This window comes from Geodermatophilus sp. SYSU D00867 (genome assembly GCF_054050315.1).
Map to the genome: position 1 here is coordinate 1 of NZ_JBJGZC010000024.1, position 57,671 is coordinate 57,671.

Here is a 57,671-nt window from a genome sequence, read left to right on the forward strand (position 1 = left end):
GTGTGGTGACCGGAGGTCACCACACGCCTGCTCCCGGTTCCACCCTAGGCGGCGGGCTCGTCGTTGTCCGTCGTGCGCGCGATCGCCACGATCGACACGTCCTCGGGCAAGTTCATGAGCTTGACACCCATGGTGGCCCGGTCCTTGTTGTGGCGCACGCCGTTGACCGGCGTCCGGATCACGCCGCCGCCGGAGGTGATGGCGTACAGCTCGTCGCCGAGCCGGACCGCCAGCGCCCCGACCAGGGCGCCCTTGCGCGCCTTCGGGTCCGCGGTGAGCACGCCCTTGCCGCCGCGGCCCTGCGGCGGGTAGTTCTCGATGCCGGTCCGCTTGGCGAAGCCGCGCTCGGTGGCGACGAGGACGTCGACGCCCTCCTCCACGACCATCATCGACAGCAGCCGGTCACCGGGCGCCAGCGAGATGCCGCGCACGCCCTCGGTGGCCCGGCCCATCGGCCGCAGCGTGGCGTCGTCGGCCTTGAACCGGATCGACATCGCCGAGCGGGTGACCAGGAGCAGGTCCTGCTCGGGGTCGATCAGCGCCGCGCCGACCAGCTCGTCGCCGTCGCGCAGGTTGATCGCGATGACACCGCCGCTGCGCGGGGAGTCGAAGTCCGACAGCCGGGTCTTCTTCACCTGCCCGTTGGCCGTCGCCAGCACCAGGTACGGCGCGACGCCGTAGTCCTTGATCTGCATGACCTGGGCGATCCGCTCGTCCGGCTGGAACGCCAGCAGGTTGGCCACGTGCTGGCCGCGGGCGGTGCGGTTGGCCTCGGGCAGCTCGTAGGCCTTGGCCCGGTACACCCGGCCCTTGGTCGTGAAGAACAGGATCCAGTCGTGGGTGGAGCCCACGAAGAAGTGGTCGACGATGTCGTCCTGCTTAAGCTGGGCGCCCATCACGCCCTTGCCGCCCCGCCGCTGCGACCGGTAGAGGTCGCTCTTGGTCCGCTTGGCGTAGCCGGTGCGGGTGATGGTGACGACGACCTCCTCCTCCGCGATGAGGTCCTCCATCGTCACGTCGCCGTCGTTGGCCACGAACTTGCTGCGGCGCTCGTCGCCGTACTTCTCGACGATCTCCTCGAGCTCGGAGCGGACCAGCTGCCGCTGCCGCTCCGGGGAGTCGAGGATCGCCTGCAGGTCGGCGATGCGGGCCTCGATCTCGGCCAGCTCGTCGAGGATCCGCTGCCGCTCCAGCGCGGCCAGCCGGCGCAGCTGCAGGTCGAGGATCGCGGTCGCCTGGACCTCGTCGACGTCGAGCAGCTCCATGAGGCCGGTGCGGGCGGCCTCGGCGGACTCGCTGTTGCGGATGAGCGCGATGACCGCGTCGAGCTGGTCGAGGGCCTTGGCGTAGCCGCGCAGGATGTGCGCGCGCTCCTCGGCCTTGCGCAGCCGGTAGCGGGTGCGCCGGACGATGACCTCGATCTGGTGGTTGACCCAGTTGCGGACCAGCTCGTCCAGGCGCAGCGTCCGCGGGACGCCGTCGACGATCGAGAGCATGTTGCAGCCGAAGGAGGTCTGCAGCTGCGTGTGCTTGTACAGGTTGTTCAGCACGACCTTGGCCACGGCGTCGCGGCGCAGGGTGATGACGAGCCGGCGGCCGACGCGGTCGCTGGACTCGTCGGCGATCTCGCTGATGCCCTGCAGCCGGCCGTCCTTGACCGCCTCGGCGATCGCCTCGGCCAGGTTGTCCGGGTTGACCTGGTAGGGCAGCTCGGTGACGACGAGCTGCACGCGGCCGCGGCTGTCCTCCTCGACCGTGACGACGGCGCGCATCTTCACCGAGCCGCGGCCGGTGCGGTACGCGTCCTCGATGCCCTCGCGCCCGACGATCAGGCCGTGGGTCGGGAAGTCGGGGCCCGGGATCGCCTTCATGCAGGCGGTGAGGGCCTCCTCCGGCTCCGCGTCCGGGTTGTCGAGCATCCAGTAGGCGGCCTCGGCGACCTCGCGCAGGTTGTGCGGCGGCATGTTGGTCGCCATGCCGACGGCGATCCCCGCCGAGCCGTTGATCAGCAGGTTGGGGATCCGCGAGGGCAGGACCAGCGGCTCCTGCGTGCGGCCGTCGTAGTTCGCCTGGAAGTCGACGGTCTCCTCGTCGATGCCGGCCAGCATCTCCATGGCCAGCGGCGTGAGGCGGCACTCGGTGTAGCGCATGGCGGCCGGCGGGTCGTTGCCCGGCGAGCCGAAGTTGCCCTGGCCGTCGATGAGCGGGTAGCGCATCGACCACGGCTGGGCCAGCCGCACGAGGGCGTCGTAGATCGCCGAGTCACCGTGCGGGTGGTAGTTGCCCATGACCTCGGCGACCGGCCGGGCGCACTTGACGTAGCCGCGGTCGGGGCGGAAGCCCTGGTCGTACATGGCGAAGAGGACGCGGCGGTGCACCGGCTTGAGGCCGTCCCGCACCTCCGGCAGCGCGCGGCCCACGATGACGCTCATCGCGTAGTCGATGTAGCTGCGCTGCATCTCCTGCTGCAGGTCGACCGGCTCGACGCGGTCGCGGGCAGGGGTCTCGGTCACTGGTCAGATCTCCACGGGTGAGTGCACAGGAGTGGACGAACGCGCTGGTCGGGCGCCGGTTCGGGGACCGGGGGGCGGGCGTCGGACGCCGTTCCCCCGGCCCCGGTGCGGCGGCTAGACGTCCAGGAAGCGCACGTCCTTGGCGTTGCGGGTGATGAAGCTGCGGCGGGCTTCGACGTCCTCGCCCATGAGCACGCTGAACAGCTCGTCGGCCGTCGCGGCGTCCTCGAGGGTGACCTGGCCCAGGAGGCGGGTCTCCGGGTTCATCGTGGTCTCCCACAGCTCGCTGGCGTTCATCTCGCCGAGACCCTTGTAGCGCTGGATGCCCTCCTCCTTGGGCAGCTTCCGGCCGGCCTCGGCGCCGGCCTTGAGCAGCGCGTCGCGCTCGCGGTCGGAGTACGCGTACTCGTCGCCGACCTTGCCGCCCCACTTGATCTTGTAGAGCGGCGGCCGGGCCAGGTAGACGTGCCCGGCCTCGACCAGCGGCCGCATGAAGCGGAACAGCAGGGTCAGCAGCAGGGTGCAGATGTGCTGGCCGTCGACGTCGGCGTCGGCCATCAGCACGATCTTGTGGTACCGGAGCTTCGACAGGTCGAACTCGTCGTGGATGCCGGTGCCGAAGGCGGTGATCATGGACTGGACCTCGGTGTTCTTGAGGACCCGGTCGATGCGCGCCTTCTCGACGTTGATGATCTTGCCGCGGATCGGCAGGATCGCCTGGAACATCGAGTCGCGGCCGGACTTGGCCGAGCCGCCGGCCGAGTCGCCCTCGACGATGTAGATCTCGGAGTTGCGCGGGTCGGTCGAGCGGCAGTCGGCGAGCTTGCCCGGCAGCGAGTTGTTGCTCAGCAGGTTCTTGCGGGCGAGCTTGCGGGCGTCCTGCGCGGCGCGGCGGGCGCGGGCGGCCGAGGCGGCCTTGGTGATGATGGTCTTGGCCTCGGTCGGGTTGGCCTCGAACCAGTGCGAGATCTGGTCGTTGCAGACCTTCTGCACGAAGCCCTTGACCTCGGTGTTGCCGAGCTTGGTCTTCGTCTGGCCCTCGAACTGCGGGTCGCCGATCTTGACCGAGACGATCGCGGCCAGGCCCTCGCGGATGTCCTCGCCGGTGAGCTTCTCGTCCTTCTCCTTGAGCAGCTTCTTCTCGACGGCGTAGCGGTTGACGATCGACGTCAGCGCCGCGCGGAAGCCCTCCTCGTGGGTGCCGCCCTCGTGCGTGTTGATGACGTTGGCGAAGGTGTAGACCGACTCGGAGTACGCGTCGGACCACTGCATCGCGACGTCGACCGACATGCGCATGTCGTTCTTGCCGGTGCCCTCGGCGCCGAAGCTGATGACCGAGCGGTGGATCGGCGTCCGCTTGGCGTTGATGTGCCCGACGTAGTCGATCAGGCCGCCCTCGTAGTGGTAGGTGACCTCGGTGGCCTCGAAGGCCTGCTGCTCGGCACCGGGCTGCGGGGCGGACTCGGCGACCGACACCTCGTCGGCCACGCCGGTCTCGGCCTTGCCCTGGCCGGGCCGCTCGTCGCGCAGGACGATCTTCAGGCCCTTGTTCAGGAAGGCCATCTCCTGCAGCCGGCGGCTGATGGTGTCGAACGAGTAGGTCGTCGTCTCGAAGATGCCGCCGTCGGCCCAGAAGGTGATCTGGGTGCCCTGCTTGGAGGTCGGGCCGACCTCCTCCAGCTTGCCGGGCTTGGCGAAGTCGTAGGACTGGTGCCACTCGCGGCCGTCGCGCCAGATGCGGACGTCCAGCGCGGTGGACAGCGCGTTGACGACGGTGACGCCGACGCCGTGCAGACCGCCGGAGACGCCGTAGCTCTTGCCGTCGAACTTGCCGCCCGCGTGCAGGACGGTCATGACGACCTCGACGGTCGGCCGCTTCTCGACGGGGTGCAGGTCGACGGGGATGCCGCGGCCGTTGTCCTCGACGCGGACGCCGCCGTCGGCCAGCAGGGTGACCCGGACGGTGTCGCAGTAGCCGGCCAGCGCCTCGTCCACGGCGTTGTCCACGACCTCCCACACCATGTGGTGGAGGCCGCGCTCACCTGTGGAGCCGATGTACATGCCGGGCCGCTTGCGGACCGCCTCGAGCCCCTCGAGGACGGTGATGGAGCTGCCGGAGTAGGAGTTCTCGGTCTTCGGTCGAGCGACCACGTGGGGCCCTTCTGTCGCGCTCCCGGCATGCGGGCACCTCTCCACGGAGAGGGGCCCCGGGGGCGCACAGCGCCGCTCAGCCGGATGCTGGGGATTCCTGTCCTCCATGTTACCGGGTCCACCGACAGAAACCGCGTCGCGCAGGCCCTCAGGCCGCCGCTGCGCCACTCGCGGCTCGCGACGTACCACCGGTGTTGCCCCGGGGGTCGACACGCCCGCCCAGGGGCCGCTGGGCCGGTCGACCGGACGGCACCGTCCGCCGGCGACTCCCAGACTGGTCGACATGCAGCCCGCAGCCCGCTCCCTCACCTGTCTCGTCACCGGCGCGACCGGGTACGTCGGTGGCCGGCTGGTCCCGGAACTGCTGGCCGCCGGCCACCGGGTCCGGGTCCTCACCCGCTCACCGCGCAAGCTGCGCGACGTCCCCTGGCGGGACCGGGTCGAGGTCGCCGAGGGCGACGCCGGCGACGCCGACGCCGTCCGCCGCGCCTGCGAGGGCGCCGACGTCGCCTACTACCTGGTCCACTCGCTGGCGATCGGCCGCGAGTTCGAGGAGCGGGACCGGCACACCGCGCGGGTCATGGCCGACGCGGTGCGGGAGGCCGGCGTCGGGCGGCTGGTCTACCTGGGCGGGCTCGAGCCGCAGGACGAGGAGCTGTCCCCGCACCTGCGCTCGCGGGCGGAGGTGGCGCGCATCCTGCTCGACTCCGGCGTGCCCACCGTGGTGCTGCGGGCCGCGGTCATCCTCGGCTCGGGCTCGGCGTCGTTCGAGATGCTGCGCTACCTCACCGAGCGGCTGCCGGTCATGGTCACGCCCCGCTGGGTGCACAGCCGCATCCAGCCGATCGCCATCCGCGACGTGCTCCGCTACCTGGTCGGCTGCGCCACGCTGCCGCCGGACGTGCACCGCTCCTTCGACATCGGCGGACCCGACGTCATGGACTACGCGCACATGATGCAGCGGTACGCCGAGGTCACCGGGCTGCCGCGGCGGCGGATCCTGCCCGTCCCGATCTTCACGCCGTCGCTGTCCAGCCACTGGGTCGGCGTCATCACGCCCGTCCCGGCGTCGATAGCCCGGCCGCTGGTCGAGTCCCTGCGCAACACCGTCGTCTGCGCCGAGCACGACGTCGCGCGGTACGTGCCCGACCCCCCGGAGGGCCTGCTCGGCTTCGACGAGGCGGTGCTCCTGGCGGTGCAGAAGGTCCGCAACAACGCCGTCGACACCCGGTGGACCGGCGCCTCGGTGCCCGGGGCGCCGTCGGACCCGCTGCCCTCCGACCCCGACTGGGCCGGCGGCAGCCTGTTCCTCGACGAGCGGACGCGGGAGACCGACGCCTCGCCGGAGGCCCTGTGGCGGGTGGTCGAGGGCATCGGCGGGGAGACCGGCTGGTACAGCTTCCCGCTGGCCTGGGAGGTGCGCGGCTGGCTGGACCGCGCCGTCGGCGGGGTGGGGCTGCGCCGCGGCCGGCGCGACCCCAGCGACCTCTACGTCGGCGACGCGCTGGACTGGTGGCGGGTGGAGGAGTTGGAGGAGGGCCGGCTGCTGCGGCTGCGCGCGGAGATGCGGCTGCCCGGCCTGGCCTGGCTCGAGTTCCACGTGGAACGTGCCGAGGACGGGCGCACCCGGCTGCGCCAGAAGGCGACCTTCCACCCCTTCGGCCTGCTCGGGCAGCTCTACTGGTGGGGCATCTCGCCGTTCCACGGCGTCGTCTTCGGCAGCATGGTCCGCAACCTCTGCAAGGCCGCGGAGGCGCAGGACGGCAAGGGCGCGACGGCGGCCTCGCGAGCCGCGTAGCACCTCGTCGGCCTGCCGGCCGACACCGCGGTCAGGTCCCGTCCCCCGGCTGCTCGGAGCCCTTCCCGGCGCTCGATCGCGAGACCCTCCGGGCCCCACTCCTCCCGCCGCCCCGCGGGGCAGCCCACCTGGCGATCCCGCGGCCGCCCGTCAGACCAGGAGCTGGGCGGAGGCGAGCTCGCGGTAGAGGGGGCTGGTCTCCACCAGCTCGGCGTGCGTGCCGCGGGCGACGACCCGGCCGCCGTCGAGGACGACGATCTGGTCGCTGTCGAGCACGGTGGACAGCCGGTGGGCGACGACGAGCAGCGCCCGGTCGGCGGCCGCGGCGGCCAGCGTCTCGCGCAGCAGGGTCTCGTTGCGGGCGTCGAGGCTGGCGGTCGGCTCGTCGAGCAGCAGCAGCGCCGGGCGGGCGAGCAGCGAGCGCGCGATGGCCAGCCGCTGCCGCTCACCGCCGGACAGCAGCACGCCCTCGTCGCCGACCGGCACGTCCAGCCCGCGGGTCGAGCGCTGCACCACGCCGGTCAGCCCGACGTCGGCGAGCACCGCCCACAGCTCGTCGTCGCCGGCGTGCGGCGCGGCCAGCAGCAGGTTCTCCCGCACCGTCCCGGCGAGGACCGGCGCCTCCTGCTCGACGTAGCCCAGCTGCGCGCGCAGTGCCGCGCGGGGCAGCTCGCGGACGTCGGTGCCGGCCCACCGGATCACCCCGCCGGTCAGCGGGTAGAAGCCCTCCACCAGGGCGAGCACCGTGGACTTCCCCGCGCCGGACGGCCCGACCAGCGCCACCCGGCCGCCCGCCGGCACGGTGAGCGAGACCCCGCGCAGCACCTCCGTGCCGTCGGGGTAGGCGAACGAGACGTCGTCGAGCTCGAGCAGCGGGACCCCGGGCGCCGGCGCGCGCGGGGCGGTCGTCACGCCGCCCACCTCCGCGACGGCGTCCCGCTCGGGCTCGAGGACCAGCACCTCCTGGATGCGGGCCAGCGCGCCGAGCCCGGTCTGCAGCTGGGTCCACGCCGAGACCGCCTGGCCCAGCGGCATGACCAGCAGGAACAGGTACAGGATGAAGGCGACCAGGTCGGCGACGGCGATCGAGCCGGTGGCCACCCGGTACCCGCCGAGCCCGAGGACGGCGAGGAACGCGCCCTGCACGGCGATCGAGCCGGCCGGCGCGACCAGCGCCTGCACCCGCGCCACCGAGACCCCCGCCCGGTAGGCCCGCGCCGCGCTGTCCCCCACCGCGTCGACCTCGCGCGCGGTGGCGCCACTGGCCCGGATGGTGCGCACCGCCGACAGCGCCCGCTCGACGGCCGCCGTCATCGCGCCGACCTCCTCCTGCGCCAGCCGCGAGAGCCGGCGCACCCGCCGGCTGGTGCTCACCACGACCGCCATGCCGACCGCGACCGCGCCGAGCGTGACCAGCAGCAGCCAGACGTCGACCAGCGCCATGGCCACGAGCGCGCCGATCCCGACCACCGCGGAGCCGGCCACCTCGACGACGCCGGAGGTGACGGTGGCGCGCAGCAGCGTGGTGTCGGCACCCACCCGCGACATCAGGTCGCCGGTGCGCCGCCGGTCGTACTCGGCCACGGGCAGCCGCAGCAGCCGGTCGGCCACGGTGCGCCGGGTGGTGAGGACGACGCCCTCGCCGGTGCGCTGCAGCAGGTAGGACTGCCCGGCGTCCAGCACCGCCCCGGCGACCAGGACCAGGACCAGCGCGGCGACGGCGGGCAGCAGCGGCCGGCCGGCGCCGACGGCGGCGATGACCCGCCCGGTGAGCGCCGGCTGGGCCAGCGCGGCGGCCGCGCCGACCAGCGACAGCCCGGCGGCCAGCAGCAGCGGCCGCCGGTGCGGGCGGAGCAGGGGCAGCAGGTCGCGCAGCCCCGCCGCGGGTGCGGCCGTGGGGCCGACGACGGCCTCGGGAGCGCTCAGGAGACGCCGGCCAGGGCGGAGACCATCGCCCCCAGCAGGCGGGCGTGGTGCTCGATCAGCTCGGGCCGCTGCCCGTCCGGGCGGACCGCGGCGAGGTGGCCGGCGGCCGTCCAGAACTCGTCGCCGTCGTCGGAGGCCATCAGCAGCCCGCGCACCGTCTGGTCACCGACCAGCCGGCGGACCGCCTCGCCGTCCTCGGCGGCGAGCAGCACCCAGCGGGCGTCGAAGGCCTCGTCGCCGCTGGGCACGTGCAGCAGGCCGCCGGTGCGGTGCCGCCAGAACCGGGCCGGGGACAGCCGCAGGCCGGGCAGCGGCAGCAGCACCGGTGCCGCGGTGACCGCCCACTCGGGCACGGTGTACCGCTTGTCGGTGAACACGACGTCGAAGGCGACCAGCTCGAGGGTCCCGGCGCGCCCGCGCATCACCCCCGCCGGCCGGTGGTCCTTGGTGGCACGGACCGGTGCGGTGGCCACCAGCTCGGCGAGGACGGCGTCCTGGGGCGCGGTGCCGTCGGAGATCTCCCAGCCGTGCTGCAGCGCCCAGCCCTGCGCCCCGACGGTGTCGCCCTGGTAGCGGAACACCTGCTCGACGACGCCGGGGGTGCGCTGCCGCGGAGCGGGCGGGGCCCAGGAGACGACCGGCCCGGGGCGGGCCGGCTCCTGCTCCCGGTCACCGTCGCCCGGCCCGCCCTCGCCGAGGTGGGCCGGCTCCTGCCAGCCGTCCCGGTCGCGCGGGTCGTCGTCGCGGGGTCTGTCGTCGTGCGGGCTGCTCATCGGGGCACCGTCCTCATCCGTACGTGTCGCGGGGCCCCCGTCCGCGGACCGACCGCGGACCCTTCTTCCAGCTGGGGGCCGTCGGACCGACAACGCGCAGCCGGGTCACCACGTCCCCGCCGACCTGGGCGCGCAGCCTGGCGAGGATCGTCGGGGCGAGCAGCCGCAGCTGGGTGGCCCACGCGGTGGACTCCGCGACGACGAGCAGCTCGCCCTCGGTCAGCGTCTCCGGGCGGCAGTGCGCGGCGATGTCGGGGCCGACCAGCGCCGACCAGCGGCCGAACACCGCGCCGACCCGGGTCTGCTCCGACCAGTCCTGCGCGCTGACCAGCGAGTCGACCAGCCGGCCCAGCGGCTGCGGGTCGTCGTCGCCCGGGCGCGGGCCCGTCCACCTCCGCCGCGGGCCCGCCACCCGGCGGCGGGTGGGCGCCGGGCGGGCGGCCGACGCCGCGCGGGCCGCCTCCAGCGCGGCGCGGGCGATGTCGCTGGGCCGGGCCGGCCGCTCGTCAGCCACCGTCGACCTCCTCACCGTCGGCGCCCGCCTCGACCAGCGTCGCCGTCCCCTCGCCCACCTCGACCCGGGCGCCGCGGAGCTCGCCGGGCACGTCGTCGAGGACGGCGGCCGTGATGAGCGTCTGCTCGGCGCCCCGGGCGACCTCGGCCAGCGCCGCCCGCCGGCCGGCGTCGAGGGTGGCGAAGACGTCGTCGAGGACGAGGATCGGCTCCTCGCCGTCGGCGCGCAGCAGGCCGAAGCAGCCGAGCTTGAGCGCGAGCGTCAGCGACCAGGACTCGCCGTGGCTGGCGAAGCCCTTGGCCGGGGCCGGGCCCAGGTGCAGGACGAGGTCGTCGCGGTGCGGGCCGACCAGCGTCATCCCCCGGTCCACCTCGTCACGGCGCCGCTCGGCGACCCGCTCGCGCAGCGCCACGGACAGCTCCGCCGCCGACGGCGTCGCGGTGCCCTCGGGCAGCGGGGCGCCGTCGCCGGCCAGCGGCACGGTGCTCGCGTAGCCCAGGCCCGCGGCCGCGGCGCCCGCGCCGGCCACGGTGGCGTAGGCGCGGGCGACGTGCGGCGCGAGGTCGGCGACCAGCGCCAGCCGGGCGGCCAGCAGCTGCCCGCCGAGCTCGACGAGGTGGGCGTCCCAGACGTCGAGGGTGGCCAGCGCGTCGCCCCGGGCCAGCCGGGCGGTCTTGAGCAGGGCGTTGCGCTGCTTGAGCACCCGCTCGTAGTCGCTGCGCACCCCGGCCAGCCGCGGCGTGCGGCTGACCAGCAGGTCGTCGAGGAAGCGGCGCCGCTCGGCCGGGTCGCCGCGCACCAGCGCGAGGTCCTCGGGGGCGAACAGCACGCTCTTCACCAGCCCGAGCAGCTCGCGCGGGCGCGGCAGCGCCGCCCGGTTCACCCGCACCCGGTTGGCCCGGCCCGGGTTGACCTCCACCTCGACCAGCAGCTCGCGGTCCTCCCGGCGCAGCGCCGCCCGGACGACGGCCTGCCCCGCGCCGTGGCGCACCAGCGGCGCGTCGGCGGACACGCGGTGGCTGCTCATGGTCGCGAGGTAGCCGACCGCCTCGACGAGGTTGGTCTTGCCCTCGCCGTTGCGGCCGACGAACACCGTCGGGCCGGGCCGCAGCGCCAGGTCGACCTTCTCCCAGCTGCGGAAGTCGACGAGCTGGAGGTGCCGGACGTACATCAGCGTCCGGCGGGGAGGACGACGACCGTGCTCACGCCGGCCGCTCGACCTCCTGCGCCCTGACGGCGTGCACCGCGTGCCCGCCGAACTGCTGGCGCAGTGCGGCGACCGCTTTCATCGTCGGCGAGTCGTCCTGCCGGGAGACGAACCGGGCGAACAGCGACGCGGCGATCGTCGGCATGGGGACGGCGTGGTCGATGGCCTCCTGCACCGTCCACCGGCCCTCCCCGGAGTCCTCGGCGTAGCCGCTGATCTTCTCCAGCTGGGGGTCCTCCTGCAGCGCGCGGACCAGCAGGTCCAGCAGCCACGAGCGGATGACGGTGCCCTGCGTCCAGGACGCGATGACGCCGGGCACGTCCTCGACCAGGTCGACGGCGGCGAGCAGCTCGTAGCCCTCGCCGTAGGCCTGCATCAGCGCGTACTCGATGCCGTTGTGGACCATCTTCGCGTAGTGGCCCGCACCCACCGGGCCGGCGTGCACGAAGCCCGCCCCCGGCATCTCCTGCCCGGACTCGTCGGTCGGCGTCGGCGGCCGGAGGGCGTCGAACACCGGCTGCACCTTGGCGACGTCGTCCTTCGAGCCGCCGACCATGAGGGCGTAGCCGTTCTCCAGGCCCCAGACGCCGCCGGAGACGCCGGCGTCGACGTAGCCGATGCCCTTCTCGCCGAGCATCTCGGCGTGCACCTTGTCGTCGGTGAACTTGGAGTTCCCGCCGTCGACGACGACGTCGCCGGGCTCGAGCAGCTCACCGAGCTGGCGCACCGTCTCCCGGGTCGGCTCGCCGGCCGGGACCATCACCCACACCACCCGCGGCGCGGACAGCGCGCCGACCAGCGCCTCGAGACTGTCGACGTCCCGCTTCTCCGGGTGGTGGTCGAAGCCGACCACCTCGTGGCCGGCGCGGCGCAGCCGCGTGGCCATGTTGCCGCCCATCTTGCCCAGCCCGATCAGCCCCAGCTGCACGGCTCAGTCCTTCCCTCGCGGTCGTCATGGCACGGGCGCACGCGACGGTGCGGGTGCCCGCGGTGTGCGGTGCCCTCCCGGGCTGCCCGGGACACCTCCGGGCTGACGTCGGCCGACGTCAGCCCGGCAGGCGCACCGGCATGATCAGGTAGCGGTAGCTGCCGGGGCGCTCCACCGGGCGCTCGCCGCCGTCCTCGTCGTCCGTCGCCGGGTCCTCGACGCCGGAGAGCACCGCGGGCTTGAGCGGGCTGGTGAAGTCCATCCGCGCCCGGCCGGTGTGCACCGCGGCCAGCCCGTCCAGCAGGAACGTCGGGTTGAAGCCGATGGTCAGCGGGTCGCCCTCGAACTCGACGTCGCAGCGCTCCTCGGCCTGGCCCTCGTCGTCGCTGCCGCCGGCGCGCAGCGTGACCTGGCCGGGGGTGAACTCGCAGCGCAGCGGGGTGCCGCGCTCAGCGACCAGGGCGACGCGCTTGGCGGCGTCGGTGAACTGCACGACCGGCAGCGTGGCGTGCGCGGCCGACTCGCTCGGCATGATCGCGCGGTACTTGACGAACTCGGCGTCCAGCAGCCGGGTGGTGGTCTGCCGGTCCTTGCCCGACAGGCCGAGGATGCCCTCGCCGGACCCGCTGGAGGACAGCGAGACCACGATCTCCGGGCCGCTGGTGAGGGTCCGGGCGGCGTCGGCGAGCGTGCGCGCCGGGACCAGCACCGCGGCCGAGATGCCGGGGGTCTCCGGGCGCCAGGCGAACTCGCGCACGGCCAGCCGGTAGCGGTCGGTGGCGGCGAGGGTCACCCGGTCGTCGTCGATCTCCAGCCGGACGCCGGTGAGCATGGGGAGGGTGTCGTCGCGGCCGGCGGCGACGGCGACCTGGCCGACCGCCTCGGCGAAGACGTCGCTGTCCACCACGCCGGCCGACGACGGCATCGCCGGCAGCGACGGGTAGTCCTCCACCGGCAGCGTGGGCAGGCTGAACCGCGCGTTGCCGCAGGTGATCGCCAGCCGCGGGCCGTCGGCGCGGACGTCGACCGGCTGCGGCGGCAGCGCGCGGGTGATCTCGGCGAGCAGCCGGCCCGGGACCAGCACGCGGCCGCTCTCCCCCGCCTGCACGTCGACCTCCGCGCGCGCGGAGACCTCGTAGTCGAAGCCGGAGACCGACAGCTGGCTGCCGTCGACCTCGAGCAGGATGCCGGCGAGGACCGGCACCGACGGCCGCGGCGGGAGGCTGCGCGCCGTCCACGCGACGGCATCCGCGAGCACCTCGCGTGTCACCCGGAACTCCATGACCGACCCACCCCAGCTCTGCACGGCCCACTGCTGTCGTCTGCGCACCCCGGTGCCCCGGCGTCCGTGCGGACCGGGAACGGGGCTCCGTGTCTGTTGCGTCGTTCATCGTGCCCGTCGGGGTGTGGATGGGGGAACCCGGGACCCGATCAGGTGGCCGCTCCTGCTTCCTCCTGCTCTCGGCTGCCGTCCCGCTGCGGCCCCGGGGCCCCTCCGGGCCGCAGCGTCCCCACCCCTACTGGGGTTCGAGAAAACCTGGATCTATCTCCCTCATCTCCGTCATCACCGGTGTGGAAGCTGGGGATCGGGCCCCTTCCCGCAGGTCAGCGCCCGAGTCGACATGTTGGTTCGCTGTGGGGAAGTCACGTGCCGTTGTTGTCGACACGTGGACATCTCGACGGCGGTGCACAGGCGTCGCCGTCTCTCCACGCCCCGTCCCCGCTGCACCCCCGGTCTGTCCCCAGTCCGTGCCCAGGCCCCCGGCGACCGCGCCGGCCGACGACGGGCGCGGGTGGGGACGGCGGCCCTCCGGGGGCACGAAAGCGCAGGTCACCACGGCGGAACGTCGCTGGATGCACACACTGGGGAACCACCTGGGGACGACACCCGGTGCCGCGGCTCCCCGGAGCGGTCCGGTCACACCGGGATGACGATCTCCCCAGGGTGTGCACATCCCTGGGGACAACTCGGCGGCATGTCGACACGGCGGGAGCCGGTGACCGCCCGGCAACCGCGGGACGACGGGCGACGACCGGTCCCCGCCACCGCCCACCGGCTGTGGACAGCCGGCCCGGTGTCTCCACCGCGGCGGGCCGGTGACGGCCGACGACGGCCGACCGAGGGCCCTCCGAGGGGCCGCCGGGGCTACTGGCGGGCGCGGCTCTTGATGCGCGCGGTCAGCTCGGTGACCTGGGTGTAGGTCGCCCGGCGCTCGCTCATCAGGTTGGTGATCTTCTTGACCGCGTGCATGACCGTGGTGTGGTCCTTGCCGCCGAAGGAGGCCCCGATCCGCGGCAGGGACAGCTCGGTGAGCTCCCGGCACAGGTACATGGCGATCTGGCGGGCGTTGACCAGCGTGCGGCTGCGGTTGGAGCCCTGCAGCTCCTCCATCGTCACGGAGAAGTACTCCGCGGTCGCGGCCATGATGATCGCCGCGGTGATCTGCGGGCCCTGCTCGTCGCTGATGAGGTCCTTGAGCACCAGCTCGGCCAGCGGCAGGTCGACCTGCTGCTTGTTGAGGCTGGCGAAGGCGGTGACCCGGATCAGCGCGCCCTCGAGCTCGCGGATGTTGGTCTGCACCTTGCTGGCGATGAACTCCAGCACCGGGTCGGGCACCTGCAGCCGCTCGCCGTAGGCCTTCTTGCGCAGGATCGCGATGCGGGTCTCCAGGTCCGGCGCCTGGACGTCGGTGATCAGCCCCCACTCGAACCGCGTGCGCAGCCGGTCCTCGAGCGTCGTCAGCTTCTTCGGCGCCCGGTCGGAGGTGATGACGATCTGCTTGCTCGCGTTGTGCAGCGTGTTGAAGGTGTGGAAGAACTCCTCCTGCGTCCGCTCGGCGCGCTCCAGGAACTGGATGTCGTCGATGAGCAGGAAGTCGATGTCCCGGTAGCGGCGGCGGAAGTCCTCGGCCCGGCCGGAGTGCACCAGGTTGATGAACTCGTTGGTGAACTCCTCGGTGCTGACGTAGCGCACCCGCACGTTGGGGAACATCCGCGCCGCGTAGTGCCCGATCGCGTGCAGCAGGTGCGTCTTGCCCAGCCCGGAGTCGCCGTAGACGAACAGCGGGTTGTAGGCCCGCGCCGGGGCCTCGGCGACGGCGACCGCCGCGGCGTGGGCGAACCGGTTGCTGTTGCCGATGACGAAACTGTCGAAGACGTACTTGGGGTTCAGCCCCGGGTCCAGGCCGGCCGGTGGACGGCGGTCACCGAACAGCGGCACCGCGGTGCCGGACGCGCGGCCGGGGGACCCGCCGCGCTGCGGCGCGGGCTCGTCGGCGCCGTCGGGGGCGGCGTCACCGAGGTCGAAGGGCAGCACCTCGGCGCCCTCCCCGACCCGCGGGCCGCGGCGGCGGCCGGTGCGCCCGCGGCTCGCGGGGCTCCAGTCGGTGCCGCCCCACTCCCCCACGCCGTCACCGGCGGGTGCCGGCGCGTCGGCGGGGGACGACGCCTCCCGGCGCGCGGCGTCCCGGCGGGCGGCGTCGGCCCGGCCGGCGTCGTAGGGCTCGAAGGGGCCGGCCTCGTACGGGGCCGACTCGTAGGACGCCGGCTCGTACGGCGAGGACTCGTAGGGGCCCGGCTCGAACGGCGCGGGCTCGAAGCCGGCACGGTCGAGCGGACGCGCGTCGCTGCGCACCCCGAAGGCGCTGCGGCCGTCGTCGGCCCGCTCGCGGTCCTCGTCGCTGGGGGCGGCGTCCACCGGCGTCCACGGCCGGCGGGTCGGCTGCTCCTCGGGCGCGGGCGCCGAGGCGGGGGCGTCCTCGAGCTGGATGGCGACGCCGATGTCCCGGCCGAGCTGCTCGGACAGCGCCTCGGCAAGCACCCGGCGCATCCGCGACTCGAGCACGGTCTGGGTGAACTCGTTGGGCGCGGCGAGCACGGCGGTGCCACCGACCAGGCCCACCGGCCGGGTCAGGTTGAGCATCGCGTTCTGCTGCCGGGTGAGGCTGGTCGCCAGCCGCTCGCGGACCGAGTCCCAGACCTCCGCCAGGTCCACCGCGGCATCGGCCATGACCGTGTCCTCCCCTTGCAGTTCGTCCCCGCTGTCCGACCTCCGGCGTCCTCGGGAGCCGGCGTCCCCGGTGCCGCGGCTGCCCGGGAAGTGGACATCCTGGACACCCGGGTTCCACACGAGTGTCCACAGGCTGTGCACGACCGGCGACATGGTGCCGTGTCGACCTGTGGATGTCAGGTCGCAGCGGGGTCGTCGCTGGTCGGGAGGGAGGTCGTGATACGGCTCGAGACGGACTGCGGTCAGGTCGACCGGGTGGTCGGCCCCCGTACCGGGCGGTCTGCCCGGACCGGAGCGACGGCGACGCTAACAGCCCCGTCCACAGCCCGGCAACGACGTCCGGGGACGCCTGGGACGGCCGGTGCGCGTGTCGTTCGGCGTGTCGTCCCCGGCCGGTCGGCGTGCCGACACCGACCGTCCGCCCGGAGGGTGCAGCCTGGCGGGTCGCCGTCGGCGAGCCGGTCGCGTGACCGGGACCGCGGGAACGGCGTCCTCGGGCGTCGCCGTCCTCGGTTATGCTGGTCGGAGTCTGTGGACCGGTAGCGGTGCGCGGACGCGGTCGTCCGCCGGATCCCGGCGCCGTCCGTGTCCCGGGCCGCCGGTGCCGGGGCCCACAGCGCCAGCCTCGCGGGGTCCCGCGGAGTGGCCCCGCCGCCTCTCCCGGAGCCCCGCCGCGTGCCTGCCCACCGGCCGGCCGCACCACCGATGTCCTGCCGTAGGAGTACCCGTGAGCAAGCGCACCTTCCAGCCGAACAACCGCCGCCGGTCCAAGACCCACGGCTTCCGGCTGCGGATGCGCACCCGCGCAGGCCGCGCGATCCTCGCCGGCCGCCGCCGCAAGGGTCGCGAGAAGCTCTCCGCCTGAGGTGCTGCCCGCGCAGGCCCGCCTGCGCCGGCGTCCGGAGTTCACCGCGGTCGTCCGGTCGGGCCGGCGTGCCGGTCGGCCGACCATGGTGCTCCACTACCTCCCCGTCCGACCCCCGGCCCGCACGGCCGGGGGTCTCGACGTGCCCGGGGACGGGACGCCCGCCGGGCCCCGTGCCGGGTTCGTGGTCGGCAAGGCGGTCGGCAACTCCGTGGTCCGGCACCGCGTGACCCGGCAGCTGCGCGCCGCCGTGCGCGAGGAGCTCGGCCGGCTGCCCGCCGGCGCCGACCTCGTCGTCCGGGCCCGCCCCGACGCCGCGACGGCGACCTCCGCGCAGTTGCGCCGCGACCTGGCCGCCGGCCTGGACCGGGTGCTCGCGGAGCGGTCCCGGCCGTCGGCCGAGCGGACGCGGTCCTCGTGAGCGCCCCCGCGGCCCGGCGTCCCGGACCGGTGGCCCGCGCGCTGCTGGCCGCCGTCGGCTTCTACTCCCGCGCCGTCAGCCCCGCGCTGCCGCCGCGCTGCCGCTTCGCCCCCACCTGCAGCGCCTACGCCGCCGAGGCGGTCGCCGTCCACGGCGCCGCCCGCGGGTCGTGGCTGGCGCTGCGGCGGCTGCTCAAGTGCGCGCCCTGGCACCCCGGCGGCTACGACCCGGTCCCCGCGCCGCGCGCGGGCCGGGGACGCCCCGGAACCGGCGGCGACGGCCGCACGTCGATGACAGCGGCACCCGCGGCCCCCGCCGACGGCGTGCCCGCCGCCGACGGTGCCCGTCGCCCCGCCCCCGAGACCCCGCCGGCGTCCCGCCGGGCCCCGCAGGAGGAGTCCTCCGTTGCTTGACTGGCTCTACACCGCCATCGCCTTCGTCATGAAGACGTGGCACTCGGTGTTCTCGACGTTCCTCGACCCGGCCGGTGGCATCACCTGGGCGCTGTCGATCGTGTTCCTCGTCGTCACCGTCCGGCTGCTGCTGTTCCCGCTGTTCGTCAAGCAGATCAAGAGCCAGCGGGCGATGCAGGAGATCCAGCCGGAGATCCAGAAGCTGCGCAAGCAGTACGGCGCGGACCGCCAGGGCTTCAGCCAGGCGATGATGGCGCTGCAGAAGGAGCGCGGGGTCAACCCGCTGGCCGGCTGCCTGCCGATCCTCCCGCAGATCCCGGTCTTCCTCGCGCTGTTCCACGTGCTGCGCCGGCTGCGGCCGGGCGCCCCCGGTCTCTACAGCTGGGACGACCAGCTCACCGACCAGGCCGCCAAGGCGGAGCTGTTCGGGGCGCCGATCTCCTCGTCGTTCACCATGTCGGGGCAGAAGGCCACCGACATCCTGGCGCTGCCCGGCGTCAGCCAGGGCGGCATCCGCACGGTCGCGCTGATCCTCATGGTGGTCATGTGCGTGACGACCTTCGTCACGCAGAAGCAGATCATGAAGCGCTCGGGGCCGGTCGAGGGCCAGGCCGCGATGGTGCAGAAGCTGCTGCTCTACGGCATGCCGGTCAGCCTCTTCGTCACCGGCTTCTTCTTCCCCATCGGCGTCCTCCTGTACTGGATGACGAACAACCTGTGGACCCTGGGCCAGCAGTTCTTCATCCTGCGCAAGATGCCCCCGCCCGGCAGCCCCGCCGCCAAGGCGAAGGCCGCGGCCGAGAAGCCCGCGATCGACCCCAAGACGCTCGCCCCCCGGCCCGGCGCCAAGCCGGTGCGCGGCAAGAGCGGCCGGCCGGCGGCCGCCGGCGTCGAGCTGACCAAGGGCGGCGCCGACGGGGCCCCGGCGGACGGCACCCCGGCCGGCGGGAACGGCGCCACCGGCACCGGCACCGGCACCGGCGCGAACGGCACCGGTAGCGCGAACGGGGCCGGGGGCGGCGGCACGGCCGGCGGGGCGACCGCCGCGGGCGGGACCGCCTCCGGGGGCCGCTCCGGCGGCGGGAACCGCGCCCCCCGGCCCGCGAACCGCGGCCCGCACGGCCGGCCCGCCGGCACCGGCGGCAAGCGCAAGCGCCGCTAGACCCCGGTCCGCGGCGAACGGCGTCCCCCGACGCCGCTCGCCGCGGACCCGCCGGGAGGAGCAGCGACCACGCGCCCTCCGGCCTCCGACCTCCGGGCCCGCCCCGGCCGCCCGCACCGACTGGAGGTACCTCCGTGAGCGTCCCGAACCACACCGCACCGGCCGAGACCCCCGACCTCCCCGACGCCGACGACGACAGCACCGACGCCGTCCTCGAGCCCACCGACGAGGTCGCGCCCGCCCCCTCGGGGAACGGCCGCGCCGCCGCCACCGGCACCGACCTGCTCGTCCGCGAGGGCGACGTCGCCGGCGACTACCTCGAGCGCCTGCTCGACATCCTCGACGTGGACGGGGACATCGACCTCGACGTCGAGGGCGACCGCGCCTCGGTCGCCATCGTCGGCGGCGACCTCGACGACCTGGTCGGCTCCGACGGCTCCGTCCTGGAGGCGCTGCAGGAGCTCACCCGGCTGGCCGTCGCCCAGGCCACCGGCGTCCGCAGCCGGCTGATGCTCGACATCGGCGGCTACCGGGCCCGGCGGCGCGCGGACCTCACCTCCATGGCCGCCGAGGCCGCCCGCCGGGTCGCCGGCACCGGGCAGCCCGAGCGGCTCGCGCCGATGAACCCCTTCGAGCGCAAGGTCGTCCACGACGTCGTCGCCGGCGTCCCCGGGGTGCGCAGCGAGTCCGAGGGCGAGGAGCCCAACCGCCGCGTCGTGGTCCTGCCGGAGCGGTGAGCGACACTCCCGTCCCGTCCGCCCCACCCGCCCCGGAGGTGGCCGCCTCCGTCTTCGGGGCGGGGCTGCCCGGCGCCGAGCGCTACGTCGCCCGGCTCGCCTCCGACGGCGTCACCCGCGGGCTGATCGGCCCGCGGGAGGTCCCGCGGCTGTGGGAGCGGCACGTGCTCAACAGCGCCGCCGTCGCGGAGGCCGTGCCCGAGGGGGCCCGGGTGGTCGACGTCGGCAGCGGCGCCGGCCTCCCGGGGATCCCGCTCGCGCTGGCCCGGCCGGACCTGCGGATGACCCTGGTGGAGCCCATGGCCCGCCGGGTCGAGTTCCTCGAGGAGGTCGTCGCCGAACTCGGCGCCCCGTGGCGCGTGGTCCGCGGCCGCGCCGAGGAGCGCTCGGTGGTGACCGCCGTCGGCCCGGTCGACGTCGTCACCGCCCGGGCGGTCGCCGCGCTGCCCCGGCTGGTCGGCTGGAGCCGCGGCCTGCTGCGGCCCGGCGCCCAACTGGTGGCCCTCGTCGGCGCCCGCGCGGTGGAGGAGCTGCCCGCGCTGGTCCCCGAGCTGGAGGCCGCGGGCATGCGCGACGTCCACGTCCGGGCTGTCGGCGCCGGGCTGGGGGACGCTGCCACTACCGTGGTGGTGATGACGCGGGGCCGACGGTGAGGCCCCGCGGGACGACGACGGCGTTCCACGTGGAACGCGACCAGGTACCCGTCCCGTTCCACGTGAAACGGGTCGGCAGGGAGGACCCGCGATGACCGACCCGGGCCAGCGGCTGCGCAGCAGCCTCGCGGCCGACTCGGCGGCCCACTCCGGCGGGGACTTCGACAGTCCCATCGCGATGGAGGCGCTGCGGGCCACCCGGGTGCTGCACGCCGCCGACCAGGAGCCGTTCCCCGCACCCGGGCGCATCCGGGTCATCACCGTCGCCAACCAGAAGGGCGGCGTCGGGAAGACCACCTCCACGGTCAACCTGGGCGTGGCGCTGGCGCTCTACGGCCTGCGGGCGCTGGTCATCGACCTCGACCCGCAGGGCAACACCAGCACCGCCCTCGGCGTGGAGCACACGGTGGGGACGCCGTCGATCTACGACGCCCTCGTCGGGGACAGCTCGCTGGCCGACGTCGTCCACCCGACGACGGCCAGCCCGAACCTGCGCTGCGTCCCGGCGACGATCGACCTGGCCGGCGCGGAGATCGAGCTGGTCTCCGTCGTCGCCCGCGAGTACCGCCTGCGCCGGGCGATCGAGGGCTACATCCACGGCCTGCCCGAGGACGAGCGCCCGCACTACGTCCTCATCGACTGCCCGCCGTCGCTGGGCCTGCTGACGCTCAACGCGCTGGTGGCCGGCGACGAGGTGCTCATCCCGATCCAGTGCGAGTACTACGCGCTGGAGGGCCTGGGCCAGCTGCTCAACAACATCGAGCTGGTGCGCGCGCACCTCAACCCGGGGATCGCCGTCCGCACCATCCTGCTGACGATGTACGACGGCCGCACCAAGCTCGCCGACCAGGTCGCCGAGGAGGTCCGCAGCCACTTCGGGGACCTGGTGCTGGCGACGGTCATCCCGCGCAACGTCCGGGTGTCCGAGGCGCCGGGGTACGGGCAGTCCGTGCTCACCTACGACCCGGGCTCGCGCGGCTCCACCAGCTACGTCGAGGCCGCGCGCGAGCTCGCCGAGCGCGGCGTCGGCCTGGAACCGATCGACGTCCGGCCGATGGGCCCCCCGCCGCCGCCCCCCGCGCCGGCGACCGCGCCGATGCCCGCCGTCCGGCCGGGCACCGCCCGGCACGCCGACCCCGCGTTCGCCGGCACCGACGCCGCCGTCCTGCCCGTTCCGACCTCCGTCGACGAGGAGACCCGATGAGCAAGCGTGGCGGCCTCGGCCGGGGTCTCGCGGCGCTGATCCCCACCGCCCCTCCGGTCGAGCAGCCGACGCTGCCCGAGACCGACGGCCCGGCCCCGGCCGCCCCCGAGACGGGTGGGACGCCCGGGACGGGTGGGGCGCCGGCGCCGGTCACCCTGCTGCCACCGGCGGCGCAGGCGGCCGCGACGGTCGCCGCGCAGGCCGCGTCGTCTCCGGGCACGGCCGCGGTCGGCGTCCCCGGCGCGCAGCTGCGCGAGGTCGCCGTCAGCGACGTCGTCCCCAACCCGCGCCAGCCGCGGCAGGTCTTCGACGACGAGGCGCTCGAGGAGCTCACCCACTCGGTGCGCGAGTTCGGCCTGCTGCAGCCGATCGTCGTGCGCGAGCGCACCGACGGCGACGGCGGTGCGCCCTACGAGCTCATCATGGGCGAGCGGCGGCTGCGGGCCGCGCGCGCGGCCGAGCTGGAGACGGTGCCGGCGATCGTCCGGGACACCGAGGACGACGCCTTGCTCCGCGACGCACTGCTGGAGAACATCCACCGCGTCCAGCTCAACCCGCTGGAGGAGGCGGCGGCCTACCAGCAGCTGCTGGAGGAGTTCGGCGCCACCCACGAGGAGCTGGCGCAGCGGATCGGCCGCAGCCGCTCGCAGGTCACCAACACCATCCGGCTGCTCAAGCTGCCGGTGAAGGTCCAGACCCGGGTCGCCGCGGGCGTCATCTCCGCCGGGCACGCGCGGGCGCTGCTGGGCCTCGACGACGCCGAGGCGCAGGAGGCCCTGGCCGCCCGGATCGTGGCCGAGGGGCTGTCGGTGCGCGCCACAGAGGAGGCGGTCGCGCTCGCCGTGGCCGAGCAGCCGGCCTCCCGCCGCCGCGCCCGCCGGATCAGCGCGCCGGGTGTCGAGGACCTCGCCGGCCGGCTGTCCGACGTCTTCGAGACCAAGGTGAAGATCCAGATCGGCCGGGCCAAGGGCCGCATCGTCGTCGAGTTCGGCTCGGTCGACGACCTGCAGCGCATCATCGGCCAGATGGCGCCGGACCTGACCGGCCGCCGCGAGGAGCCGGAAGGCGCCTGACGAGAAAGGCCCGGTTCCGTCACGGACGGAACCGGGCCTCTGTCTCTACGTCACCGCGAGCTCTGCGCCCGGCGGGTGAGCAGCCGCGAGAGGACCTCGCCCAGGTCGTGCCCGGCGGCCTCGACCGCCATGGGGAACATCGAGGTCTCGGTCAGCCCCGGGGAGACGTTCACCTCGAGGAAGTGCACCTCGCCGTCGGGCGAGACGATCGCGTCGGTGCGGGACAGGTCCGCGAGGCCCAGCGCCCGGTGCACCCGCACCGCGACATCGGCCGCGCGGGCCGCGACGTCCTCGGACACGCGGGCCGGCGCGTGGTACTCGGTCAGCCCGGGCGTGTAGCGGGCGGTGTAGTCGAAGACGCCGGACTCCGGGGCGATCTCCACCGCCGGCAGCGCCTGCGGCCCCTCCCCCAGGTCGACCACCGACAGGGCCAGCTCCACGCCGTCGACGAACCGCTCGACGAGGACCGTGTCGCCGTAGGCGAAGCAGCTGACCATCGCCGCGGGCAGGTCCTCGACACGGGTGACCTTCTGCGCGCCCAGCGCCGAGCCGCCCGAGGCCGGCTTGACCATCAGCGGCAGCCCGAGCCGGGCGACGATGAGGTCGAGGACGGCGCCGGCGCCCAGCTCGCGGAAGGTGCTGTGCGGCAGCGCCACCCAGTCCGGCGTCGTCACCCCGGCCGTGCGCACCACCGACTTGGCCGCGGGCTTGTCCCAGGCCAGCCGGCAGGCCGCGGCCGGGGAGCCGACGTAGGGGACGCCGGCCAGGTCGAGGACCGCGCGCAGGGCGCCGTCCTCGCCGGTGGCGCCGTGCAGGGCGATGAACACCGCGTCGGCGGGGGCGGCGGCCAGGCCGGGCAGCAGCTCCGCGTCGGCGTCGCGCAGCTCGGCGTCGACACCGACGCGGGCCAGCTCCTCCACCACCTGGGTGCCCGAGGACAGGCTGACCTCGCGCTCGAAGGTCAGGCCGCCGGCCAGGACGACGGCGCGCAACGCGGTCTCCTCGTCCTCCGGGGCGGCCGGTGCGGCGGGGTCGGTCACGGGTTCGGTCACGTCAGTCCTCGATCCGGTCGCTGCTGGCGGGGCCGACGATCGTCTCGGCGGTGGTGTCGGTCCGGCCGACGGCGCGGAAGGTGCCGGTGTCGACGGCGTCGAAGGTGGAGTGCAGGTCCAGCTCGGCCTCGATGACCCGGGCCAGCCGGCGCACGCCCTCCCGAATCTGGTCCGGCTCGGGGTAGCAGTAGGACAGCCGCATGTACTCGCGGCCCGACCCGTCGGCGTAGAAGCCGATGCCGGGGACGTACGCGACGTGCGCGCCCACCGCGCGCGGCTGCATGAGCTTGGCGTCCAGGCCGTTCGGGAGCTTCAGCCACACGTAGAAGCCGCCGTCGGGCCGGGTCCAGGTGGTGCCCGGGGGCATCAGGGCGGCGAGCGACTCCAGCGTGGCGTCGCGCCGCTCCCGGTACAGCTCGGTGAACAGCTTGATCTGCTCGCGCCAGGGCTGGGTGTCCAGGTACCGGGCGACGGCGTACTGGGTGAGCGAGGGCGGGCAGAGCACCTGCGCCTCGGTGGCCAGCACCAGCTTCTCGCGGACGGCGAGCGGCGCGAGCACCCAGCCCACCCGCAGGCCCGGGGAGAAGGTCTTGGAGAACGAGCCGAGGTAGATGACCCGCTGCGCGTCGCGGGCCCGCAGCGCGCGCATCGGCTCGTGGTCGAAGCCGAGCAGGCCGTAGGGGTTGTCCTCGATGACCAGCAGGTCGTAGCGGTCGGCGATGTCGACGATCGCCTGGCGGCGCGGCTCGGAGAGCGTCACGCCGGCCGGGTTGTGGAAGTTGGGCACCGTGTAGAGGAACTTGACCCGGTCGCCGTTGGCCCGGCACTCGAGCAGCGCCTGCTCCAGCGCCTCCGGGACCAGCCCGTCGTCGTCCATGGCGACGTGCTTCACCCGCGCCTCGGCGGCCTGGAAGACCCCGAGCGCGCCGACGTAGGACGGGCCCTCGGCGAGGATGACGTCGCCCGGGTCGCAGAAGACGCGGGTCACCAGGTCCAGAGCCTGCTGCGAGCCGACGGTCACCACGACCTCGCTGGGCGAGGCGTCGGTGATGCCCTCGAGCGCCATGACGTCGCAGATGCGCTCGCGCAGCCGCGGGTCGCCCTGGCCGGAGCCGTACTGCAGGGTCTGCGCGCCCATGCCGCTGACCAGCTCGCCGATCATCGACCCGACGGCGTCCAGCGGCAGTGCGGTGACGGCGGGCATGCCGCCGGCCAGCGAGACCACCTCGGGCCGGCTGACGACGGAGAAGAGTGCGCGGATCTCCGAGCTCTTCATGCCGTGCGTGCGGGCTGCGTACCGGTCGGCCAGCGGGTCCAGCCGCGGGTGCCGGGGCACCACGTGCCCGTGCTGCTGCGGCGGCGTGCGGTGCGGCTGGCCGTGCGACGGCGGGAGAGAGGCCACGGACCGAGTGTAGGGAGGCCGCCGCGACCGCCCGCCCGACACGGCGGGTGAGACGGACCCGTCACACCTGGGGCGCCAGGCGCCCCACCCGTCACACCCTCTGGGGGAGGACGAACGTGCCGGTGGGCGGGTCCGCCTCGGCGGGCAGGAACAGCCGCTGGACGGCGGCCAGCACGGCCGAGGCCACGGTGCCGCGGAGCCGGGCGTCGAGCAGCAGCAGCCGGTCGACCGGGTGCGACAGGTAGCCGACGTCGAGCCGCACGGCGGGCATCCGGGTCATCCGCAGCAGGTCCCAGGTCTTGGGGTGCCCGCCGAGGTCGAGCATGCCGGTGCGGGCCACCACCTCGCGGCGGGCCAGGTCGGCGAAGCGCTCCCCCACCGTCGACGACGTCCCCGAGCCGGTGCCGTAGTAGTAGCTGGCCACCCCGCGGGCGTGCGGCGAGTCGTGGGCGTCCACGTGCAGGGAGATGAACAGGTCGGCGCCGGCGTCGTTGGCGAACGCGGTCCGCTCGGCCGGCGCCGGGTTCTGCTCGCGGCCGCGGGTCAGGTAGACCGTGGCGCCGGCCGCGGCCAGCCGCCCCTCGATCCGGCTGGCGAGGTCCAGCACCAGGTCGGCCTCGGTGGTCTCGCCGGCGGCGAAGCCGGTGTCGGCGCCGCCGTGACCGGGGTCGACGACGATGCGCCGGCCGATCAGGTGCGGCCCGCTCTCGACGAACTCGGCGCTCTGCCGCAGCAGCTGGGGGCGCCCGCCGGTCACCTTGCGGCCCAGCTGGCGCAGCGCCCGCAGCGTCGCGGGCCCGCAGGTGCCGTCGGCGGTGAGGCCGTAGTCGCGCTGGAAGGCCTGCAGGCCGGACTCGGTGTCGCGGCCGAAGATGCCGTCGGCGCGGCCGGCGTCGTAGCCGAGCTCGAGCAGCCGCTCCTGCAGGCTGGTGACGTCGTCGCCGCGCACGGGACGCTCGGGGTCGTGGTGCAGCAGCCGGTCGCCCAGCGACCAGCGCGCCTCCGACAGCGCCCGGTAGGTCTCCTCGCCGACCCGGCCGTCCACCGACAGCCCGCGGACCTGCTGGAAGTGGCGGACGGCGAGCGCGGTGGCCTCGTCGTAGACGCCGTCGGCGGGCCCGGCGCCGTCGGTGGGCCGGAGCAGGCCCAGGCTGCGCAGCGCGGCCTGTACGTCTGCGACGGCGGCTCCGTGGCTGCCCGGACCCAGCGGCTGCATGTCGCTCTCGCTACCCATCGTGCCCACGATTGTCGCCTCCGCGACGCCTCCCGGCCCACCCGGGGCCCGTCCCGCCCCGGGAACGGCGAGGGCCCGCCTGGGACGTCCCCAGACGGGCCCTCGGGAGCCGGAGCCTGCGGCTCAGATGTAGTCGGCGAGGTCGGAGAGGATCGCGCCCTTGGGCTTGGCGCCGATGATGCTCTTGACCGGCTTGCCGCCTTGGAACACGGTCATCGTCGGGATCGACATGACCTGGTAGTCGCGGGCGATCTGCGGGTTCTCGTCGATGTTGAGCTTGGCGATCGTCAGCTTCTCGCCGTGCTCCTTGGCGATCTCCTCGAGCACCGGGGCGACCATCTTGCACGGCCCGCACCACTCCGCCCAGAAGTCGACGAGGACGGGCTTGTCACTGCCCAGCACCTCGTTGGCGAAGGTCGCGTCGGTCACCGTCACGGTGTTGCCTGCCATGGTCGTTCTCCTCTGTCGCGGTCGAGGTCGGTCGGCCTCCGCGGGGAGTAACCCGCGGAGGGGGTGCGGTATGCCCGGGGGTGGTGACGTGCCGGGACGGCCCCGCGAGGGGGGCCTCCGTCAGCGCTCGTCGAAGGTCTCGGCCAGCCAGCGCTCGGCGTCGATGGCCGCCGCGGCGCCGGTGCCGGCCGACGTGATCGCCTGGCGGTAGATGTGGTCCACGACGTCACCGCAGGCGAAGACGCCGTCGATGTTGGTGCGGGTGGTGGGGTGCTCCACCTGCACGTAGCCCTCGTCGTCGAGCTTGAGCTGCCCGGCGAACATCTCGCTGCGCGGGTCGTGGCCGATGGCCACGAACACGCCGCTGACGGGGAGCTCCTCGGTGCTGCCGGTGGCGACGTCGGTCAGCTGCACGCCGGAGACGGTCCGGTCACCGAGCACGTCGGTGACCTGCTTGCCCAGCGCCCAGCGGATCTTCTCGTTGTCCTGCGCGCGCTTCTGCATGATCTTCGAGGCGCGCAGCTCCTCGCGGCGGTGCACGACGGTCACCGACTTGGCGAAGCGGGTGAGGAAGGTGGCCTCCTCCATCGCCGAGTCGCCGCCGCCGACCACGACGATGTCCTGGTCGCGGAAGAAGAAGCCGTCACAGGTGGCACAGGCGGAGACGCCGTGGCCGAGCAGGCGCTGCTCGTTGTCGAGGCCGAGGTACCGGTACTTGGAGCCGGTGGCGACGATGACCGCGTGCGCGAGGGTCACCTCGTCGCCGACCTTGACCACCTTGGGGGTGGCGGTGAGGTCGACCTCGGTGACGTCGCGGGCGACCAGCTCGGCGCCGAAGCGCTCGGCCTGCTGGCGCATGTCCATCATCAGCTGCGGGCCCTGGATGCCCTCGGCGAAGCCGGGGAAGTTCTCCACCTCGGTGGTGGTCATCAGGGCGCCGCCGAACTGGGAGCCCTCGAAGACCAGCGGGTGCAGGTTCGCCCGGGCGGCGTAGACGGCCGCCGTGTAACCGGCGGGACCCGATCCGATGATGACCAGGTCGCGGATGCCGTCGCGCTCCGCGGGCGGGATCACGGGTGACTCGACCTCGGTGGTCGTCGCGGGGCCGGGGGTGGGCTGGGGGTCCGTCACGCGGGGCACAACGCCGCATCGTAGGGCGGGATTCCCGCGAACAGGCCGCTGACGTGCAGGTCACTCCCCCGCGGCGGGGGTGACGGCGACCTCGGCCAGGTCGCCGGCGAAGCCGTCCTCGGCGGGGACCAGGCCGGTCACCCACACCAGGACGTACTGCGCGGTCACCGGCTCGTCGAAGGCGAGGTCGGTGGTCCCGTCGACGCTGCCGGAGGTGGCGACGGCGAAGGAGTCGAGGTCGCCGTCGGGGGCCTCGCCGGTGCGGACCTCGACGGCGATGCCCGGGGTGGTCGTCGTCAGCGTGACGCCGCCGATGGCCTGGGCCGAGCCGAGGTCGTAGACGACGCCGACGCCGGGCTTGAGGTTGCCGAAGTCGGCCGAGCCCCGGTAGGTCAGCGTGGACCAGGTGGTGGCCGGGTCGCCGTCGTGGGTGGCCGGCACCTCGTCGGTGTTCTCCGGCTCGCCGTCGCCGAAGGGGTCGAAGACGGTGGCGTCGCGGATCGGCAGGGGCGTGCCGGCCTCCGGCGCGGGGGCGGCGCTGTCCTCGGCGGGCGCGCTGCTGGACGGGACCACGGGCGTGCCGGGCCGCTCGTCGACGTTCGTGGCGACCGAGAGCAGGTTGGTGCCCACCCACCAGGCGAGCAGCACGACGACGACCAGGGCGGCCAGCAGCAGGCCGGCGACCAGGAACCGGCGGCGGCCGGGCGGGTCCTCGGCGTCGTCCTCGTCCTCCTCCTCGACCGGCTCACCGAGGACGTCGACGTCGTGGGAGCCCTCGGCCGGCACCGGCGGGAGGGAGCGCGCGGGACCGAGCGGCACCGGCGGCAGGGTGTCGGGCTCGCGCCCCTGCGGCCGGTCGGCGTCCTGCGCCGGCGCGACGGGCTGCCCGGCCTCGCGGTGCTCGCGCAGGCGCCGCAGCCAGCCGCTGTCGCTCTCGTCGCGGCCGCGGACCGGCACGGCCGAGGACCGCGGCCGCTCGGTGAGCAGCGCGGCCATCGCCGCGGCGCTGGCCAGCCGGGCGCCGGGCTCGGTGGAGCGGGCGCGGCGGACGAGGGCGGCCAGGTCCGGCTGGGCGATGACCGGGGCGGCGGCGGGGACGCCGTCGGGCCCGGGGACGCCGGCCTGCCGGCCGGTGAGGCAGTACTCGAGCAGCGCGCCGAGGGCGGCGATGTCCTCCTGCACGGAGCCCGTGGCCGCGGGGACGGCGCGGAGGCCGACCAGCCCGTTGGGCCGCAGGACGACGGTCTCGGGGGTCAGGCCGCCGACGGCGAGGCCGACCCGGTGCGCCTCGGCGACGCCCTCGGCCAGCCGGCGCAGGACGGTGCGGGCCTCCCGCTCGCCCATCGGCCCGGACCGCAGCCGCTCGGCGAGGGTCTGCCCCTCGATCCACTCGTTGACGACGTAGGCCGCGCCGGTCTCGCCGCCGCTGCCCTCCGAGGCGTCGTAGACCATGGCCAGCGCGGGGGTGGCCAGGCCGCCGGCGGTGAGGGCGCGGGCGATCCAGGCGCGGGCCGGGGGGCCGCCGGGGACGTGCACGCGGATGGCGACGTCGCGGTTGAGGATGCGGTCCTTCGCGCGCCAGCAGTGGATGACGCCGGTCGGGGTGCGTTCCTCGGGCCCGACCTCGTCCAGCGGTCGGTACCGGTCGGGGAGGCCGGTGATCGTCGCCGTCATGGACGTGTCCGACCCCCTGTCCGCTCCCCCCGGCTGCGCGCTGCCCCGGGGACGCCGTCCGTGCCCGCCGGTCCGCCGCTCACCCGCGGCCCAGCCGCGCGCGCGCGGCGGCGAGGGGTCCCCGGAGCTCCGGGACGCGGGCGAGCACGAACCCGGCGAGGGCCGTGACGCCGACGACCACGGTACCGATCGACAGGGTGCCGAGCGAGCCCGTCAGTGACGTGCCGAACGCGTCGTGGGTCACGCGGACGACGACCCAGCCGACGCCGGCCGCCACCGCCACCGCCAGCACCATCCGCAGCACCGGGCCCAGCGCCCCGCCCCGCGCCACACCCGGCTCGGCGCCGAGCTGCCGCCGCAGCGCCAGGTGCCCGAGCACCCAGCCGGCGAGGTAGGTGAGGCTGGTGGCCAGCATCAGCCCGGCGACGACGTGCTCGGGCTCGACCAGCGCCGGCACGAGCAGCAGCAGCGGCACCCGGACGAGGACCATGCCGACCTGGATCAGCGTCGGCGTCCGGGCGTCCTTCATCGCGTAGAAGACGCGCAGCTGCAGGAGCGTGACGGCCATGGGCAGCAGCCCGAACGCGCCGACGGCCAGGGCCGCGCCGATGCCCTGCGCCTCGTCGACCGAGGTGTTGCCGCGGGCGAAGGCGACGACCCCCAGCGCCGGGCCGACGACGGTGAGCGCGGCGGCGACCGGCAGCAGCCCCAGCGCGGACAGCCGCGTGCCGAGGGAGAGGTCCTGGACGACGCCGGGGACGTCGTTCCGGGCGGCGGCGCGGCTCATCCGCGGCACCAGGGCGGTGAGCAGCGCGACGCCGATGATCCCGTAGGGCATCTGGAACAGCAGGCTGGCGTAGGCGAAGGCGCTCGAGCCCAGTCCGCCCTCGCGGGCGGCCGCGTTGGGGGGGGGCGCGGGGCCCCCCCCCCCCCCCCCCCCCCCCCCCCCCACCCCCCCACCCCCCCCCCCCGCCCCCCCCCCCCCCCCCCCCCCCCCCCCCCCCCCCCCCCCCCCCCCCCCCCCCCCCACGACGACGCCGACCTGGCTGACCGCCACGTAGAGGACCACCCACAGGCCCAGCCCGCCGACCTCGCGCAGCCCGGTCTGCCGCAGGCTCCACCGGGGCCGCAGCGGCACGCCGGCCCGGTGCAGCAGCGGCACCAGCACCAGCGCCTGGACGGCGATGCCGAGCAGCGTGCCGCCGCCGAGCAGCCACACCTGGCCGGGGGTGATCGTCCGCGGCTCGAGGTCGCCGGGCCCGCTCGCCATCACGAACAGCACGCCGGTGGCGATGACGACGACGTTGTTGAGGACCGGCGCCCACGCCGGCGGGCCGAACACCCCGCGCGAGTTGAGGATCGCCTGCGCCAGCGCGCCGATGCCGTAGAAGACGATCTCCACGAGCAGGATCCGGGCCAGCCAGTTGGCCAGCCGCACCTGGTCCGGGTCCTCCTGGATGCCGTACAGCGCGGTCAGGGCCGGAGCGACGACGACGGCGACCGCGGTGACCACCAGGAGCCCGGCGATCGCCACCGTGGACAGCCGCTGGGCGTAGGCGACGCCGCCGTCGCGGTCGCGCTCCTGCGCGTGCACCAGCAGCGGCACGATGACCGAGGTCAGCACCCCGCCGAGCAGCAGCTCGTACACGATGTTGGGCAGCGTGTTGGCGGTGTTGTAGGCGTCGTTGACCAGCCCGACGCCCAGCGCGGCGGCCAGCACGACCGTGCGCAGCAGGCCGGTGATCCGGGAGACCAGCGTGGCCACCGCCATCGTCCCGGCGGCGCGCAGGAGGCCGCGGCTGCCGCCGGGGGCGCCCTCCCGCCGCCGTGCCTCCTCCTCGGTCTCGCCCTCGGGCTGCGGGACCGGGGGCAGGTGCAGGATCGGGATGACCTGCGTCTCGTCGGCCGGGATGAAGCGGCGCCGCACCGGCGGGGGCACCGGCGGCAGCGGACGGGGCGCGGGCCGGACGACCGCGGGCGGGGGCACGTCGGCCCCGGGGGGCGCCGGGCGCCGTCCGTCGGCCTGCACCCCGGGCTGGTCCCCGGTGCGGGGAGCGCCCGGCGGGCGGGGCCGGGCCGGCGGCACCGGGGGCATGGCGCGGCGGGCCGCCGGGGTGCCCGGCAGGCCCGAGCCCGGCGGCGGGGCGACCGGGTACGGCGGCGGGGGCAGCGGCCGGGACCGGTCGCGCGCCGGCGGGGGCGGCGACGCCCCCGGGGACGCCGCCGCGGGGGGCGGGGAGGACACGGGAGGGGGCACCGGCGGCAGCGGGCGCGCCCCCGGCTCCCGGGCGGGTGCGTCCTCGTCGCTGCGGGGGTGGCCGGTCACACCGGGCTCCGGCTGGGCGGCCAGGCGGTCCCGGCGCCGTCGGGCAGCTCCTCCTCGGTCCGCCCGCGGCGGCGGAGGAAGAGGACCCCGCGGCGCAGGAACAGCAGCCCGAGCAGGACGGCGGCGCCGATGGTGATCGACAGCGAGATCGTCCCGTAGGCGGTGCTGCGCACCTGGATCGCGACGTCGTCGCCCAGCCGGCCGCCGTCGGGGGTGGTGAGGCTCGCGGTGACGGCGAAGCGGCCGGACTGGCGCACCTCGGTCGGGACCTCCAGCGTCGTGCGCTGCTCGGGGGCGAGCTCCGCGCCGACGTCGCCGATGGTCAGGCCGACGTTGTCGCGGGTGCGCGCCTCGACCAGCACCCGGACCGCGAAGGGCAGGTCGTTCTGCACGGTGAGCACCAGGGGCGCGTCGCTGGAGGCCAGGCTGTAGGTGCCGTCGGCGGGGGCGACCAGCGTCACCCGCTCGCGCAGGCCGGCCAGCGTGTCGCGCACGTCCCCGGCGGCGGCGGTGAAGCCGGCCGGGTCGTCCCGCCAGGCCGCCGAGGCGGCCCGGGCCAGCGCGGCGTCGTAGCCGGCGAGGACGGTGGCGGGCTCCTCGACGACGGCGCCGGCGAGGTCGTCGCGCAGCGCGGTCGCGGCGACCAGCCCGGCCACGCCGGCGGGGTCGAGCACCGCCGCGCCGGCCTGGTCCACCGGCGTGCCGGCGTCGGCGACCGGGCCCGTGGACAGGTCGGTCAGCGACGCCGGGCGCAGCCCGGGCAGCGCGGTGTCGGTGATCATCGCGGCGACCGCCTCCGGGTCGGGGTCGACGTCGCGCGGCGGGGCGACCAGGACGCTCTGGCCGGCCGGGGTGGCGGCCGCCTGCTGCGAGACCAGCACCAGCTCGGCGACGTAGCGCTGCTCGGCCACCCGCGGCCCGCCCTCGGCCGTGTCGGCCGTGCCGACGACGGAGGACAGCCCGGCGTCGGCCACCAGCGCCTCGACCGGGCCGTCGGTGCCGAGCACGGTGGTCCGCGCGGCCGCGCCGCCGCCGGGGACGCCGAGCGCCGCGTCGCCGTCGCTCAGCGCGCTGGAGGCCACCACGACCTGCTCGACGCCGCCCTCCCGGAGGGTCGTGAGCGTGTCCGGCCGCAGCGCCCCGCCGGCCGCCCAGGTCAGGTCGGTGCGCGGCGTGACCCCGAGGACGTCGGCCAGCAGCGCGGCCCCGGCCGGCCCGGGCGAGGCCGCGGAGACCACGCCCCCGCCCTCCGGGGTGTCGCCCTCGGCCCCGGGTGCGGCGCCGGGCAGCGCGCGGGTGAGCGCGGGCTCGAGGCCCGCCGCCTGCAGCGCGTCGGCGTCGACGTCGCCGTAGGCCAGGGCGACCACCGGGTGGTCGGCGGCCACGGCGCGCAGCCGCTCCAGCCACGCGGCGGCGGCCTCGGTGCCGGTGCCGGCGCCCTCCTCGCCGCCGACGTCGTAGGGACCCTCGGCCATGACCGAGAGCTCCTCGACCAGGGCGGGGTCCACCGCGAGGGTCACCGGGGCCAGGGGCGTGGCCGCGGGCGCGCCGGGGGCGACGGCGGCGGGCAGCCGCTCGACGACGGCCAGCGCGCGGTCGAGCCGGCCGCCGTCGGCGACCGCCTCGGCCAGGCCGTCGTCGACGAACCCGCCGGAGGCGTCGCGGTGGGTGCGCTCGGCCAGCGGCCACAGCCAGGCGACGGCGGTGGCGGCGGCCGGCGGCGCGCTCTGCTGCACCACGTGGGTGCGGACCTCGCCCACCCGGCTCGGCTCGCCGCCGTCGGTGGTGCCGTTGACGTTGACCAGCACGGGGTAGACGCCGTCGCGGTCCAGGGCCAGGTCGGCGGTGGTCACGGTGACGGTGAACGGCGCGGAGTCGCCGGGGGCGAGCGGGCCGGGCAGCGGCTGGAACGGCGTGCTGAACGCGGTGGCCGGGTCGGGGTCGGCGTCGGAGGCGAGCAGCTCGGCGCGGGTGGTGACGGCCTGGCCGCGCTGCAGCCGGACGCCGAGGTCGGTGACCGTCTCGGTGCCGTCGTTGGTCAGCGTGCCGGCCAGGGTGACCGTGCCGCCGGGGGCGACCGTGCGCGGGTCGAGCCGGGTGACGTCGACGGTGACCGGCCGCTCGGGGTCGGCCGCGGGCGCGGCGGGCGGTGCCGGTGCCGCCGGTGCCGCCGGTGCCGCGGCGGCCGGGGCCACGCCCGGGGCGAGTGCCGGGGCGGCGGCGAGCGGAAGGGCCAGCAGGGCCACCGTCAGGACGCGGGTCACCGTCCTCCCGCGCCGGCCGGCCCCGGACCGGGGGGTGCTGTGCCGAGGATGGACGTCGCGGTCCGGGTCACGCACTGTCGGCGAGCAGCGCGGGCGCCCGCTCGACCAGCGCCCGCTCGTCGGCGTAGGCCAGCCGGTCGGACAGCTCGTCGAGGGGGACCCAGGCGACCTCGGTCACCTCGACGTCGGCGTCGGACAGGGCGCCCCCGATGGCGCGCAGCAGGAAGTGGTGCACGGTCTTGTGCACGCGGCGGCCCTCGGCGACGAACCAGAAGTCGATGATCCCGAGCGGGGCGAGCACCTCGCCGATGATCCCGGTCTCCTCGGCGACCTCCCGGACGGCGGTGTCCTCGGGGGTCTCGCCCTCCTCGATGTGGCCCTTGGGCAGTGACCACAGCAGCCGGCCGCGGCGGTCGGTGCGACCGATCAGCGCGGCCCGCGGGCCGGAGATCCCGTCGTCGGCGACCACGAGGCCCCCGGCGGAGGTCTCGTCGACCCGCCGCAGCCGGCGGCCGGGACGCCCTCGTCCGCCGGTGCCTGCCATGCCAGGAGGGTAGCGCGAGCCGCCGCACTACCCTGGCTCGTCGTGTCCGGGGAGCGGAAGAGTCGTCCGGCCGCCGTGGACGTCCCGCCGGCGGTGCAGCAGACCGTGCGCGAGCTGGTCGAGGTCTCGCCCGTGCTGGTGGAGCTGGGGGAACGCTTCGCCGCGGCCGGGTTCGAGGCCCACCTCGTGGGCGGGTCGGTGCGCGACGCCCTGCTGGCCGCCGGCAGCGGCGCGCCGACGCCGCCCGGCGACCTCGACGTCACCACCGACGCCCGGCCCGAGCAGGTGCTGCGGCTGCTGCGCGGCTGGGCGGGTTCCACGTGGAACCAGGGCATCGCCTTCGGCACCGTGGGCGCCGAGGTGCGCGGCACCCGGCTGGAGATCACCACCTTCCGCGCCGACCGCTACGACCGGGAGTCCCGCAACCCCGAGGTGGCGTGGGGCGACTCGCTGACCGACGACCTGGCCCGCCGCGACTTCACGGTCAACGCGATGGCGGTGTCCCTCGGCCCCGACCGCACGGTGACCGACCCGTTCGGCGGCCTCGGCGACCTGCTCGCCCGCCGGCTGCGCACCCCGGGCGCGGCGGCGGACTCCTTCGCCGACGACCCGCTGCGGATGCTGCGCGCGGTGCGCTTCGTCGCCCAGCTCGGGCTCACCCCGGACGACGACGTGGTCCGCGCGATGACCGACATGTCGGGGGAGCTGGCGCGGATCACCCCGGAGCGGGTGCAGGCGGAGCTGTCCAAGACGCTGCTGCAGGACAGCCCCCGCGCGGCGCTGGAGCTCTTCGTCTCCACCGGCCTGGCCGACGTCGTGCTGCCCGAGCTGCCGGCGCTGCGGATGGAGATCGACGAGCACCACCAGCACAAGGACGTCTACTCCCACTCGCTGACCGTGCTCGACCGGGCGATCGCGCTGGAGAAGGCCGATCCGGACGCGGAGTCGCCGGACCTCGTGCTGCGGCTGGCGGCGCTGCTGCACGACGTCGGCAAGCCCGCCACCCGCCGGCACGAGCCGCGCGGCCGGGTCTCCTTCCACCACCACGAGGTCGTCGGCGCGAAGCTGGTGCGCAAGCGGCTGACCGCGCTGCGCTACCCCAAGGACGTCGTCGAGGCGGTCGCCCGGCTGACCTTCCTGCACCTGCGGTTCCACGGCTACGGCCGCGGGGAGTGGACCGACTCCGCGGTGCGCCGCTACGTCACCGACGCCGGCGACCTGCTGTCCCGGCTGCACAAGCTGGTCCGCTCGGACTGCACCACCCGCAACCGGCGCCGCGCCGCCGCCCTCTCGGCCACCTACGACTCCCTCGAGCGGCGGATCGCCGAGCTGTCGGCGGCCGAGGACCTCGCGCGGGTGCGGCCCGACCTGGACGGCAACGCGATCATGGAGATCCTGGGCATCCCGCCGGGCCGCGAGGTCGGCGAGGCGTGGACGTACCTCAAGGACCTCCGCCTGGAGCGCGGTCCGCTCGGGCCCGACGAGGCCGAGGCCGAGCTGCGCGCCTGGTGGGCCGCCCGCTCCTGACTCCCCCGCTCGGGTGTGCCCTCCGCCCGCGCCCCTCCCCGCGCCCCGCGTCCGCCGGTAGGACGGACGGCCGGACCGCGAACGGGGGAACGGGTGCACGGGGGAACGCAGGACGGGCGTGCCGTGCGTGCGCCGTGGCCCTCGCAGTGGCCCTCGCAGTGGCCCTCGGAGCGGCCCCCGGGGTGGCCCTCGGAGCCGCCGCCCGGCCTCCCCGCCTCGCCCACCGGACGCGTGCCGCAGTGGGTGCTCGACCAGACGGCCGGCCGCCCCGCCGACCCGCTGCCGTGGCGCGCCTGGGAGGGCGGGCCGCCGCCCCCGCGCCGCCGCTCCCCCGCCGTCCGCGGGGTGCTGGCCGTCGTCCTGGTGCTCGCGCTCGGCCTGGGCGCCGCGGTCCTGGCCGGCCCGCGCCCGTGGCCCTGGGAGTCCTCCTCCGGCTCCGCCGTGGCCGCCAGCCCCGCGGTCCCGGTGGACCGGCCCACGCCCGGGCGCGAGGCGGCGGGCTCCCCGCTCGGCACGCCGCCGCCGGCCCCGGTCGGCGGCACCTTCGAGTTCGTCGAGCACCAGGCCGACGGCGTCACTCCGGTCGCCTACGACCCGTGCCGCCCGGTCCACTGGGTCATGCGGCCCGACGGCGCGCCGCCGGGCGCCGCCGGGCTGGTCGAGGAGGCGCTGGCCCGGGTGTCGGCCGCCACCGGCCTGCGGTTCGTCTCCGACGGCACCACCGACGAGGGGTACACCGACGACCGGGCGGTGTACCAGCCCGGCCGCTACGGCGACCGCTGGGCGCCGGTCCTGGTCAGCTGGGCCACCCCGGAGGAGGTGCCCGGCCTCGGGGGCACCGTGGCCGGCCTGGGCGGCAGCCAGGCGGCCGCCGCGGCCGGCGGGCCGTGGGTGTTCGTCACCGGCGCGGTGACCATCGACGCCGGCTGGGCCGGTGGCGCCGCGGGGTCCCCCGAGGGCCGGGCCGCGGTGCGCGCCGTCCTCATGCACGAGTTCGGGCACGTGCTGGGCCTGGACCACGTCGACGACCCGGCCGAGCTCATGGCCCCGCGCAACGACGGCCAGGTGGACTTCGGCCCCGGCGACCTCGCCGGCCTGGCGCAGCTGGGCCGCGGCGCCTGCGAGCCGGACCTCTAGACCCGCGCCGGCTCCGCGCCGCGCCGCAGGAACGCCACGGCGGTCAGCCCGTACACGGCGCCGACGGCGACCAGCGCCGGCACCGAGACCCCCGAGGCCGGCAGCACCAGTGCCCCGGCCACGAGCGCGGCGACGTAGGTGACGTTGACCAGGGTGTCGTAGACGGAGAACACCCGCCCGCGGACGTCGTCGGCGAGCACCTCCTGCAGCGTCGTGTCGACGCACACCTTCACGCCCTGGGCGACGAAGCCGAGCACGAACCCGCCGGCCACGATCCCCGGCGGCGCGAGGGTCAGCCCGAGCAGCGGCTGCAGCACCGCGCCTGCCACGAGCAGCGACGCCGTCCACCGGCGGCGGCCCAGCCGGCGCACCGCGGCCGGGGTGACCAGCGCCGCGAGCAGCGTGCCCACCGCCCCGGCGCCCACCACCTGCCCCAGGCCGACCAGCCCGCCCGGGAACAGCGGCCCCGACCCCTCCGCCAGCGGGCCGCGGTACAGCAGCAGCGACACCAGCGTCAGCACGCCGTAGCAGACCCGGTGCCCCGAGACGGCCACCAGCGCCGCCGTCGCCGGCGGGTGCGCGGCCACGTCCCGGACGCCGTCGGCCATGCCGCGCAGCACCTGCCGGGCCGTGAGCCGGGCCGACCGGGTGGCGGTGTCGGGACCCAGGTGCGCCCGGGAGAAGCCCGCCACGGCCGCCGCGGCCGCGAGGTAGGGCAGCGCCGCGGACAGCGTCACGGCCGCGTAGCCGGCGTCCCCGGCCGGGGCCATCTGCAGCAGGCCGACCGCGGCCGCCCCGCCGACGACGGTCGCCACCGCCCCCGAGGTCGTCGACAGCGCGTTGGCCGTCACCAGCGCACCGGCGTCGGCGGTGTGCGGCAGCCCGGCCGACAGCGCCGCCAGCACGAACCGGGTGACGGAGAAGACGGCGAGCCCCGCGACGGCGAGCGGCAGGCCGCCGGCCCCGGTGACCACGAGCGCCGCGACGACGGCGACCAGGCCCGCGCGCAGCACGTCGGCGTGCACCAGCACCTGCCGGCGGCTCCACCGGTCCAGCCAGACGCCGGCGAAGGGGCCCAGCACCGAGTAGGGCAGCAGCAGGACCGCGAACCCGGCGGCGACGGCGAGCGGATCGGTGGCCCGCTGCGGGTTGAACAGCACGCTCCCGGCGAGCGATGCCTGGAAGACGCCGTCGCCGAACTGCGCCAGGAGCCGGGTGGCCAGCAGCCGGCGGAAGTCCTCCCGGCCGAGCAGGAGCCGCACGGTCGCAGCGGCCCGCGTCACCGGCTCACCCTACGGTGCGCGCCCGCCCTCCCCCGGGGCCCGGACTGTTGCACACTGGACGGGATGTCTCCGGTGCCCTCACCCGAACCCGAGTCCGGCCCGCCCACCCGGCGGGTCACGGGCCGACGGCGTCCGCCGGTGCCGCGGCTGTCCACCGGCACCCTCGACGACGTCGTCCCCGGCTCGCTGCTCGTGGCCATGCCCGGGCTGACCGACCCGAACTTCGCCGGCACCGTGGTCTACGTGCTCGACCACAACGACAGCGGCACGCTCGGCGTCGTCCTCGGCCGGCCCAGCCAGGTCGAGATCCGCGACGTGCTGCCCGGCTGGTGCGACCTCGCCGTCGAGCCGGGCGTCTTCCACGTCGGCGGCCCGTGCGAGACCGACACCGCGCTGTGCCTGGCCAGCGCCCCCGGCGCGGCCGGTGAGGTCGAGGGGCTGCGGCGGGTGGCCGGCGACGTCCACCTCGTCGACCTCGACGCCGACCCGGGAACCCTGGAGAGCGGCCTGTCCGGCCTGCGGGTGTTCGCCGGCTACGCGGGCTGGTCGCCCGGCCAGCTGGCCGCCGAGGTCGCCGAGGGTGCCTGGGCGTGCGTGCCCGGCACCCCGGGCGACGTGCTCAGCGAGCTGTCCGGACCGCAGCTGTGGCGCGCGGTCCTCGCCCGGCAGACCGGCCGCCTGGCGGTCCTGTCCACGGCACCGGCCGACCCCTCCGCGAACTGACACGCCGCGGGAGCGCGGTCCGGGGCGCGCGCCCCGGCGAGGTCTGGTAGGAATGACCTCGGAGGGGGCGGTCTGGGGAAGAGGCCGCCCCCTCTTCCGTGCCCGGCCCCGGTGAGGTGCCGGAGCGGCCTCCCCGCAGGGTCCCGCCGCGAGCCCGCGAGTGGGGCGGCGAGGTCCTCCGTCAGATCCCGACCGCCGCCGCGACCTCCGGGTGCGATGTCGCGTCCACCGTCTGCCCGTCCTCCGGCAGGGCGATCGTCCGCGGCCCGTGGTCCGACAGCGTCACCGTGACCTCGGTGTCCTGCCCGGGCAGCGGGGTCACGTACTGCAGCAGCAGGCCGGTTCCGTCGTCCACGGTGACCGTCCAGCCGGCGTCGGCCGCGTACACCGTGGCCAGCCGGCGGTCGACCGAGCGCTGACCCTCCCAGGTGTGCTCGCCGCCGCGGAAGGCGGCGGCGTCGTCGGCCTCGGGGGCGCCCAGGTTGAGCACCACGGTCACGAGGACGTCGGTCAGCGGCACCGCGTCGGGCCCGGTCGCCAGCGGGCGGCTGACGAACGGGACGTCGGGCAGGCCCGCGGCGGCGAGGGCGTCCGCCAGCCCGGGGACGTCGCCGAACCAGATGCGGTCCCGGGTGAAGAACAGCGTGCGGGTGTCGTCGGGGCGCCCGTCGCCGTAGGTGGTCACCGCCTGCGCCCGGCCGGCGGAGCCGGTGAGGTCGACCTCGCCGGTGAGGCGCAGCAGGCCGCCGTCGCCGAAGGGCGCGGCGACCTCGACGTCGGCGCCACCCTCCTCCGCGTCCCGCGCCAGCAGGCCGGCGAGCACCTCGGCCTCCTCGGCGGTCACCGGGTCGCCGGGCTGCCGGTCGGCGGGGTCGTCCGAGCACCCGGCCAGCAGGACCGCCAGCAGGACCAGCGCGATCGCGAGCAGGCGGCGCGGCATGGCGGTCAGCGTAGGCAGCCCGGCGGCACCGGGCCCCCGACAGGCCGCAGGCCCGCCCCCCGGGTCGGGGGACGGGCCTGCCGGCTTGCGGGACGCGGTCAGCGCGTCAGCGCTCCACCTCGCCGCGGATGAAGGCCTCGACGGCGTCGCGGGCCTCGCTGTCGCTGTACTGCACCGGCGGGGACTTCATGAAGTACGACGACGCCGACAGGATCGGGCCGCCGATCCCGCGGTCCTTGGCGATCTTCGCCGCGCGGACGGCGTCGATGATGATGCCGGCCGAGTTCGGGGAGTCCCAGACCTCGAGCTTGTACTCCAGGTTCAGCGGGACGTCACCGAACGCGCGGCCCTCCAGGCGGACGTAGGCCCACTTGCGGTCCGACAGCCACGGCACGTGGTCCGACGGGCCGATGTGCACGTTGTCGGTGCCCATGTCGCGGTCGACCTGGCTGGTGACGGCCTGGGTCTTGGAGATCTTCTTGGACTCCAGGCGCTCGCGCTCGAGCATGTTCTTGAAGTCCATGTTGCCGCCGACGTTCAGCTGCATCGTGCGGTCGAGCTGCACGCCGCGGTCCTCGAACAGCTTGGCGAGCACCCGGTGGGTGATGGTCGCGCCGACCTGGCTCTTGATGTCGTCGCCGACGATCGGGACGCCGGCGGCGGTGAACTTGTCCGCCCACTCCTTCGTCCCGGCGATGAACACCGGCAGGGCGTTGACGAACGCGACGCCGGCGTCGAGGGCGGCCTGCGCGTAGAACTCCGCGGCCTGCTGCGAGCCGACCGGCAGGTAGCAGACGAGGACGTCGGCGCCGGACTCCCGCAGCGCCGCGACGACGTCGACCGGCTGCTCGTCGGACTCCTCGATGGTGGCCCGGTAGTACTTGCCCAGGCCGTCGAGGGTGGTGCCGCGCTGCACGGTGACGCCCAGCGGCGGGACGTCGGTGATCTTGATGGTGTTGTTCTCGCTGGCGACGATGGCCTCGGAGAGGTCACGGCCGACCTTCTTGGCGTCCACGTCGAACGCCGCGACGAACTGCACGTCCGAGACGTGGTACTCGCCGAAGCGGACGTGCATGAGGCCCGGGACCGAGGTGGTCTCGTCGGCGTCGCGGTAGTAGTGCACCCCCTGAACCAGCGAGGCGGCGCAGTTGCCGACGCCCACGATGGCGACCTTGACAGCTCCCATGGGTTTCCTCTCTCCCTGGACCGGGTGGTCCGTGTCGCGGGACCGTTCCGGTCCTGGCGGTGGCTGCCGGTCGAGCTGGACAGCCGTGGTGCCTGTTGTGCGGTGTCGCTGGGGTGGGTCCCGCCCGGGGGCGGCCTCACCCCTCGCCGGGCGGCGGGCGCTCACCGCCGGGCCCCGGCTCGGGCCGGCGCCGCTCGCTGTCGATGAGCTCCGACAGCCAGCGCACCTCCCGGTCGACCGAGTCCAGGCCGTGGCGTTGCAGTTCCAGCGTGTAGCGGTCGAGCCGTTCGCGGGTCCGCGCCAGTGAGGACCGCAGGCCGTCACGCTGCCGTTCGACCGTGCGGCGGCGCCCCTCGAGGATGCGCAGCCGCACGTCGGCGGCGGTGTGCCGGAAGAAGGCGAGGTGGACGCCGAAGAGCCTGCCGTCGTCGTACGCCTCGGGACCGGCCTGGCTGACCAGCTCCGCGAAGCGCTCCTTGCCCTCCGCGGTGATCGTGTAGACCACCTTCCCGCGCCGGCCGGTGAGCGGCGGTGCGTCGGCCGGGAGCGGCGCGCGCCGGTCGGACTCGTCGGTGGTGACGAACCCGGCCGCGTGCAACCGCTTCAGCGCGGGATACAGCGAGCCGTAGGAGATGCTGCGCAGGCCCCCCAGCACCTCCGCGAGCCGTTTCCGCAGCTCGTAGCCGTGCATCGGGGACTGCTGCAGCAGTCCGAGGATGGCGAACTCGAGCATCTCGCCCCCCGTCGGCCCCTGCCGTTCGATGTATCGAGACGATACATCGGGAGGTGATCCGGTCGGCAACCCGAGGCCCCTCCTCCACTCGCGGAGCGCGCGCACACGGGGTGACGACGGGCCCGGGCGCCGGCGGACCTGCGTACATTGACGGCCGTGCCCGGACGTCGCTCCGTCGTCGACTACTCGCTGCAGAGGCGGGCCGTCCTGGCGGACGTGCACGCCGGCCGCACCGGGCTGTTCGAGGTCTGCGACGCCAGCCCCTACCTCACCCGCGCCGCGAGGTACCACGGCGAGCAGACCGACGACCCGTGCCCGGTCTGCCGCCGCGAGCGCCTGACGTTGGTCAACTACGTCTACGGTGAGGGGCTGGGCCACGTGTCCGGGCAGGCGAAGACCGAGGCGGAACTCGCCCGGATGGACGCCATGCAGGAGGAGTTCTCCGTGTACACCGTCGAGGTGTGCCGCGGGTGCGGGTGGAACCACCTGGACTGCTCCTACGTGCTCGGGAACGAGCCCGAGCCGGGGCGGCAGCCGCGCCGGCGCCGCCGCGCTGCCACGGACTAGGACCGCCGGGCGCACGGTTGCACACCGGCGGACCCGTCCGTCACACCCGTCCCGGGAGGACGGTGCGCCTGCGCGTCCTCCCCGGTCACCACAGCCAACGACGCCACGCTGGGCCGGACCCGATCCGCCCACCGACACCCGAGGAGGGGCTGCCTGGTGCCTCCCCACGACGAGACCACGCCGGTCGGGCCGTCCGGCGGCCCGCCGCGGCGCCCGCCGGCCGCCCGGGCGACCGGTGGCTCCGGATCCGCCGGCCGCGGCCGCCCGACGGCCACGCGGTCGGGGGGCTCCGGCGGCTCGCGTCCCGGCGGCTCCCGGCCCACCGGTGCACGTCCCGCGGGCGGCAAGCCCGGCGGCGGCAAGAAGGCGCGCACGAAGAAGCAGCGGCGCCGCCGCCGGCTGAAGGTCGCCCTCGGCACCCTGCTCGGCCTACTGGTGCTGCTCGGTGTCTTCGTCGGCGTCGTCTACGCGACCACCGAGGTGCCCGACCCGAGCTCGGTGCAGCGGTCGCAGACGACGGTCGTGTACTACGCCGACGGCACCACCGAGATGGCCCGCCTCGGCGACACCAACCGGCGGGACGTCACGCTCGACCAGGTCTCGGAGGCCGCGCGCAACGCGGTGCTCGCCGCGGAGAACCGGAACTTCTACTCCGACCCGGGCATCTCCTTCACCGGCATCGTCCGGGCGGCGTGGAACAACCTCACCGGCGGCTCGACGCAGGGCGGCTCCACCATCACGCAGCAGTACGTGAAGAACGCCATCCTGCAGAACTCCGACCAGACGTTCAGCCGCAAGTTCCAGGAGCTGTTCCTGGCGATCAAGCTGGACAACAACCACTCGAAGGACGAGATCCTCGAGAACTACCTCAACACCATCTACTTCGGCCGCGGCGCCTACGGCATCGAGGCGGCGGCCAACACCTTCTTCGGCGTACCGGCCGCCCAGCTGACCCCGCAGCAGGGCGCCGTGCTCGCCGTCCAGATCCGCAGCCCCAGCTCCTACGACCCCGAGTCCAACCCGGAGGGCGCGCAGGACCGCTGGGGGCTGGTCCTCGACGCGATGGTCGAGGAGGGCTGGATGACGCAGGCCGACCGCGACGCGTCGGTCTACCCGCCGGTGCTGCCCAAGCCGCAGTCCTCGTCCCTGGGGACCCCGACCGGCCCCGAGGGCCTGGTCGTGTCGCAGGCGATCTCCGAGCTCGAGGCGCGCGGCTACACCGAGGAGCAGATCCAGGCCGGCGGCCTGCGGATCACCACGACCGTCGACAAGGCCACCCAGGACGCGGCGCTGGCCGCGGTGAACGAGGTCATGGACGGCGAGCCGCGGGAGACGCTGCGCCAGGCGCTGGTCGCCGTCGACCCGCGGACCGGTGGGGTGCGCGCCTACTACGGCGGTGACATCGGCGCCGGTGAGGGCGCGGTCGACTACGCGCAGGCCCGCCGCCAGCCCGGCTCGTCGATGAAGCCCTACGTGCTGGCCACCGCGCTCGACCAGGGGATCAGCGTCACCTCGCGCCGGGACGGCAGCTCGCCGCAGACCTTCCCCGACCGCGACGCCCCGGTGCGCAACTCCGGCGGCGCCTCCTGCCCGGCCTGCACCCTGGTCGAGGCGATGACCCGCTCGCTGAACACGACGTTCTACGGGCTGGCCTACGAGGTGGGCCCGGAGAACGTCCGCGAGACGGCGCTGGCCGCGACCGGCATGCCCGAGACCTGGCCGGCCACCGGCTCGCTGCTCGACGACAAGACGACGCTGGCCGCCCCCGAGTCCGGGGTCACCGGCTCCTCGATCGGCATCGGCGAGTACGAGATGCGCCCGATCGACCAGGCCGTCGGCTTCGCCACCTTCGCCAGCGGCGGCGTGCGGCACGACGCGTTCTTCGTCAGCCGGGTCACCGACAGCGAGGGCACCGTCCTGCTGGAGAACGGCGCCCCGGCCGGTGAGCGGGTCATGAGCGAGGACGTCGCGAACGACACCACCTTCGCGCTCGAGGGCGTCGCCCAGTACTCGCGCCGGGCGCTCGACGACGGCCGCGAGGTGGCGTCCAAGACCGGCACGCAGGGCATCGACGCCGACGACAACTCCGACGCCTGGATGGTCGGCTACACCCCGTCGCTGTCGACGGCGGTGTGGATGGGCACCGACGGCTACCAGCCGATCCGCAACTCCGACGGCGCGATCATCTACGGCTCCGGCCTGCCGGGCGCCATCTGGCAGGAGTTCATGGACACCGTGCTCGCCGGCACCCCGGAGGAGGACCTGCCCGACCGGCCGGTCATCCGCGGGGACACGGGCGAGGGCGTCCCGGCGCCGGAGACCCAGGCGGCTCCGACGACGCAGTCCGCGCCGACGACGCAGTCCGCGCCGCCGACGGAGCCGACGCCCACCACCCCGGCCACGCCGACGGAGACCGCGCCGCCGGACGACGGGACGACCGAGGAGGAGCCGAACGACCCGTCGGTGCCCACGGTGCCGACCCCGCCGCCGTCGCCCGTCACCCCTCCCTCGGCGGGCGGCCAGCCGACCGGGCCGCCGACGCAACCCGGTCAGCCGGCACCCACGACCGCGCAGCAGCCCCAGCTGACCGGCTGACCCCACCCGGCAGACTGACCGGGTGAGCTCCTCCCCCACGGGCCCGTCCGCCCCGGCCGACCAGCCGGCGGACGGGCCCGCGGCGTCTCCGGCGTCCGCGGCCCCGGCACCGGCGGCCCCGCCACCGGTGCCCGCGGGGCGGCCCGACCGGGTGGTGCCGACGTGGTCGGACCCGGTCGCCGCGCAGGCCAGCGAGGCGGTGGGCGGGCCGTGGGGGCGGCACGCGGTGACCGGCCGGGCGCTGTTCTGGACGCCGCTGCGGATCTGCCTGCTCTACGCCACCGTGGTCCTGGCGGCCGCGTGGCTCAAGCAGGCGCCCTGCGCCGACGGCAACTGGGCCGGGTCGGTGCAGTACACCCACTTCTGCTACTCCGACACCGTCCCGCTGTTCACGCTGCACGGCCTGGACGCCGCCGCGGTCCCCTACCTCGACTCGGCCGTCGAGTACCCGGTGCTCACCGGCGCCTTCACGGCCCTGGCCGCGCTGCTCGGGCGGGCCTACGGCGACCTCGCGACGGCGGCCGGTCTCCTGCCGCAGGTCCCGCCCGTGCAGGCCTACTACGTGGCGACCTGCCTGCTGCTGACCCTGTGCGCGTTCCTCCTCGTCCGGGAGGTGCTGGCGCTGGCCGGGCACCGGCCGTGGGACGCCGCGATGGTCGGGCTGTCCCCGCTGCTGCTCGTGCACGCCTTCACGAACTGGGACCTGTTCGCCGTCGCGCTGGCCACCGGCGGGCTGTGGGCGTGGGCGCGCAGCCGGCCGGTGCTCGCCGGCGTGCTGCTCGGCCTCGGTGTCGCCGCGAAGTTCTACCCGCTGCTGCTGCTCGGGGCGCTGTTCCTGCTGTGCCTTCGGGCCGGGCGCGTGCGCGAGTGGCTGCGCGCCGCCGTCGCCGCCGGTGCCGCGTGGCTCGCCGTCGACCTGCCGGTGGCGCTGCTCGCGCCGGAGAACTGGTCGCTGTTCTTCCGGCTCAACACCGCCCGCCCGGCCGACCCGGACAGCATCTGGAACATCCTGATCACCGCCTCCGACGGGCGGTTCCTCGACGGCCCGCTGCCCGAGGGGACGCCGCCGGTGCTGCTCAACACCGTCGTCGCGGTCTGCGTGCTGCTGGTCTGCGCCGGCCTGGGCTGGCTGGTGCTGCGCGCCCCGGTGCGGCCGCGCGTGGCCCAGGTCGCCTTCCTGCTGGTCGCGGCGTTCCTGCTGGTCACCAAGGTGTGGAGCCCGCAGTACTCGCTGTGGCTGCTGCCGCTGGCGGTGCTGGCCCGGCCGCGCTGGCGCTCGCTGCTGCTCTGGCAGGCCGCCGAGGCGGTGCTCTGGGTGGTGCGGATGCTCTGGTACCTCGGCACCGAGGACCGCGGCGTCGGCGTCGAGTGGTTCTTCCTCGCGGTGACCGTGCGGGACCTCGCCGTCGTCGTGCTCATGGGCCTGGTCGTCCGCGACGTGCTGCACCCCGACGGCGACGTCGTCCGCACCAGCTGGCCCGGCGTCGACGACCCGGCCGGCGGCCCGCTGGACGGCGCCCCCGACCGGCTCACCCTGCGCCGGCGGGTGCCCGCCTAGCCGCGCAGCGCCGCGCGGACGAGCGCGACCTCCTCGGCGTGCGCGGCGGCGTCCCCGGGCGTCTCCAGGACGACGGGGCAGTCGGCGGCGCGTGCGACCTCGAGCAGCAGCTCCAGCGGGATCTCCCCCTCGGTCAGCGGCGCGTGCCGGTCGCGGCCCGAGCCGTGCGGGTCGCGGCTGTTGTTGAGGTGCACGAGGTCGACCCGGCCGGTGGTCGAACGGACGTCGGCGACGGCGGTGGCGAGGTCCCAGCCGGCGGCCCAGGCGTGGCAGGTGTCGAGCACGAAGCCCGCGCCGAACTCCCCGACGGCGTCCCACAGCCGGGCCACCGCGCCGAGCTCGCGGGCCATCGCGTTGTCGCCGCCGGCGGTGTTCTCGATGAGCAGCGGCAGCGGGAAGCCGCCGTCCTCGGCCTGCCGCGCGAACGTCTTGCGCCAGTTGTCGAACCCGGCGGCCGGGTCGTCCTTGGCGAGCACGTGGCCCCCGTGCACGACCATCCCGCGGGCGCCGATCGCCGCCGCCGCCCGCGCGTGCACCGCGAGGGTCTTGCGGCTCGGGATGCGGATCCGGTTGTTGGTCGAGGCCACGTTGAGCACGTACGGCGCGTGCACGAAGACGGCGACGTCGGAGGCCAGCAGGTCCTCGGCGTCCGGGCGCGGCGGCGGCGCCTTCCAGCCCTGCGGGTCGCCGAGGAAGACCTGCACGCCGTCGGCGTCCATCTCCGCGGCCCGGGCCAGCGGCCCGCCCGCGTCCAGCTTGTTGTCCTCGGTCAGGCCGGGGCCGACGTGTACGCCGATCGGGTGCTCCGCCACCCCGGCGACAGTAGTTCCGCCCCGGACGGGGACCCACCCGTATCGCGCAGGTCACGTCCTCGTTGGGACACGTGGCGGCGGACACGCGCGGGTGGTGGCGTGCGCCGTGACACGGGGACGCGGGCGGAGGGGACGCAGGGGATGACGACGGGGACGGCGGCCACCGGCACGACGCGGCGGGCCGCGCGGCGGTTCCTGGCCGCGCTCGCGCTCGTGGTGGCCGCCGTCCTGGGCGGCGCGGTCCTGCTGCCGCCCGCCGCGGGCGCCGCCCCGTCGGCCACCGTCGACATCCGCGACCTCACCCCGCCGCTGGTGTCGGTCGACCCCGGCGGGACGGTCACCTTCACCAACCGGATCGAGCCGAAGACGGTGCAGGTCGGCGGCGGCGGGCTGCTGCCCTCGCTGGTCACCGTGCAGGTGTTCACCGACGTCACGCTGGGCCTGCCCTCGGGCCCGGAGCCGCTGCCGGAGGACGCCGGCGTCACCGAGCGCTTCGACACCACGTGCCTCACCTGCACGATCACCTACACGTACCGGGTCGTCGTCCCGAACGCCTCGATCGTCGGGAGCGCGCTGAACACCGTCACCACCCGGGCGCTGAGCACGCTGCCGCAGACCCAGCCGGTCACCTACGACGGCCGGCAGACGACGGTGCAGATCGGCGTCCCGACGCCGTTCCTCGTCACCACGCTGCTGCCGCTGCCGGACCTGCCCTCGGTCGGCCTGCCGCGGCTGCCGACCGTCGACGTCCCGCTGCCCTCCCTCCCGTCGCTCCCGGCCCCGGCCCCCACCGGCCCCACCGCGCCGCAGGCCCCGGCCGCCGCCCCGGAGGCCCCCGCGGCCGCCCGGGGGGTCGACGGCGACGCCTACTCCTACGACCTCGGCGGCGGCGCGGCGCGGATGGCGCCCTCCGGCGGCGGGTCCGCGGCCTTCGACCCGTCGCGGCTGGCCGGCTCCCCGTCGGGCACCGCGTCCGGCAGCGGCGGCACCGACGGCTCCGGCGGGGTCGCCGGCGGCCACGACGGTGCCGCGGTGCCGGTCTCCGGCGGGCTCGGCGGGCTCGACGGCGGCGCGCTCGACGAGGAGAGCAGCACGGTGAGCGCCGACGGCGCCCCGTCCGGCCCGGCCCTGCCGCCCGCCGCGCCGGTCGCCGTCGTCGCGCTGGCCGGCAGCACGGCCGCGCTGGTCCGCACCTCCCGGGCGGTCCGCTCCCGCTGACCCCGGCGGGGGCCGGCGGCCGCGCTGGTACCCTCGGGGGGCGCGTCCCGTGTGCCGTCCGAGGCAGGCAGGGCGCGCGACGCGTGTACGACCCTCCTGCTGCAGACGTCCTGCAGCCGCCCAGACCAGAGGAGGTGGGGTTCTCCGTGCGTCACTACGAACTGATGGTCATCCTCGACCCCGACCTGGAGGAGCGCACGATCGCTCCCTCCCTCGACCGGTTCCTGACCGTCGTCACCAACTCCGGTGGCACCGTCAAGACCGAGATCTGGGGCCGGCGCCGCCTGGCCTACGAGATCAAGAAGCACGTCGAGGGCATCTACGCCGTCGTCGACATCCAGGCCGAGCCCGCCGCGGTCGCCGAGCTCGACCGTCAGCTCAACCTGAACGAGTCGGTCCTGCGGACCAAGCTGCTCCGGCCCGAGGTCCACTGACCATGGCCGGCGAGACCGTCATCACCGTCATCGGCAACCTGACCTCCGACCCGGAGCTGCGGTTCACGCCGTCGGGGGCCGCGGTCGCCAACTTCACGGTCGCCTCGACGCCGCGCACCTTCGACCGGCAGTCGCAGGAGTGGAAGGACGGCGAGGCGCTGTTCCTCCGCTGCAACGTCTGGCGGCAGGCGGCCGAGAACGTGGCCGAGTCCCTCACCCGCGGTTCGCGGGTCATCGTCTCGGGGCGCCTCAAGCAGCGCTCGTTCGAGACGAAGGAGGGCGAGAAGCGCACCGTCGTCGAGCTTGAGGTCGACGAGATCGGCCCCTCGCTGCGCTACGCCACCGCGAAGGTCACCCGGGCCTCCCGCGGTGAGGGTGGCGGCGGCGGTGGCGGTTTCGGCGGCGGTGGCGGTGGCGGCGGTTTCGGCGGCGGCGCGAGCGACCCGTGGTCGACGCCCGCCGGCCCGTCCGACGAGCCGCCCTTCTGAGAAAGGACCCCCTCGCTCCCCACGCCTCGCTCCGCTCGGCGCGGGCCCCTGCGAGGGGGCCGGTCCATCACCTCACCACGCTCTAGCCGTACCTGGAGAACCCAGTGCCCAAGCCCCCCGTGCGCAAGCCCAAGAAGAAGGTCTGCCAGTTCTGCAAGGACAAGGCGACCTACATCGACTACAAGGACACGACGCTGCTGCGGAAGTTCATCTCCGACCGCGGCAAGATCCGTGCCCGCCGCGTGAGCGGCAACTGCAGCCAGCACCAGCGGGACGTCGCCACGGCCGTCAAGAACAGCCGTGAGATGGCCCTGCTGCCCTACACCTCGACGGCGCGCTGACCATGAGCACGATGAAGCTGATCCTGACGCAGGAGGTCACCGGTCTCGGGTCCTCCGGTGACACCGTCGAGGTCAAGGGCGGCTACGGCCGCAACTACCTCCTGCCCCGCGGCCTGGCCATCGTCGCCACCCGCGGTGCCGAGAAGCAGGTCGAGTCGCTGCGCCGGGCGCGTGCCGCCCGCGAGGTGCGGTCGCTCGAGGAGGCCCAGGCCGTGGCCGGCCGCCTCTCCGGCCTGACCGTCCGGGTGCCCGCCCGCTCCGGCGACGGCGGCCGCCTGTTCGGCCGCGTCACCACCGCCGACGTCGCCGCGGCCGTCACGGCCGCCGGCGGCCCGGAGCTGGACCGCCGCCGCATCGAGCTGCCGAGCAGCATCAAGACCACCGGCAAGCACACCGTCACCGTGCGGGTGCACCCGGAGGTCACGACGACCCTCCCCATCGAGGTCGTCGCCGGCTGAGGAGGCCGCAGCACCGCCCGCGAGGGGCGTCGGACACCCGTCCGGCGCCCCTCGCGGCGTCTCCGGGGCCGGACCGCGTCCTCCGTCGTCCCGGACCCCCCGACGGCGCGGGGCGGCGCCGGACGCACCCCGGACGGCGGCCGTCGTGGACGCATCCCGGCCGGCCGCCGGGCGGCTGTGACGGCTGCGCCGGACGGGACGACACGACACGCCCGGAGCCCCCGGCGCGCCGACTTTCTCGTGTCCACAGCCGGTGGGTGGCCGCGGTGCAGGTGACGCCCGCGGGACCGCGGCACGACGGGCCGGTGTCCTCCCCGTCTCCACATGTCGACTCCGGCTGTCCACCGACTTGTCCACAAGTTGTGCAGAACGCGGCCCACACGGGTGTTGGACGGGTCCGTCCCCGCTTCCTAACGTCGTCTCCTGCGCCGGACCTCCGCGAACTGTCGGTGGCTCCGGGTAGTGATGTCCTCGAACGCGTGTTCGAGCGGCACGCGAGGCGTCCTGGTGCTTCCCCCACCGGGCCCCGGCCGGGCGGCCGGGGTCTGTACGCGCGCGCGTGCCCCGAGAGAGGGAGGTACCCAGGTGGCGGTGGCCGACGACTTCAGCCGGCCGCAGGCGACGGCGCCGGAGTACGACCGGCAGCCGCCGCAGGACGTCGCGGCCGAGCAGTCGGTGCTGGGCGGCATGCTGATGAGCAAGGACGCCATCGCCGACGTCGTGGAGCAGCTGACCGGCAACGACTTCTACCGGCCGGCGCACCAGCTGATCTACGACTGCATCCTCGACCTGTACGGCCGGGGTGAGCCGGCCGACGCCATCACCGTCGCCGCGGAGCTCAACCGCACCGACCAGCTGTCCAAGATGGGCGGCGCGGTCTACCTGCACACGCTCATCGCCTCGACGCCGACGGCGGCCAACGCGGGCTACTACGCCCAGATCGTGGCCGAGCAGGCCACCCTGCGCCGCCTGGTCGAGGCCGGCACCCGCGTGGTGCAGCTGGGCTACGGCGCGGCCGGTGGGCGGGGCGACGTCGACGACATCGTCGACCGCGCGCAGCAGGAGATCTACGAGGTCACCGAGAAGCGGATGAGCGAGGACTACTCGCGCCTCGAGGACGTCCTGCAGCCGACGATGGACGAGCTCGACGCCATCGCCTCCCGCGGCGGCACCGCCCGCGGCGTGCCCACCGGCATCCGCGACCTCGACGAGCTGACCAACGGCCTGCAGGCGGGCCAGATGGTCGTCATCGCCGCCCGGCCCGGTGTGGGCAAGTCGACGCTGGGTCTGGACATCGCGCGGTCGGCCACCGTCAAGCACCACATGCCGGCCGTCATCTTCTCGCTCGAGATGAGCAAGCACGAGATCACCATGCGTCTGCTGTCGGCCGAGGCGAAGGTGCCGCTGCACCACATGCGCGCCGGCACGCTGTCAGACGAGGACTGGTCGAAGCTGGCCCGCCGGATGGGCGAGGTGGCCGACGCCCCGCTCTACATCGACGACTCGCCCAACATGACGATGATGGAGATCCGGGCCAAGGCGCGGCGGCTCAAGCAGCGCAACGACCTCAAGCTCGTGGTCATCGACTACCTCCAGCTCATGACGTCGGGCAAGCGCGTCGAGAGCCGCCAGCAGGAGGTCTCGGAGTTCTCCCGCGCGCTGAAGCTGCTGGCGAAGGAGCTCGAGGTCCCGGTCATCGCGATGTCGCAGCTCAACCGCGGGTCCGAGCAGCGTCAGGACAAGAAGCCGATGCTGTCGGACCTCCGTGAGTCCGGCTCGATCGAGCAGGACGCCGACATGGTCATGATGATCCACCGCGAGGACATGTACGAGAAGGAGAGCCCGCGGGCCGGCGAGGCCGACATCATGCTGGTCAAGCACCGCAACGGCCCGACGGCCAACGTCACCGTCGCCTTCCAGGGCCACTACAGCCGCTTCGTCGACATGGCGAACTGACCGGCCGCGCCGATGCGCAGGAGGGCCCGGGACCGTCGTGGTCCCGGGCCCTCCGTGCGTCCGCGGCGCTGCCGCGCCGGACCTCGGACCCCACCGACGAGATCGACGAGATCCAGGACTTCTGCCGGCGCGGCACCCACGTCCGCACCCGCGAGGCGATCGAGGCCGCGGCCTCCCGGACGTGACGGCCCCGTCCGGGGCCGGGAGGGCGTCCTCCCGGCATCCCGGGCGGGGACGGACCGGTCCTGACCTGCGACTTCCCGTGATCGTCTTGTGATCCGAGTCACCGGAGACTAGGAAGAGGCGCCCCCTTTCCTCCCACCTGGAGACGCCTTGCAGCAACGACGCTGGCACCGCGCGACGACGTCGCTCGTCGGTGCGCTGGCCTTCACGGCCGCCCTCTCGGTCACCGCGCCCCCCGCACTCGCCGACCCGCAGAAGGCCGAGCCGGTCTCGGTCTTCCCGTCCGACACCCTCACCGTGCGCGACCCCGCCCAGCTGACCGGGCGGCGGGTGGACCTGCCGACGTCCGGCTGCGGCGCGCCGATCAGCTGCGGCCTGGTCCAGCAGCTCAACCAGCTCGACGGTTTCGACCTGGACCCGCGGCTGGCGATCCGCTTCAGCGAGCCGGTCGACGTGGCCACCGCCGCCGCGCAGATCACGGTCCAGGAGGACCGCGGCGGCTGGCGGACCGGCGTCGACCGCGTCGTGTGGGACCCGGCGACCAGCACGCTCTACGCCCACCCGGCGCAGCAGCTCGCGCCCGGCACGACCTACCGGGTCAAGGTCCAGGGCGGCCCGACCATCAAGGCCGCCCAGGAGACCTTCACCACGTTGTCGGCCACCGACGGGCTGCAGGACCTGCAGCGGCAGATCGACAGCGGCAGCGCCTTCCGCGCCGTCGGGATCGACCGCCCGGGCCTGCAGGTCCAGGGCGTCTTCCCCGCCGCCGGGACGACGGTGAAGTGGGCCACCGACCGCGGCGTCACCGACCCCGCGGCGACCGACGTGCCCGTCCCGACGGCGGCCCTCGGCGGCTCGATCGTCTTCGGCACGTTCCAGGCGCCGTCCTGGCTCACCCCCGACGTCACGATCCCCCAGACGCCGACGCGCGACGGCGGCCCGCGGCCGGTCGAGGCCGAGCGGCTGCCCTTCGTCGCCGTCCTGCCGCCCGGGCAGGCCCCGGCCGGCGGCTGGCCGGTCGCGGTGTTCGGCCACGGGTTCACGAGCTCGACCAACGCCGTGTTCCTCGCAGCCGTGGAGAACGCGAAGAACGGCATCGCCACCATCGGCACGAACGTGGTCGGCCACGGCTTCGGCCCGGACAGCGCCTGGCAGGTGACCAGCGGCGGCACGACGACGACCATCCCCGCCCACGGGCGCGGCATCGACCAGGACCGTGACGGGGACGTCGAGTCCAGCGAGGGCTCCTCGGCCACCGGTGCGGCCGCGGCCCAGTCCTCCCGGGACGCGCTGCGGCAGACCGTCGCGGACAACATGACGCTGATCCGCTCGCTCGGCGGCACCGACGTTGACGGCAACGGGACGCCGGACCTGTCCGGCCGGGGCGTCACCTACTTCGGCCAGAGCTTCGGCGGCATCTACGGCACCATGCTGACCGGCGTCGACCGGGCGGTGACCCGCTCCGTGCTCAACGTCCCCGGCGGTCCGATCAGCGAGATCGCCCGGCTGTCGCCGGCGTTCCGCCCGCTCACGGCGGCTGCGCTCGGTGCGGCCGGCCTGCTCAACGGTGGGGTCGGCGGCTTCACCGAGCAGATGCCGCTGCGCGGTGAGGGTCCGGTGACGCTCACCGCGCCGAAGGCCGCGGACATCCAGGAGTACCTGGCCCGGTCCACCTGGCTCTCCCGTCCGGGCAGCCCGGAGACCTTCGCGCCGCTGATCGACCCGCAGCGGGTGCTCGTCCAGGTGGCCTTCGGCGACCAGACGGTGCCGAACCCGACGTCGTACACGCTCGTCGACGCCGGGCACCTGTGGTCGCGGACCAGCCTCTACCGCAACGACAGGGCGGGGGCGACACGGCTGCCCAACCCGCACTCGTTCCTGCTCGTGGTGACCAACCCGGCCGCCATCCAGGGGCAGGCGCAGGTGGCGGCCTTCCTGGGCCGGGGTGAGGTCATCGACCCCGATGCTGCGGGCGACGTGTGGGAGGTCCCGGTCGTCGACCCGCGGGTCCTGCTCCCGCTCAACTTCTGACGGTCGGCCGACGCACGAGGGGCCCGGGACGGCGATCCGTCCCGGGCCCCTCTCCGTGTGCCGTCAGGCGGCGGCGGCCATGGCGGCCTGCTCCCGGATGAGCCGGCGGCGGACCTTCGGCTCCCCGGTGGTCATCTTCCAGAGCTTGGCCAGCTGCGAGGGCAGGTTGCGGGCGTTCGTGTTCGCCAGCCAGCCGTTCGGCAGCGAGAGCCGGATGATCTTGTGCCAGGCCGAGCCGACCTGCTTCGGCAGCGGCGCCGTGTGGTAGTTCAGGCCGTAACGGTCGAACAGGTCACGGATCTTCGGGGCGATCTCGGCGTACCGGTTGCTCGGCAGGTCCGGGAACAGGTGGTGCTCGATCTGGTGGGACAGGTTCCCGGTCAGGATGTGCATCGCCTTGGAGCCGGAGATGTTGGCCGAGCCGAGCATCTGCCGCAGGTACCACTCGCCGCGGGTCTCGCCGTCGATGGACTTCTTCTCGAAGGTCTCGACGCCCTCGGGGAAGTGCCCGCAGAGGATCACCGAGTTCGACCACAGGTTCCGCACGATGTTGGCGGTGAAGTTCGCGGCCAGGGTGGCCAGGAAGTTCGGGCCCGACAGCAGCGGGTGGATGACGTAGTCCTTGCGCACCTGCCGGCCGATCTTGACCAGCACCTGCTTGGCCCGCCGGCGGAACTCCGGGTCGCCGGTCTGCTTCTTGGCGATGACGGCGCCGAGCTCGAGGTCGTAGGCCGCGATCCCGTACTCGAAGAAGCAGGCGTTGATGAAGCTCCACAGCGGCTGGCCGAGGTACATCGGCGTCCACGGCTGGTCCTCGTCGACGCGCATGATGCCGTAGCCGAGGTCGTTGTCCTTGCCGATCACGTTCGTGTACGTGTGGTGCAGCTCGTTGTGCGAGTGCTTCCACTGCTCGGCCGGGCTGGCCATGTCCCACTCCCACGTCGTGGAGTGGATCTTCGGGTCGCGCATCCAGTCCCACTGCCCGTGGAGGATGTTGTGCCCGATCTCCATGTTCTCGAGGATCTTGGCGATCGACAGGCCGATCGTCCCGGCGATCCAGGCCGGCGGGAAACCCGAGGCCAGCAGCACGGCGCGGCTGCCCAGCTCGATCTTGCGGTGCACGTCGATGACCTTGCGGATGTAGCGCGCGTCGGCCTCGCCGCGGCTGTCCATCACGCCCTGGCGGATCTCGTCGAGCTCCTTGCCGATGAGCTCGACGTCCTCGGGGGTGAGGTGCTCGATCGGGTTGACGTCCTTCTTCTGCAGAGCGGTCATGCGGTGCGTCTCCTCGGGGGTCGAGCGGGTCAGTGGTCGATGTCGCAGGCGCCGGCGGCGGCGCTGATGCAGGTCTGGACGAGGACGCCGTCGCCGGGGGCGGCGGTGGTCACCTCGCCGGTGCGCAGGTCGCGGACGGCGCCCTCCCGCAGCGGGAGCACGCAGCCGTAGCAGATGCCCATGCGGCAGCCGCTGGGCATGAGGACGCCGGCCTCCTCGGCGGCGTCGAGGATCGGGGTGGCGCCGTCGGCCTCGAGCGAGGTGCCCTTCCTGGTGAAGGTGACCGTGCCGCCCTCGCCGGTGACCAGCACCTTGGGGCGGAACCGCTCGGTGTAGAGCCGCTCGGTGAGCCCGGCCGCGGCCCAGTGCTCCTCCAGCGCCTCCAGCATGCCGACCGGGCCGCACGCCCAGGTGTCGCGCTCGGCGAGGTCGGGGACGAGGGCGGCGACGGCCGCGGCGTCGAGCATCCCGGCGGTGTCGGTGTGCTGCTCGACCAGCCGGATCCGGCCGTCGGCGGCGAGCTGCCGCAGCTCGGCGCCGAAGACGACGTCGTCGGGGGTGGGGGCGGAGTGCACGAGCACGACGTCGGTCAGCTCGGGGTGGTTGCGCAGGATGCCCATCACCGGGGTGATGCCGGAGCCGGCGGTGACGAACAGCGCCTTGGCCGGCAGCTGCGCGGGCAGGCAGAAGTCCCCGGTGGCCTGGTCGAGCTGCACGATCGTGCCGGGCCTGGTCCGCCGGACCAGGTGGTTGCTCACCTTGCCGCCGGGGATCGCCTTGACGGTGACGGTGAAGCAGCCGTCGGTGCGGCCGAGGTCGGAGGTGATCGAGTAGGCGCGCCACATCCGGACGCCGTCGACGTCGATGCCGATGCGCACGTACTGACCGGGCAGGTGCGGCTGCCAGTCGGCGCCGGGCCGGATGACCACGGTGGCGGCGTCGCGGGTCTCGGGCACGACCGCCTCGATCCGCCCGCGCAGGTCGGCGCCGGGGCGCAGCGGGTCGACCAGGTCGAGGTAGTCGGCGGGCAGCAGCGGGGTGGTGATGAGTTCGGCGACGCGCAGGACGCGGTCGCGCAGCGCCCTGAGGGCCGGCCGGGCCGGGGAAGGGCGCGGAGCGGTCGCGGTCATGCCCTCACTGTTCCCTGCGGAACGTGTAATCACCTGTGCCCTGGACGTGAACGTTCCGCCGGATACTGTTCGCGGAGGACAATCCGTGTCACGGGGAGGTCACGTGGTCCCCCAGCAGGAGACCTTCGCGCTGCCCGTCGCGGCGGCGATGCGCACCGAGCTGCCGTCGGTCGCCGAGCGGACGGTCGCGGCGATCGTCGTCGAGGTGCCCGGCTACGCCGAGGCCTTCCGCGGGCAGATGGGCCGCAAGATCGAGAACGCCGTCCAGTTGGCCCTCGGCGGCTTCCTCGAGCTCGCCACCGGCGGCGCGGACGCCAGCCGGCCGGTGGACCCGGCGATCGAGGGCGCCTACGCGCTCGGGCGCGGGGAGGCGCGCACCGGCCGGTCGATGGACGCGCTGCTGTCGGCCTACCGGGTCGGCGCCCGGGTGGCCTGGCGGCACCTGAGCGAGACGGCGGTGGCGGCCGGCATGCCCGCCGCGGCGCTGGCCCGCTTCGCCGAGCTGGTGTTCGCCTACATCGACCAGCTCTCGTCGGCGAGTGCCTCCGGGCACGCCGACCAGCTCGCCGCGAGCGGCCGGGTGCGGCGGCGGCACCTGGAACGGCTGGCCGAGCTGCTGGTCACCGGCGCGCCCCCGTACGAGCTGATCACCGCGGCCGAGCGGGCGGACTG

General features: G+C 75.0%; 48 protein-coding genes (1 of these 48 running past the window's edge). 23 read left to right on the forward strand and 25 right to left on the reverse strand.

Features of this window, described 5'->3' with window-relative positions:
* Nucleotides 1–44: 44 nt before the first annotated feature.
* Nucleotides 45–2,513 carry a DNA gyrase subunit A gene (gene gyrA / locus ACI8AK_RS19550; RefSeq protein ID WP_456903451.1) on the reverse strand — a complete coding sequence of 823 codons (2,469 nt, stop codon included), beginning with the start codon at nucleotides 2,511–2,513 and terminating at the stop codon, nucleotides 45–47.
* Nucleotides 2,514–2,627: 114 nt separating this feature from the next.
* Complete coding sequence (gene gyrB / locus ACI8AK_RS19555; RefSeq protein WP_387988643.1) at nucleotides 2,628–4,664, reverse strand: DNA topoisomerase (ATP-hydrolyzing) subunit B; 2,037 nt, start codon at nucleotides 4,662–4,664, stop codon at nucleotides 2,628–2,630.
* A gap of 283 nt (nucleotides 4,665–4,947) precedes the next feature.
* On the opposite strand from gyrB, the gene ACI8AK_RS19560 reads away from it, so the two are divergent.
* Nucleotides 4,948–6,462, forward strand: a complete 1,515-nt coding sequence (locus ACI8AK_RS19560; RefSeq protein WP_456903452.1) for an SDR family oxidoreductase — start codon at nucleotides 4,948–4,950, stop codon at nucleotides 6,460–6,462.
* A gap of 150 nt (nucleotides 6,463–6,612) precedes the next feature.
* Here the strand turns inward: ACI8AK_RS19560 and ACI8AK_RS19565 are convergent, their stop codons facing one another.
* The 7 genes from ACI8AK_RS19565 to dnaA form a co-directional block, all read right to left on the reverse strand.
* Complete coding sequence (locus ACI8AK_RS19565; protein WP_456957662.1) at nucleotides 6,613–8,388, reverse strand: ABC transporter ATP-binding protein; 1,776 nt, start codon at nucleotides 8,386–8,388, stop codon at nucleotides 6,613–6,615.
* Entirely contained in the window at nucleotides 8,385–9,161 is a 777-nt protein-coding gene (locus tag ACI8AK_RS19570) for a hypothetical protein (RefSeq protein WP_387988641.1), read from the reverse strand. Before ACI8AK_RS19570 ends, ACI8AK_RS19565 begins: the two co-directional genes overlap by 4 nt.
* 13 nt (nucleotides 9,162–9,174) lie before the next feature.
* Nucleotides 9,175–9,675 (reverse strand): DUF721 domain-containing protein, encoded by a 501-nt coding sequence (locus ACI8AK_RS19575; protein ID WP_387988640.1) that lies wholly within the window; start codon nucleotides 9,673–9,675, stop codon nucleotides 9,175–9,177.
* Nucleotides 9,668–10,846: a DNA replication/repair protein RecF gene (recF, locus tag ACI8AK_RS19580; RefSeq protein ID WP_456957629.1), complete on the reverse strand. Its 1,179-nt coding sequence runs from the start codon at nucleotides 10,844–10,846 to the stop codon at nucleotides 9,668–9,670. Before recF ends, ACI8AK_RS19575 begins: the two co-directional genes overlap by 8 nt.
* A gap of 31 nt (nucleotides 10,847–10,877) precedes the next feature.
* Entirely contained in the window at nucleotides 10,878–11,810 is a 933-nt protein-coding gene (gene gnd, locus ACI8AK_RS19585; protein ID WP_387988638.1) for a phosphogluconate dehydrogenase (NAD(+)-dependent, decarboxylating), read from the reverse strand.
* Between the two features lie 118 nt (nucleotides 11,811–11,928).
* Nucleotides 11,929–13,116 (reverse strand): DNA polymerase III subunit beta, encoded by a 1,188-nt coding sequence (gene dnaN, locus ACI8AK_RS19590; protein WP_387988637.1) that lies wholly within the window; start codon nucleotides 13,114–13,116, stop codon nucleotides 11,929–11,931.
* 840 nt (nucleotides 13,117–13,956) lie between these two features.
* Nucleotides 13,957–15,819 (reverse strand): chromosomal replication initiator protein DnaA, encoded by a 1,863-nt coding sequence (gene dnaA / locus ACI8AK_RS19595; protein WP_387988636.1) that lies wholly within the window; start codon nucleotides 15,817–15,819, stop codon nucleotides 13,957–13,959.
* 727 nt (nucleotides 15,820–16,546) lie between these two features.
* Here dnaA and rpmH point away from each other — a divergent pair.
* The 8 genes from rpmH (at nucleotide 16,547) to ACI8AK_RS19635 (ending at nucleotide 22,347) form a co-directional block, all read left to right on the forward strand.
* A complete protein-coding gene (rpmH, locus tag ACI8AK_RS19600) occupies nucleotides 16,547–16,684 on the forward strand; it encodes a 50S ribosomal protein L34 (RefSeq protein ID WP_040338882.1) in 138 nt (45 codons plus the stop codon).
* A 1-nt stretch (nucleotide 16,685) separates the two neighbouring features.
* Nucleotides 16,686–17,105 carry a ribonuclease P protein component gene (rnpA, locus tag ACI8AK_RS19605; protein WP_387988635.1) on the forward strand — a complete coding sequence of 140 codons (420 nt, stop codon included), beginning with the start codon at nucleotides 16,686–16,688 and terminating at the stop codon, nucleotides 17,103–17,105.
* Entirely contained in the window at nucleotides 17,102–17,518 is a 417-nt protein-coding gene (gene yidD, locus ACI8AK_RS19610; RefSeq protein WP_387988634.1) for a membrane protein insertion efficiency factor YidD, read from the forward strand. The genes rnpA and yidD overlap by 4 nt, the downstream gene beginning before the upstream one ends.
* Entirely contained in the window at nucleotides 17,511–18,680 is a 1,170-nt protein-coding gene (gene yidC / locus ACI8AK_RS19615) for a membrane protein insertase YidC (RefSeq protein ID WP_456903453.1), read from the forward strand. Before yidD ends, yidC begins: the two co-directional genes overlap by 8 nt.
* A gap of 134 nt (nucleotides 18,681–18,814) precedes the next feature.
* Nucleotides 18,815–19,417 (forward strand): Jag family protein, encoded by a 603-nt coding sequence (locus ACI8AK_RS19620; RefSeq protein ID WP_387988632.1) that lies wholly within the window; start codon nucleotides 18,815–18,817, stop codon nucleotides 19,415–19,417.
* The gene (gene rsmG, locus ACI8AK_RS19625; protein WP_387988631.1) at nucleotides 19,414–20,070 is read left to right on the forward strand and encodes a 16S rRNA (guanine(527)-N(7))-methyltransferase RsmG; all 657 of its coding nucleotides are present in this window, start codon (nucleotides 19,414–19,416) and stop codon (nucleotides 20,068–20,070) included. Before ACI8AK_RS19620 ends, rsmG begins: the two co-directional genes overlap by 4 nt.
* A gap of 91 nt (nucleotides 20,071–20,161) precedes the next feature.
* A complete protein-coding gene (locus tag ACI8AK_RS19630; protein WP_456957631.1) occupies nucleotides 20,162–21,274 on the forward strand; it encodes a ParA family protein in 1,113 nt (370 codons plus the stop codon).
* Entirely contained in the window at nucleotides 21,271–22,347 is a 1,077-nt protein-coding gene (locus ACI8AK_RS19635; protein ID WP_456957633.1) for a ParB/RepB/Spo0J family partition protein, read from the forward strand. The genes ACI8AK_RS19630 and ACI8AK_RS19635 overlap by 4 nt, the downstream gene beginning before the upstream one ends.
* A gap of 50 nt (nucleotides 22,348–22,397) precedes the next feature.
* On the opposite strand, the gene ACI8AK_RS19640 is transcribed toward ACI8AK_RS19635, so the two are convergent.
* From ACI8AK_RS19640 to ACI8AK_RS19680, 9 genes are all read right to left on the reverse strand, one after another.
* Entirely contained in the window at nucleotides 22,398–23,399 is a 1,002-nt protein-coding gene (locus tag ACI8AK_RS19640) for a D-alanine--D-alanine ligase family protein (protein ID WP_456957635.1), read from the reverse strand.
* Nucleotide 23,400: 1 nt separating this feature from the next.
* On the reverse strand, nucleotides 23,401–24,801 hold the full coding sequence (locus ACI8AK_RS19645; protein ID WP_456903457.1) for an aminotransferase-like domain-containing protein: 1,401 nt from the start codon (nucleotides 24,799–24,801) through the stop codon (nucleotides 23,401–23,403).
* 91 nt (nucleotides 24,802–24,892) lie between these two features.
* Complete coding sequence (locus ACI8AK_RS19650) at nucleotides 24,893–26,035, reverse strand: N-acetylmuramoyl-L-alanine amidase (RefSeq protein ID WP_387988626.1); 1,143 nt, start codon at nucleotides 26,033–26,035, stop codon at nucleotides 24,893–24,895.
* Nucleotides 26,036–26,158: 123 nt separating this feature from the next.
* A complete protein-coding gene (gene trxA / locus ACI8AK_RS19655) occupies nucleotides 26,159–26,485 on the reverse strand; it encodes a thioredoxin (protein ID WP_387988625.1) in 327 nt (108 codons plus the stop codon).
* Nucleotides 26,486–26,605: 120 nt separating this feature from the next.
* On the reverse strand, nucleotides 26,606–27,616 hold the full coding sequence (gene trxB, locus ACI8AK_RS19660; protein WP_456957636.1) for a thioredoxin-disulfide reductase: 1,011 nt from the start codon (nucleotides 27,614–27,616) through the stop codon (nucleotides 26,606–26,608).
* Between the two features lie 60 nt (nucleotides 27,617–27,676).
* Nucleotides 27,677–29,290, reverse strand: a complete 1,614-nt coding sequence (locus ACI8AK_RS19665; RefSeq protein ID WP_456957637.1) for a hypothetical protein — start codon at nucleotides 29,288–29,290, stop codon at nucleotides 27,677–27,679.
* Between the two features lie 79 nt (nucleotides 29,291–29,369).
* Nucleotides 29,370–31,229, reverse strand: a complete 1,860-nt coding sequence (gene murJ / locus ACI8AK_RS19670; RefSeq protein WP_456957639.1) for a murein biosynthesis integral membrane protein MurJ — start codon at nucleotides 31,227–31,229, stop codon at nucleotides 29,370–29,372.
* Nucleotides 31,230–31,612: 383 nt separating this feature from the next.
* Nucleotides 31,613–33,880 (reverse strand): DUF6049 family protein, encoded by a 2,268-nt coding sequence (locus ACI8AK_RS19675; protein ID WP_456957641.1) that lies wholly within the window; start codon nucleotides 33,878–33,880, stop codon nucleotides 31,613–31,615.
* A 67-nt stretch (nucleotides 33,881–33,947) separates the two neighbouring features.
* Nucleotides 33,948–34,424, reverse strand: a complete 477-nt coding sequence (locus ACI8AK_RS19680) for an NUDIX hydrolase (protein WP_387988621.1) — start codon at nucleotides 34,422–34,424, stop codon at nucleotides 33,948–33,950.
* Nucleotides 34,425–34,466: 42 nt separating this feature from the next.
* On the opposite strand from ACI8AK_RS19680, the gene ACI8AK_RS19685 reads away from it, so the two are divergent.
* Nucleotides 34,467–35,951 (forward strand): CCA tRNA nucleotidyltransferase, encoded by a 1,485-nt coding sequence (locus ACI8AK_RS19685; RefSeq protein ID WP_456903463.1) that lies wholly within the window; start codon nucleotides 34,467–34,469, stop codon nucleotides 35,949–35,951.
* A 231-nt stretch (nucleotides 35,952–36,182) separates the two neighbouring features.
* A complete protein-coding gene (locus ACI8AK_RS19690; protein WP_387988619.1) occupies nucleotides 36,183–37,088 on the forward strand; it encodes a matrixin family metalloprotease in 906 nt (301 codons plus the stop codon).
* Here ACI8AK_RS19690 and ACI8AK_RS19695 read toward each other — a convergent pair.
* Nucleotides 37,085–38,371 carry an MFS transporter gene (locus ACI8AK_RS19695; RefSeq protein WP_456957643.1) on the reverse strand — a complete coding sequence of 429 codons (1,287 nt, stop codon included), beginning with the start codon at nucleotides 38,369–38,371 and terminating at the stop codon, nucleotides 37,085–37,087. The genes ACI8AK_RS19690 and ACI8AK_RS19695 overlap by 4 nt on opposite strands.
* Before the next feature lie 72 nt (nucleotides 38,372–38,443).
* Here ACI8AK_RS19695 and ACI8AK_RS19700 point away from each other — a divergent pair, with 72 nt between their 5' ends.
* On the forward strand, nucleotides 38,444–39,094 hold the full coding sequence (locus ACI8AK_RS19700) for a YqgE/AlgH family protein (RefSeq protein ID WP_387988617.1): 651 nt from the start codon (nucleotides 38,444–38,446) through the stop codon (nucleotides 39,092–39,094).
* Nucleotides 39,095–39,275: 181 nt separating this feature from the next.
* Here ACI8AK_RS19700 and ACI8AK_RS19705 read toward each other — a convergent pair whose 3' ends face one another.
* The 3 genes from ACI8AK_RS19705 to ACI8AK_RS19715 form a co-directional block, all read right to left on the reverse strand.
* Nucleotides 39,276–40,034: a hypothetical protein gene (locus tag ACI8AK_RS19705; RefSeq protein ID WP_387988616.1), complete on the reverse strand. Its 759-nt coding sequence runs from the start codon at nucleotides 40,032–40,034 to the stop codon at nucleotides 39,276–39,278.
* A 106-nt stretch (nucleotides 40,035–40,140) separates the two neighbouring features.
* A complete protein-coding gene (locus tag ACI8AK_RS19710; RefSeq protein ID WP_387988615.1) occupies nucleotides 40,141–41,220 on the reverse strand; it encodes an inositol-3-phosphate synthase in 1,080 nt (359 codons plus the stop codon).
* A 136-nt stretch (nucleotides 41,221–41,356) separates the two neighbouring features.
* Nucleotides 41,357–41,953, reverse strand: a complete 597-nt coding sequence (locus ACI8AK_RS19715; protein WP_387988614.1) for a PadR family transcriptional regulator — start codon at nucleotides 41,951–41,953, stop codon at nucleotides 41,357–41,359.
* 156 nt (nucleotides 41,954–42,109) lie between these two features.
* Here ACI8AK_RS19715 and ACI8AK_RS19720 point away from each other — a divergent pair, with 156 nt between their 5' ends.
* From ACI8AK_RS19720 to ACI8AK_RS19730, 3 genes are all read left to right on the forward strand, one after another.
* Nucleotides 42,110–42,520: a DUF5318 family protein gene (locus ACI8AK_RS19720; protein WP_387988613.1), complete on the forward strand. Its 411-nt coding sequence runs from the start codon at nucleotides 42,110–42,112 to the stop codon at nucleotides 42,518–42,520.
* 156 nt (nucleotides 42,521–42,676) lie between these two features.
* Complete coding sequence (locus ACI8AK_RS19725; protein WP_456957645.1) at nucleotides 42,677–45,115, forward strand: transglycosylase domain-containing protein; 2,439 nt, start codon at nucleotides 42,677–42,679, stop codon at nucleotides 45,113–45,115.
* Between the two features lie 22 nt (nucleotides 45,116–45,137).
* Nucleotides 45,138–46,673 (forward strand): glycosyltransferase family 87 protein, encoded by a 1,536-nt coding sequence (locus ACI8AK_RS19730; RefSeq protein WP_456957647.1) that lies wholly within the window; start codon nucleotides 45,138–45,140, stop codon nucleotides 46,671–46,673.
* On the opposite strand, the gene ACI8AK_RS19735 is transcribed toward ACI8AK_RS19730, so the two are convergent.
* A complete protein-coding gene (locus ACI8AK_RS19735; RefSeq protein ID WP_456957648.1) occupies nucleotides 46,670–47,485 on the reverse strand; it encodes a deoxyribonuclease IV in 816 nt (271 codons plus the stop codon). The two genes, ACI8AK_RS19730 and ACI8AK_RS19735, sit on opposite strands and share 4 nt — an antisense overlap.
* Nucleotides 47,486–47,626: 141 nt before the next feature.
* Here ACI8AK_RS19735 and ACI8AK_RS19740 point away from each other — a divergent pair, with 141 nt between their 5' ends.
* The 7 genes from ACI8AK_RS19740 to ACI8AK_RS19770 all read left to right on the forward strand — a co-directional run bounded on the left by ACI8AK_RS19740 (nucleotide 47,627) and on the right by ACI8AK_RS19770 (nucleotide 54,594).
* Complete coding sequence (locus ACI8AK_RS19740) at nucleotides 47,627–48,703, forward strand: hypothetical protein (RefSeq protein ID WP_456957650.1); 1,077 nt, start codon at nucleotides 47,627–47,629, stop codon at nucleotides 48,701–48,703.
* A gap of 146 nt (nucleotides 48,704–48,849) precedes the next feature.
* Entirely contained in the window at nucleotides 48,850–49,137 is a 288-nt protein-coding gene (gene rpsF / locus ACI8AK_RS19745) for a 30S ribosomal protein S6 (RefSeq protein WP_387988608.1), read from the forward strand.
* Nucleotides 49,138–49,139: 2 nt separating this feature from the next.
* The gene (locus ACI8AK_RS19750) at nucleotides 49,140–49,625 is read left to right on the forward strand and encodes a single-stranded DNA-binding protein (protein WP_387988607.1); all 486 of its coding nucleotides are present in this window, start codon (nucleotides 49,140–49,142) and stop codon (nucleotides 49,623–49,625) included.
* Nucleotides 49,626–49,729: 104 nt separating this feature from the next.
* Complete coding sequence (rpsR, locus tag ACI8AK_RS19755) at nucleotides 49,730–49,966, forward strand: 30S ribosomal protein S18 (protein ID WP_073422051.1); 237 nt, start codon at nucleotides 49,730–49,732, stop codon at nucleotides 49,964–49,966.
* A gap of 11 nt (nucleotides 49,967–49,977) precedes the next feature.
* A complete protein-coding gene (gene rplI, locus ACI8AK_RS19760) occupies nucleotides 49,978–50,424 on the forward strand; it encodes a 50S ribosomal protein L9 (protein ID WP_456903468.1) in 447 nt (148 codons plus the stop codon).
* 591 nt (nucleotides 50,425–51,015) lie between these two features.
* On the forward strand, nucleotides 51,016–52,380 hold the full coding sequence (gene dnaB / locus ACI8AK_RS19765) for a replicative DNA helicase (protein ID WP_456903469.1): 1,365 nt from the start codon (nucleotides 51,016–51,018) through the stop codon (nucleotides 52,378–52,380).
* Between the two features lie 333 nt (nucleotides 52,381–52,713).
* Complete coding sequence (locus tag ACI8AK_RS19770; RefSeq protein ID WP_456957652.1) at nucleotides 52,714–54,594, forward strand: Ig-like domain-containing protein; 1,881 nt, start codon at nucleotides 52,714–52,716, stop codon at nucleotides 54,592–54,594.
* A 63-nt stretch (nucleotides 54,595–54,657) separates the two neighbouring features.
* Here the strand turns inward: ACI8AK_RS19770 and ACI8AK_RS19775 are convergent, their stop codons facing one another.
* Both ACI8AK_RS19775 and ACI8AK_RS19780 read right to left on the reverse strand, forming a co-directional pair.
* Nucleotides 54,658–55,869 carry a fatty acid desaturase family protein gene (locus ACI8AK_RS19775; protein WP_387988602.1) on the reverse strand — a complete coding sequence of 404 codons (1,212 nt, stop codon included), beginning with the start codon at nucleotides 55,867–55,869 and terminating at the stop codon, nucleotides 54,658–54,660.
* Nucleotides 55,870–55,898: 29 nt separating this feature from the next.
* Nucleotides 55,899–56,999 carry a ferredoxin reductase gene (locus tag ACI8AK_RS19780; protein ID WP_456957654.1) on the reverse strand — a complete coding sequence of 367 codons (1,101 nt, stop codon included), beginning with the start codon at nucleotides 56,997–56,999 and terminating at the stop codon, nucleotides 55,899–55,901.
* Between the two features lie 103 nt (nucleotides 57,000–57,102).
* Here ACI8AK_RS19780 and ACI8AK_RS19785 point away from each other — a divergent pair, with 103 nt between their 5' ends.
* Nucleotides 57,103–57,671, forward strand: the start of a protein-coding gene (locus tag ACI8AK_RS19785) for a PucR family transcriptional regulator (RefSeq protein ID WP_456957656.1). The gene runs 607 nt beyond the window's last position; the window shows 569 of its 1,176 coding nt (coding positions 1–569); the start codon lies at nucleotides 57,103–57,105; its stop codon lies beyond the right edge, outside the window.

Excerpts from the sequence above, each read along its gene's own strand:
- dnaA (WP_387988636.1), bottom strand. The coding sequence starts at position 15,819 with ATGGCCGATGCCGCGGTGGACCTGGCGGAGGTCTGGGACTCGGTCCGC.
- ACI8AK_RS19710 (WP_387988615.1), bottom strand. The coding sequence starts at position 41,220 with ATGGGAGCTGTCAAGGTCGCCATCGTGGGCGTCGGCAACTGCGCCGCC.
- ACI8AK_RS19715 (WP_387988614.1), bottom strand. The coding sequence starts at position 41,953 with ATGCTCGAGTTCGCCATCCTCGGACTGCTGCAGCAGTCCCCGATGCAC.
- ACI8AK_RS19650 (WP_387988626.1), bottom strand. The coding sequence starts at position 26,035 with ATGGGTAGCGAGAGCGACATGCAGCCGCTGGGTCCGGGCAGCCACGGA.
- ACI8AK_RS19665 (WP_456957637.1), bottom strand. The coding sequence starts at position 29,290 with ATGACGGCGACGATCACCGGCCTCCCCGACCGGTACCGACCGCTGGAC.
- rplI (WP_456903468.1), top strand. The coding sequence starts at position 49,978 with ATGAAGCTGATCCTGACGCAGGAGGTCACCGGTCTCGGGTCCTCCGGT.
- ACI8AK_RS19750 (WP_387988607.1), top strand. The coding sequence starts at position 49,140 with ATGGCCGGCGAGACCGTCATCACCGTCATCGGCAACCTGACCTCCGAC.
- ACI8AK_RS19775 (WP_387988602.1), bottom strand. The coding sequence starts at position 55,869 with ATGACCGCTCTGCAGAAGAAGGACGTCAACCCGATCGAGCACCTCACC.
- ACI8AK_RS19560 (WP_456903452.1), top strand. The coding sequence starts at position 4,948 with ATGCAGCCCGCAGCCCGCTCCCTCACCTGTCTCGTCACCGGCGCGACC.
- ACI8AK_RS19780 (WP_456957654.1), bottom strand. The coding sequence starts at position 56,999 with ATGACCGCGACCGCTCCGCGCCCTTCCCCGGCCCGGCCGGCCCTCAGG.
- ACI8AK_RS19635 (WP_456957633.1), top strand. The coding sequence starts at position 21,271 with ATGAGCAAGCGTGGCGGCCTCGGCCGGGGTCTCGCGGCGCTGATCCCC.
- ACI8AK_RS19570 (WP_387988641.1), bottom strand. The coding sequence starts at position 9,161 with ATGAGCAGCCCGCACGACGACAGACCCCGCGACGACGACCCGCGCGAC.
- recF (WP_456957629.1), bottom strand. The coding sequence starts at position 10,846 with ATGTACGTCCGGCACCTCCAGCTCGTCGACTTCCGCAGCTGGGAGAAG.
- ACI8AK_RS19705 (WP_387988616.1), bottom strand. The coding sequence starts at position 40,034 with ATGCCGCGCCGCCTGCTCGCGATCGCGCTGGTCCTGCTGGCGGTCCTG.
- ACI8AK_RS19680 (WP_387988621.1), bottom strand. The coding sequence starts at position 34,424 with ATGGCAGGCACCGGCGGACGAGGGCGTCCCGGCCGCCGGCTGCGGCGG.
- trxA (WP_387988625.1), bottom strand. The coding sequence starts at position 26,485 with ATGGCAGGCAACACCGTGACGGTGACCGACGCGACCTTCGCCAACGAG.
- ACI8AK_RS19740 (WP_456957650.1), top strand. The coding sequence starts at position 47,627 with ATGACGACGGGGACGGCGGCCACCGGCACGACGCGGCGGGCCGCGCGG.
- ACI8AK_RS19630 (WP_456957631.1), top strand. The coding sequence starts at position 20,162 with ATGACCGACCCGGGCCAGCGGCTGCGCAGCAGCCTCGCGGCCGACTCG.